General features: G+C 72.9%; 45 protein-coding genes and 2 pseudogenes (1 of these 47 only partly in view). 19 read left to right on the top strand and 28 right to left on the bottom strand.

The features are described 5' to 3' along the window. Positions 1-46 precede the first annotated feature (46 nt). From ACIPK4_RS18830 to ACIPK4_RS18815, 4 genes are all read right to left on the bottom strand, one after another. Complete coding sequence (locus ACIPK4_RS18830) at positions 47-601, bottom strand: hypothetical protein (protein ID WP_402313921.1); 555 nt, start codon at positions 599-601, stop codon at positions 47-49. A gap of 64 nt (positions 602-665) precedes the next feature. Further along, positions 666-1,688: an SCO0930 family lipoprotein gene (locus tag ACIPK4_RS18825; protein ID WP_402313919.1), complete on the bottom strand. Its 1,023-nt coding sequence runs from the start codon at positions 1,686-1,688 to the stop codon at positions 666-668. 144 nt (positions 1,689-1,832) lie between these two features. Further along, positions 1,833-3,281, bottom strand: coding sequence for an NADH-ubiquinone oxidoreductase-F iron-sulfur binding region domain-containing protein (locus tag ACIPK4_RS18820; RefSeq protein WP_402313917.1), 1,449 nt, complete (start codon positions 3,279-3,281; stop codon positions 1,833-1,835). Continuing rightward, complete coding sequence (locus ACIPK4_RS18815) at positions 3,278-4,444, bottom strand: hypothetical protein (RefSeq protein WP_402313915.1); 1,167 nt, start codon at positions 4,442-4,444, stop codon at positions 3,278-3,280. The genes ACIPK4_RS18820 and ACIPK4_RS18815 overlap by 4 nt, the downstream gene beginning before the upstream one ends. A gap of 468 nt (positions 4,445-4,912) precedes the next feature. Between ACIPK4_RS18815 and ACIPK4_RS18810 the strand changes: the two genes are divergently transcribed. Next, a complete protein-coding gene (locus ACIPK4_RS18810; RefSeq protein ID WP_402313913.1) occupies positions 4,913-6,178 on the top strand; it encodes a PucR family transcriptional regulator in 1,266 nt (421 codons plus the stop codon). A gap of 120 nt (positions 6,179-6,298) precedes the next feature. On the opposite strand, the gene ACIPK4_RS18805 is transcribed toward ACIPK4_RS18810, so the two are convergent. From ACIPK4_RS18805 to ACIPK4_RS18790, 4 genes are all read right to left on the bottom strand, one after another. After that, positions 6,299-7,255 carry an RNA polymerase sigma factor gene (locus ACIPK4_RS18805; protein ID WP_402313911.1) on the bottom strand — a complete coding sequence of 319 codons (957 nt, stop codon included), beginning with the start codon at positions 7,253-7,255 and terminating at the stop codon, positions 6,299-6,301. Positions 7,256-7,405: 150 nt separating this feature from the next. Next, a complete protein-coding gene (locus ACIPK4_RS18800; RefSeq protein ID WP_402313909.1) occupies positions 7,406-8,803 on the bottom strand; it encodes a DUF1996 domain-containing protein in 1,398 nt (465 codons plus the stop codon). Positions 8,804-8,812: 9 nt separating this feature from the next. Next, entirely contained in the window at positions 8,813-9,541 is a 729-nt protein-coding gene (locus tag ACIPK4_RS18795) for a DUF4142 domain-containing protein (protein WP_402313907.1), read from the bottom strand. Positions 9,542-9,745: 204 nt separating this feature from the next. After that, complete coding sequence (locus tag ACIPK4_RS18790; RefSeq protein ID WP_402313905.1) at positions 9,746-11,854, bottom strand: SpoIIE family protein phosphatase; 2,109 nt, start codon at positions 11,852-11,854, stop codon at positions 9,746-9,748. Between the two features lie 215 nt (positions 11,855-12,069). Between ACIPK4_RS18790 and ACIPK4_RS18785 the strand changes: the two genes are divergently transcribed. Both ACIPK4_RS18785 and ACIPK4_RS18780 read left to right on the top strand, forming a co-directional pair. Then, complete coding sequence (locus tag ACIPK4_RS18785; protein ID WP_402313903.1) at positions 12,070-13,188, top strand: PP2C family protein-serine/threonine phosphatase; 1,119 nt, start codon at positions 12,070-12,072, stop codon at positions 13,186-13,188. Positions 13,189-13,391: 203 nt separating this feature from the next. Then, the gene (locus ACIPK4_RS18780) at positions 13,392-14,948 is read left to right on the top strand and encodes an alpha/beta hydrolase (protein ID WP_402314388.1); all 1,557 of its coding nucleotides are present in this window, start codon (positions 13,392-13,394) and stop codon (positions 14,946-14,948) included. Between the two features lie 24 nt (positions 14,949-14,972). Here the strand turns inward: ACIPK4_RS18780 and ACIPK4_RS18775 are convergent. The 8 genes and pseudogenes from ACIPK4_RS18775 to ACIPK4_RS18740 form a co-directional block, all read right to left on the bottom strand. Further along, positions 14,973-15,368: pseudogene (locus ACIPK4_RS18775) on the bottom strand (SRPBCC family protein); the annotation flags it as partial. A gap of 331 nt (positions 15,369-15,699) precedes the next feature. Continuing rightward, positions 15,700-17,070, bottom strand: a complete 1,371-nt coding sequence (locus ACIPK4_RS18770) for an MFS transporter (RefSeq protein WP_402313901.1) — start codon at positions 17,068-17,070, stop codon at positions 15,700-15,702. 5 nt (positions 17,071-17,075) lie between these two features. After that, positions 17,076-17,489 carry a PaaI family thioesterase gene (locus ACIPK4_RS18765; protein WP_054220923.1) on the bottom strand — a complete coding sequence of 138 codons (414 nt, stop codon included), beginning with the start codon at positions 17,487-17,489 and terminating at the stop codon, positions 17,076-17,078. A 131-nt stretch (positions 17,490-17,620) separates the two neighbouring features. Then, the gene (locus ACIPK4_RS18760; protein WP_402313899.1) at positions 17,621-19,654 is read right to left on the bottom strand and encodes an FAD-dependent oxidoreductase; all 2,034 of its coding nucleotides are present in this window, start codon (positions 19,652-19,654) and stop codon (positions 17,621-17,623) included. Positions 19,655-20,072: 418 nt separating this feature from the next. Then, positions 20,073-23,096 (bottom strand): alpha-mannosidase, encoded by a 3,024-nt coding sequence (locus ACIPK4_RS18755; RefSeq protein ID WP_402313897.1) that lies wholly within the window; start codon positions 23,094-23,096, stop codon positions 20,073-20,075. 41 nt (positions 23,097-23,137) lie between these two features. Next, positions 23,138-23,977 carry a carbohydrate ABC transporter permease gene (locus tag ACIPK4_RS18750; RefSeq protein ID WP_402313895.1) on the bottom strand — a complete coding sequence of 280 codons (840 nt, stop codon included), beginning with the start codon at positions 23,975-23,977 and terminating at the stop codon, positions 23,138-23,140. After that, the gene (locus ACIPK4_RS18745; protein ID WP_402313893.1) at positions 23,974-24,945 is read right to left on the bottom strand and encodes a carbohydrate ABC transporter permease; all 972 of its coding nucleotides are present in this window, start codon (positions 24,943-24,945) and stop codon (positions 23,974-23,976) included. Before ACIPK4_RS18745 ends, ACIPK4_RS18750 begins: the two co-directional genes overlap by 4 nt. Then, the gene (locus ACIPK4_RS18740) at positions 24,942-26,276 is read right to left on the bottom strand and encodes an ABC transporter substrate-binding protein (protein ID WP_402313891.1); all 1,335 of its coding nucleotides are present in this window, start codon (positions 26,274-26,276) and stop codon (positions 24,942-24,944) included. Before ACIPK4_RS18740 ends, ACIPK4_RS18745 begins: the two co-directional genes overlap by 4 nt. Before the next feature lie 534 nt (positions 26,277-26,810). Between ACIPK4_RS18740 and ACIPK4_RS18735 the strand changes: the two genes are divergently transcribed. Further along, positions 26,811-27,176: a hypothetical protein gene (locus ACIPK4_RS18735; RefSeq protein ID WP_376200971.1), complete on the top strand. Its 366-nt coding sequence runs from the start codon at positions 26,811-26,813 to the stop codon at positions 27,174-27,176. Between the two features lie 56 nt (positions 27,177-27,232). On the opposite strand, the gene ACIPK4_RS18730 is transcribed toward ACIPK4_RS18735, so the two are convergent. Continuing rightward, positions 27,233-28,168: a serine/threonine dehydratase gene (locus ACIPK4_RS18730; protein WP_402313889.1), complete on the bottom strand. Its 936-nt coding sequence runs from the start codon at positions 28,166-28,168 to the stop codon at positions 27,233-27,235. A 23-nt stretch (positions 28,169-28,191) separates the two neighbouring features. Next, entirely contained in the window at positions 28,192-28,836 is a 645-nt protein-coding gene (locus ACIPK4_RS18725) for a TetR/AcrR family transcriptional regulator (RefSeq protein WP_402313887.1), read from the bottom strand. 201 nt (positions 28,837-29,037) lie between these two features. Between ACIPK4_RS18725 and ACIPK4_RS18720 the strand changes: the two genes are divergently transcribed. From ACIPK4_RS18720 to ACIPK4_RS18700, 5 genes are all read left to right on the top strand, one after another. Continuing rightward, positions 29,038-30,720 carry a ricin-type beta-trefoil lectin domain protein gene (locus ACIPK4_RS18720; protein ID WP_402313885.1) on the top strand — a complete coding sequence of 561 codons (1,683 nt, stop codon included), beginning with the start codon at positions 29,038-29,040 and terminating at the stop codon, positions 30,718-30,720. A gap of 417 nt (positions 30,721-31,137) precedes the next feature. Next, entirely contained in the window at positions 31,138-33,537 is a 2,400-nt protein-coding gene (locus tag ACIPK4_RS18715; protein WP_402313883.1) for an alpha-N-acetylglucosaminidase, read from the top strand. Between the two features lie 228 nt (positions 33,538-33,765). Then, positions 33,766-34,068 (top strand): polyprenyl synthetase, encoded by a 303-nt coding sequence (locus ACIPK4_RS18710; RefSeq protein WP_402313882.1) that lies wholly within the window; start codon positions 33,766-33,768, stop codon positions 34,066-34,068. Positions 34,069-34,354: 286 nt separating this feature from the next. After that, complete coding sequence (locus ACIPK4_RS18705; protein WP_402313880.1) at positions 34,355-36,022, top strand: molybdopterin-dependent oxidoreductase; 1,668 nt, start codon at positions 34,355-34,357, stop codon at positions 36,020-36,022. Beyond that, complete coding sequence (locus tag ACIPK4_RS18700; RefSeq protein ID WP_402313878.1) at positions 36,013-37,089, top strand: alpha/beta hydrolase; 1,077 nt, start codon at positions 36,013-36,015, stop codon at positions 37,087-37,089. Before ACIPK4_RS18705 ends, ACIPK4_RS18700 begins: the two co-directional genes overlap by 10 nt. Before the next feature lie 78 nt (positions 37,090-37,167). On the opposite strand, the gene ACIPK4_RS18695 is transcribed toward ACIPK4_RS18700, so the two are convergent. Next, a complete protein-coding gene (locus ACIPK4_RS18695; protein ID WP_402313876.1) occupies positions 37,168-38,418 on the bottom strand; it encodes a cytochrome P450 in 1,251 nt (416 codons plus the stop codon). Between the two features lie 85 nt (positions 38,419-38,503). Beyond that, positions 38,504-39,283, bottom strand: a complete 780-nt coding sequence (locus ACIPK4_RS18690; protein WP_402313874.1) for a hypothetical protein — start codon at positions 39,281-39,283, stop codon at positions 38,504-38,506. 350 nt (positions 39,284-39,633) lie between these two features. Between ACIPK4_RS18690 and ACIPK4_RS18685 the strand changes: the two genes are divergently transcribed. Continuing rightward, positions 39,634-40,557: an SDR family oxidoreductase gene (locus tag ACIPK4_RS18685; RefSeq protein ID WP_054221832.1), complete on the top strand. Its 924-nt coding sequence runs from the start codon at positions 39,634-39,636 to the stop codon at positions 40,555-40,557. Positions 40,558-40,759: 202 nt separating this feature from the next. Here the strand turns inward: ACIPK4_RS18685 and ACIPK4_RS18680 are convergent, their stop codons facing one another. Then, positions 40,760-41,824 carry an enoyl-CoA hydratase/isomerase family protein gene (locus tag ACIPK4_RS18680; RefSeq protein ID WP_402314386.1) on the bottom strand — a complete coding sequence of 355 codons (1,065 nt, stop codon included), beginning with the start codon at positions 41,822-41,824 and terminating at the stop codon, positions 40,760-40,762. Between the two features lie 18 nt (positions 41,825-41,842). Here ACIPK4_RS18680 and ACIPK4_RS18675 point away from each other — a divergent pair, with 18 nt between their 5' ends. Both ACIPK4_RS18675 and ACIPK4_RS18670 read left to right on the top strand, forming a co-directional pair. Next, positions 41,843-42,412 (top strand): dihydrofolate reductase family protein, encoded by a 570-nt coding sequence (locus ACIPK4_RS18675; RefSeq protein WP_402313872.1) that lies wholly within the window; start codon positions 41,843-41,845, stop codon positions 42,410-42,412. Positions 42,413-42,665: 253 nt separating this feature from the next. Continuing rightward, positions 42,666-42,951 (top strand): annotated as a pseudogene (locus ACIPK4_RS18670) (MFS transporter); the annotation flags it as partial. Positions 42,952-42,964: 13 nt separating this feature from the next. Here the strand turns inward: ACIPK4_RS18670 and ACIPK4_RS18665 are convergent. Next, on the bottom strand, positions 42,965-43,519 hold the full coding sequence (locus ACIPK4_RS18665; RefSeq protein ID WP_376202309.1) for a DUF6434 domain-containing protein: 555 nt from the start codon (positions 43,517-43,519) through the stop codon (positions 42,965-42,967). Between the two features lie 139 nt (positions 43,520-43,658). On the opposite strand from ACIPK4_RS18665, the gene ACIPK4_RS18660 reads away from it, so the two are divergent. Further along, complete coding sequence (locus ACIPK4_RS18660; RefSeq protein WP_402313870.1) at positions 43,659-44,264, top strand: hydrolase; 606 nt, start codon at positions 43,659-43,661, stop codon at positions 44,262-44,264. A gap of 58 nt (positions 44,265-44,322) precedes the next feature. On the opposite strand, the gene ACIPK4_RS18655 is transcribed toward ACIPK4_RS18660, so the two are convergent. Genes ACIPK4_RS18655 through ACIPK4_RS18640 form a run of 4 tightly spaced genes read right to left on the bottom strand, consistent with a single transcriptional unit; the run spans position 44,323 to position 47,330 of the window. Next, a complete protein-coding gene (locus ACIPK4_RS18655) occupies positions 44,323-44,943 on the bottom strand; it encodes an ATP/GTP-binding protein (protein WP_054223662.1) in 621 nt (206 codons plus the stop codon). Continuing rightward, the gene (locus ACIPK4_RS18650) at positions 44,924-45,283 is read right to left on the bottom strand and encodes a DUF742 domain-containing protein (RefSeq protein WP_054223663.1); all 360 of its coding nucleotides are present in this window, start codon (positions 45,281-45,283) and stop codon (positions 44,924-44,926) included. The genes ACIPK4_RS18655 and ACIPK4_RS18650 overlap by 20 nt, the downstream gene beginning before the upstream one ends. Next, positions 45,280-45,687: a roadblock/LC7 domain-containing protein gene (locus ACIPK4_RS18645; RefSeq protein WP_054223664.1), complete on the bottom strand. Its 408-nt coding sequence runs from the start codon at positions 45,685-45,687 to the stop codon at positions 45,280-45,282. Before ACIPK4_RS18645 ends, ACIPK4_RS18650 begins: the two co-directional genes overlap by 4 nt. After that, the gene (locus ACIPK4_RS18640; RefSeq protein ID WP_402313867.1) at positions 45,684-47,330 is read right to left on the bottom strand and encodes a sensor histidine kinase; all 1,647 of its coding nucleotides are present in this window, start codon (positions 47,328-47,330) and stop codon (positions 45,684-45,686) included. Before ACIPK4_RS18640 ends, ACIPK4_RS18645 begins: the two co-directional genes overlap by 4 nt. A 337-nt stretch (positions 47,331-47,667) precedes the next feature. Between ACIPK4_RS18640 and ACIPK4_RS18635 the strand changes: the two genes are divergently transcribed. The 4 genes from ACIPK4_RS18635 (at position 47,668) to ACIPK4_RS18620 (ending at position 51,709) form a co-directional block, all read left to right on the top strand. Further along, positions 47,668-48,300: a hypothetical protein gene (locus tag ACIPK4_RS18635; RefSeq protein ID WP_402313865.1), complete on the top strand. Its 633-nt coding sequence runs from the start codon at positions 47,668-47,670 to the stop codon at positions 48,298-48,300. Positions 48,301-49,032: 732 nt separating this feature from the next. After that, on the top strand, positions 49,033-50,109 hold the full coding sequence (locus ACIPK4_RS18630; protein ID WP_402313863.1) for a hypothetical protein: 1,077 nt from the start codon (positions 49,033-49,035) through the stop codon (positions 50,107-50,109). Between the two features lie 59 nt (positions 50,110-50,168). Further along, positions 50,169-51,260 (top strand): hypothetical protein, encoded by a 1,092-nt coding sequence (locus ACIPK4_RS18625; protein ID WP_402313862.1) that lies wholly within the window; start codon positions 50,169-50,171, stop codon positions 51,258-51,260. A gap of 74 nt (positions 51,261-51,334) precedes the next feature. Then, positions 51,335-51,709 (top strand): hypothetical protein, encoded by a 375-nt coding sequence (locus tag ACIPK4_RS18620; RefSeq protein ID WP_402313860.1) that lies wholly within the window; start codon positions 51,335-51,337, stop codon positions 51,707-51,709. 37 nt (positions 51,710-51,746) lie between these two features. On the opposite strand, the gene ACIPK4_RS18615 is transcribed toward ACIPK4_RS18620, so the two are convergent. After that, positions 51,747-53,246 (bottom strand): PucR family transcriptional regulator, encoded by a 1,500-nt coding sequence (locus ACIPK4_RS18615; RefSeq protein WP_402313858.1) that lies wholly within the window; start codon positions 53,244-53,246, stop codon positions 51,747-51,749. Positions 53,247-53,751: 505 nt separating this feature from the next. Here ACIPK4_RS18615 and ACIPK4_RS18610 point away from each other — a divergent pair. Then, on the top strand, positions 53,752-54,576 hold the full coding sequence (locus ACIPK4_RS18610) for an FAD binding domain-containing protein (RefSeq protein ID WP_402313856.1): 825 nt from the start codon (positions 53,752-53,754) through the stop codon (positions 54,574-54,576). After that, positions 54,573-57,347: a molybdopterin-dependent oxidoreductase gene (locus tag ACIPK4_RS18605; protein ID WP_402313854.1), complete on the top strand. Its 2,775-nt coding sequence runs from the start codon at positions 54,573-54,575 to the stop codon at positions 57,345-57,347. Before ACIPK4_RS18610 ends, ACIPK4_RS18605 begins: the two co-directional genes overlap by 4 nt. On the opposite strand, the gene ACIPK4_RS18600 is transcribed toward ACIPK4_RS18605, so the two are convergent. Next, positions 57,348-57,671: the 3' portion of a molybdopterin-binding protein gene (locus ACIPK4_RS18600; RefSeq protein ID WP_402313852.1), read on the bottom strand. 96 nt of this gene lie beyond the right edge of the window; only the last 324 of its 420 coding nucleotides appear in the window; its start codon lies beyond the right edge, outside the window; it ends in the stop codon at positions 57,348-57,350. It abuts the gene before it with no gap.

Below are 57,671 nucleotides of genomic sequence, written 5' to 3'. Positions count from 1 at the left end.
AGCGGCCCGGCACCGCAATTGTTCGCGGGCCGGGCCGGACGCCTCCTCAGGATGCGGCGGGACTCGGGGAGTCGTGCCCGCCGGCGTGGGAGGAGCCGTGGGAGGCGTCGTGCGTGGGGTCTTGCGCCGGGGTCTGCCCGGGGCCGGGCGGGGCGTCGTGGGAGGAGCCGTGGCCGGGGGCGCTCTGGATGGTCCCGCCGAGGCGGGTGTGGGCCGGGGCCAGCGCCTCGGCGGATGCCCCGGTGACCACCCAGGTGGGCCCCACCAGGTACGTGCCGCCGTAGTTCTGGGCCTCCGTCAGCCAGGCCTGGCGGCCCTGCTCGCTGGTGAAGGTGGCCATCCGGAAGGCCTGCGGCCCCGTCCCGCACGCCCCCTCCCGGAGTTCCTCCGCGTCGACCGTGATCTCGGGCGTGCAGCCGAGGGCGTCGCCGATCTGCTGGAGCGGGGCGGGGCGGGCGCCGGACGAGGGGGGTGCGGACGGACTCGGACTCGGGTCGGATCCCTGCGGACCGGCCGACGCCCGGGCGCTGCAGCCGCCGCACAGCAGCGTCGCGAGCAGCACGGCGGCAGCGGCGGCGGCGATACGGGGTGAAGGGGGCATGCTGGCTGCCTCACAGGGGGTCGGGGGCGGGATCGTCACCGGGCTCTCCGGGATGCGGTGCGCGTCACGCCGTCGGGGGGACCTTCTTGCCCTCGGCGGTGACCGCGAACCAGAGTCCCTGCTTGTTGTGTCCGTTCGCCTGGCCGGGCCCGGTGTCCCCGGTGAACGTGTAGACCGGCCAGCAGTCGATCGTCAACTGCTCGCTGCCGTCGGGCCGCTTGACCGATCCGACCAGCTTGCCAGAAATTCCCTCGGCCTTCGACTTGTCCACGGCGGGGGCGGGCTTCCAGGTGTCCAGGCAGGCGCCGAGGCAGCCGAACTTCATCGGCCACGCACTGTCCTTGTCGAATCGGTAGAGCGTGCGCCATTGGCCGTCCACCAGGATCTTTCCGAGCTTTTCGTTGTCGGCCACGGAAAGTTCCGCTCCCGACTTCATCTCCATGCCCGCCATCCCTCCGTTTCCGTCCGCCTTCTGTTTCTTGTCGACGGCCTTCTTGCCGTCCGGCGCCAGTGCGTGCCAGGTGCCGCCGACGCCCTCGCCCTTCGCCTCGCCCGCCTTGGTGTCCTTCGCGTAGCGGTACACCGGCCAGCCGCCGAGGGTCAGCTGCTTGCTGCCGTCCGCCCGGGCCACCGAGCCGAGGAGGGAGGCGTCTATGCCGGCGGCGGCCGACGCGTCGTCCGCCGGGACCGCCGGCCACGTCACGGCGCAGTCCCCTTCGCAGTTGGACTTGGGCGGCTGGGGCGTGTCCTTGTCGAAGCGGTAGAGGGCCATTCCGGCGCTGTCCGTGACCACGCTGCCGACGCTCGCGATGTCGCGTACGGCCAGCTGCCCCGCCGGGCCGCCCTTGTCGGAGCCCGAGCCGACGTCGGAGCCCGACCCGGAACCGGCGGCGGGGGCCGCGCCGCCCGCCCCGTAGCCGCCCGCTCCGTAGCCCGTGTCGTATGCGCCCCCGAGGGCCTTTCCAGCGCCCGCCGGCTGTACGGAATTCGCGTTGCGCGCGCCATTTTCGCTGCTTCCGCATCCGACTGCCAGCAACAGAACCGCAGTCACCGATCCAACAGTCGCAATACCACGCTTCTTGTTCACGATCACTCCTTCGGGTTGAACCCGGGGGGTTGGTCTACTGCCTTATTCATAAGGCCTGAGAGGTTCACCGAATTCGAATGAACGGGAATTTGTCAGATCACGCTAACGGTTGAACTCCGTTGCCGGCAGCCGCTTACCGCGGGCTCATTCCTGAATGCGCAGCGCGAGCGCGGGGCAGCGCCGTACGGCGCGGAGCGCCTTCGGTCGCAGCCTCCCGGGGACCGACATGACGGCCTCGGCCGGATAGCCGTCCCGGTCCAGCCGCACCACGTCCGGCAGCACGTCCACGCACAGCCCGTGGCCCTTGCACAGCGTCCAGTCCACGACGAGCTTTTCGGGGTTCTCGTCCGCGGGCAGGGGCAGCGCCCCGAGCACACGGCGGCCGCATCCGCTGCCGAGGGCGTGGTCGCGCATCTCCTCGGGGAAGACGGCGAGCGCGGAGGCCATGAAGGCCGAGGTGCCGTCGGGATGACTGCACGCACCGCGGCGCAGCACGCCCCGCATCCGCGCCTCCACCGCCTCCAGGGCGGCCCGGCCTCCCCCGGCCACCAGGGCGTCCACGGCGTCGGCGAGCGAGGGCAGGCCCCGCACGCAGGGGCCGCACTGGCCGGCGGTCTCGTCCGCCATCCAGCGCATCACGCGGGCCACTTCGCCCGCCGGGCAGGTGTCCTCGGGCAGCGGCAGGATCGCGCCCGCCCCGAGCGTCGCCTTGTACGCCGTCAGGGATTCGCGGGAGAGCAGTGCCGTCCGCGCCGCCGCCGGCGTCAGCCATTTGCCGTGGTACCCCCCGACCAGGACGCCCTGGCCGGGGGAGGAGCCGCACAGTTCCAGCACGTATGCCAGGGACGTCCCGAGCGGCGCCTCCACGACCGTCGAACCGCTGATCGTCAGCATGACGGTGCCCGGCTCGCTCTCCAGGCCGACCGAGCGGAATCCCGCCACGCCGAGCCGGGCCGCGACGGCGAGCTGTGCGTACGTCTCGGTGTTGGACAGCAGGGTCGGCAGCCCGCTCAGTCCTCGTTCACTGGTCCGGACCTTCTGCCCGTTCGGGACGGCGGCCCCCCCGTTGAGGCCGTTCACGAGGGAGGTCCCCTCTCCGCTGACGAAGCGCTCGGGAAGCCTGCCGACGCGCACGCGGCTGCCGGCCGCGCCGCGCTCGGCGACGGCGGCCCGCACGGACTGCTCCACGTCGTCCCTGGTCACGCCGATGGCGACCTCCTCGGCGCCGATCGCGTCGGCCGCCAGCAGGGCGCCGTCGAGCACCAGGTGCGGGGAGTGCAGCAGCACGGCGGCGTCCTTGAGGCAGCTCGGCTCGCCCTCGGTGCCGTTCACCACGACGGCGCTGCGCCCCTCCTTGGTCCGGGCGGAGCGGATCACCGCCTTGAGCTTGCGGGCGAACGGAAAACCCGCTCCCCCGCGGCCCTTCAGGTCGATGCCCTCGGCGAGCTCCACGAGTTCGTCCTGGTTGTACTGCGGCATCGGACCGTGCACCACCAGGTGGTTGGCACGGTCGAGCCTCGGCAGCACGTCGAGTCCGGCCAGCAGCCGGGGCTGGCCGACGCACCCGAGGGCGGGATCGACGATCGAGGTCACTGACGTCCCCGCATCCCGTCGAACGACCCACCGAACCGGTCCGTGCCGGGTCCGGCCCCGATGCCGCTGGGGATGACCACCGTCTCGTACGAGCCGGTGCCGTACGCCTCGGCGCCATACGTCTCGGCGCCGTACGACGGCGCGTAGGACGGCGCGTACGTCGGCCCGCCGTACGGCGGGAGGACCTCGGTCGTGGGCTCCAGGGCCTGCCGGGGCGACGGTACGAAGCCGGTCGCCGCGGGGGCGGCGACCGGGCCGGGCTGCTGTCCGGCGGAGCGGCGGCCCGTCTGGCGCGCCAGACGCGTCGTCAGCCGTTCGGCGGCCCACTCGGCGGGCTGCCGCAGGAACCGCTGCTGCGCGTTCCTGGGTCCGGGCTTCGTCTGGGGGGCGGACGCCTGAGCGGCGGCCACCGGGCGGGCGGGCGCCGCCAGGAGCCTGGCCCGGAGGCGGATGGCCAGCAGGCCGGCGACCCCGATCAGGCAGAGCGCGTACGACACCGTCACCCAGTCGTTGGCGGCCCGGCCGGACTTCAGTCCGTGCACCAGGGAGGCACCCCACGCGGGATAGGCGCCCACGTGCAGGGCGCGCCACCACAGGGAGCGCCCCTTGGTGGCGAAGGCGCTGCGGACCGCACCGGAGACCGCCACGGAGACGAAGAGGTATCCGGCGATCGTGCCCAGGCCTATGAGGACCGGCTTGTCCCGGTCGGTGAACGGCAGGAGCGCGGCGGAGGCACTGGTGTGCGCCTCCGTGACCTTGATCCATATGTGCAGGGCGAGGAAGCCCAGTCCCGCGACGGCCAGGCCGCGGTGCGCGCCCTGGGCGACGAGCCGGTACCCGGAGGTCAGCACCTTACGGTCCGTGGCCGCGAGGCCCCACAGGACGGCGGAGGTGAGGCAGACGAGCGAGAGGACGCCCGCCCCGAAGTCGAGGAACTCCGCAAAGTGGCTGAAGGCGCCCACCCAGGCCGCCACGGCCAGGAAGAGCAGGGCCGTGAGGGCGGCCACGACGAGCGTGGCGGGACGTACGCCTCCCGCGGGGGCCAGCAGGGGCGGCCTGCGGACCGCCCGCCGGCCTGCGGCCGCGGCAGCGGCGACGCCGGCATGGCGTCTGGTGCGGTTGGCCCGGTGTGAGCGGGGCGTACGGGCTTGGTACAGGGGCATTTAGTTCTCCCATACGCCCAGGCCCGAGGCACTCCACCGCGCACTCGGCGCCCGGGGTAGTCGACGGAACTGCTCCGCGGGGGGCGGGAGATGAGGTCTCTGATCTCACCCGACCGGGAGCGGGGGCCGGAGTGCAGAAGCATCGTGGAGGTTCGCAAGGCCTCCACAGTATTTATCTAATCGTGACAAGTTCTGGTGCGCGTGGCATCGTCACACCGGAGGTCCGCGGAAGATTCCCTTCCAACCGGTGCGGTGGCACCCCCGAGACGCTTTGTCCGCCACCACACCTCCCCGACGGCAAAGTTGAGGCAAAGTCGCGGGACTGCAAGTGGATGGCACTCTCCTGGAGGGTGTACGAGGTGCTCGACTCCCCCGTCCGCACAGGCGCAGAGGGGGGAGGAGCGCGGCCTCGACAGGCTTGTCACCCTCCCACGTGGCAGGCCGTACCCCGGCATGAACGAGGTAACAATGTGCGAACTTCTGAACCGCATCTGGGCCCGTCCCCGAGGCGAATGGACCCGGGTCCTGCGAAGGGAACTGCCCGCGCTGAGCGCGGGAATGGTGGAGGAGCTGAGGGAGGAGCTCCCCGGGTTCTCCGCCCTGGTCGACGACCTTGACGAGGAGGTGGTCAGACAGCGGCTCGAAGTGGCCCTGCTGACCGCCCTCGGGTACCGCGAGCCCGCGCCGCAGAAGCAGGCCAAGGCCGCGGACCCGCATCCCGGACCCGACCCCGCCCCCCTCAGGGACGAGCAGGACCACCCGGAAGAGGAAGGGGAGGAGGACGAGGACGACTACGCGGCCGAGGAGGAGGACCACGCCTACGCGGCCGAGACGGAAGAAGAGGAGGAAGAGCACCGGGGCCCGCCCCGGCTCCGGGACCCCCGCCGCAGGCAGTTGGCCGCCCTGACGGTGGTCCCCCGGGAGGGACTCGGGACACGCTCCGAGAGGGCCCGGCGCGAGCTGTTCTCCGCTCTTACGAGTGACATGCCCATGGCTGAAATCGCCCTCTCCGAACTCGCCGCGGCGGCCGGCTGGCCCCTCCCGGCCGAGATACGCGCCATCGCCCTGGCCACGCCGGGCGAGACCCAGCAGCTGGCGGCCGTCCTGGACGACGGACTCGCCGGCATGGTCGGAGGCCAGCCCTGCCTGCTGGTCCCGAACCCCGACCCGGAGACCCGCACCTCCCTCGAAGCCCTGCTCCGCGGACGGTTCGCCGCCGTGGGCCACCCCGTCGCCCCCCGCGACACCGCCTCCTCACTGCGATGGGCCCTGCGGCTGCTGTCCCTGACCCCCAACCGCCCCGGCCTGGAAGCCCGGGCCCTCTTCGTCGACGACCACCTGTCGACCCTCATGCTGCTCCAGGACGAGCCCCTGGCTCACGCACTGGCCGCACGCTGGCTGCGACCCCTGGCCAACCTGACACCGCGCCAGAGCGAAAGGCTCGAAGTGACCCTTCTGGCCTGGCTCGAAGGCGGGGGCGCACCCGAGGCCGCAAAGGCGCTGAGTGTGCACCCCCAGACCGTGCGCTACCGCATGCGGCAGCTGGAGAAGCTCTTCGGCCCCGGCCTGCGGGACCCCCGTACCCGCTTCGAACTCGAAATGGCCCTGCGCAGCCGCCGCCTGATGGCCCAGGTGCGCCGCCAGAACGCGCGGGTGACCCGCAAGGTGCGCGCCGCCGCCAATGACTTCCGGCCGCTCGGCGTGGGCCGCATGGCCCGCGTGAACGGCCTGTAACCCCCGGCCCCGCAGGCCCCCCGGCCCCCCTACCCCTCCCCCTCCCCCATACATACGGAAGCGGCCCCGGTCCCCTCCCCGCCCAGACGGAGCGGGGGGATGGACCGGGGCCGCCGCGTGCTACCGGCCGACGGGGACCGCGGACGCTCCGGCCCGCAACGCGGCGTTGAGGTCCAGCAGTTCGGCGTACGCACGGGAACAGGAGCGGCACCCCGCCAGATGCCGGGCGAGACCGCGGCCGCGGGGAGCCCCGCGACGCCGGACCGCCGCCCCGAGCACACTGCCGTAGTGGCGGCACCGGTCGTCGGCGGCCGTGTCCAGGTGGGCGCGCAGGTACGCCTCGCGCAGTCCCTCGCGGGCCCGGAAGGCCAGCGAGGTCACGGCGCTCGGGGTGATTCCGAGCAGCAGCGGGACGGAGTGGGGGCAGTCGTCCTCGACCAGGGTGTGCCAGAGGACGGCCTTCCAGCGTTCGGGCAGGCCCTGGAACGAGCTGGCGATCAGCCGGCGGTCCTCGCCCGCCAGCAGCCGGCGCTGCGGATCGTCCCCGTCGGGACCGGGCCGGCACCAGGCTTCGACATCGGGCGTCAGAACGGTCCGGCGGGCGCCGGCCCGCCACTCGACCGCCGTGTGGCGGACCACCGCCAGGAGGTACGGGCGCCACTCGTCCCGGGGCCCGGCGCCGGAGCGGACGGCCTGGAGGGTGCGGATGAACGCCTCCGAGACGAGGTCCTCGGCGTCGTGCGGGCCCCGGCAACAACGGCGCGCACATGCAAAAGCGGCGGCACGGTGCCGCCGGTAGAGGTACTCGCAGACGGCCGGATCGCCGCCGCCCGCCGCGTAGGCCGCCCTGAGCCGCCGGATCAGGTTCCCGTCCGAAGGATCGGGACCGGGGTCGGGCCCCGGGTCGGGACCGGGATCCGGTCCGGGATCCGGTCCGGGATCCGGTCCGGGATCCGGTCCGGGATCCGGTCCGGGATCCGGTCCGGGATCCGGTCCGGGTTCGGGATCCGCGTCGGGATCCGCGTCGGGATCCGGCCCGCCTCGCGGGCCGGGTGTGGTGTGACGAGAGCCGGACATGGCACTCCTCGTGTGGGTCTCAGGGCCCCGCGGGCCCCTTGGGACTGGTGGTACATGCAGAACGCGGTGCCGGTCCGAAGTCGGCTTCGGACCGGCACCGCTCTCGGGGCGACGCTGGGAGGTGGGAGGGGGAGCGTCGGCCCGAGGGTCTCAGCGGCAGGCGCGCCCGTCGTTGATGCAGCGCACCGCGCCGGCCATCAGGCCGTTCGACATGACGTTGATGAAGTCTCCGTGGTCGGTCACCGGCTTGTGCAGCTGCTCGGGGAAGCTGTCCACGGCGAACCGGGAACCCGGCGGCACGCTGTAGACGATCCGCTGCACGAGCTGCGGGATGGCCTTGAAGCCCTTCTTGCAGTTGCCGTTGGCGTCGGCGAAGGCGACGTGGGTGCGGTGGTTGGCGCTGTCGATGTTCTTGCCGTCCCAGCAGCTCTGGAAGTTGAACGTCCGTACGACGTCGCTGCCCTTGGGGCACACCGGGTACTTGTCCTTCAGCTGGCGGTTCTCGAAGCCGGTGCAGCTCCAGGACGCGTTCGCGTTCGCGTTGCCGTTGGTCAGGGCCTTGGCGTCGCCGGTGATGATCCGCATGAAGCGGGGCATCGCGGTGACCTTGCTGACGGGGCTGCCCTTGAACTCGATGGTCACCTGCTTCGGCTTCAGGATCGTGCCGACGTTCGCGTCCTGGCCGCCGCCGGGAGCCTTGGCGTCCTTCTCCGCCTTGCCGTCGCGCAGTCGCAGCACCGGCCAGTAGTACGCCGACTGGTCGCCGTTGGTGCAGGTGGTCCCGGACTGGGCGAGGCTGTTGTTGGTGGAGAAGGCGTCGGTGGTCTTGTTGCCGACGTAGTCGTGCATGTGGTGGGCGCCGTTGCTCACACCGGGCGCGACGATGACGTTGTCCGGATTGAAGTGGTTGTTCTCGTTGCGCCCGCACTGGACGGCGAAGGATCCGGTGGAGGCGCCGCCGCGGGCCGCGGGCTTGCGCACGTTGGGCTTCACGTTGCCGATGGCGACGAAGTCGCTGCGCGCCGGGCCGCCCTTGGCCGCCTGCTGCTGGTTCTGCTGCGCGGCGGCGCCCTGGGCACCCTGGGCGGCGTTCGCGGGGGCCGGCTCGTCCGCCGGGTTGGCGGCGGCCGCCTCCTTCATCACGCAGGTGCTGAGCTTGTCGAGCCCGGCGGGCTTCTGGCCCGCCTTGCCGAGGGTGTCGGTGATGCCGGTGATGGTCTGGTCGCGCTGCTGCTTCAGCCCGCCGAGCAGGGCCTTGTCCTTGGCCTTGCCCGAGGACAGCTGCTGGTAGGCGTCGGCGACCTGGGTGTCCAGCTGGGCGAGCTTCGCGTCCACCTGGACGCGGGCCTGGTCGGGGACGTTGCTGAGCTTGTCGCCCACGTCCGGACAGTCGATGGTGGCGGTCACGGGTGCCGAACGGCCGTCCTGCCCGGCGAACGCGCCCTGTTCGACGATCACGACGCCACCGCCGCCCAGAGCCAGGACGGACATCAGGGCGAGGACCTTGTGCTTCGGCCGCAGTCGGCGTTTGTGGCCCTTTTGGCTCATACGATCACTTCACTTCGTCGGTCGGGAAACGGGGGAAGAGGCGGCCGGGGCAGGCGCGGAGGGGGTACCCGACGGGGTGTCCGCGAGGCCGTCGAAGTCGACGAGCCCGCTGGCCTCGAGGACCGTGATGTGGTCCAGGACGGTGTTGTTGGCGTCCGTGGCGAGCTGGCGGACCATGGAGTTGCGCGTCTGGGCGCGGATCTGGGCCACCAGCGCGAACACCTTGCCGTGCGCCCTGCGCAGCAGCTGGACGAACAGCCTTTCGTACTGGGGGCCTTGGGCCCGGTCCATCTGGTCGAGCCACTCCTGCTGCTGAGCGCTGGGCTGGCTCGGGATCTCCATGCCGAGGGCCTGGGCCACCTCCGTGACCCTGCGGTCCAGTTCGGTGTGGCCGTCGACGAGGTGCTCCCCGGCCGTGCGGATCGCGGGTCGGGTGCTGCGCTGCTGGGCCTGCCGTCCTGCGGGCAGCTCCCACAGGCCGGCCAGGCGCACCTTGCGGACGAAGTCCCGGTCCTGGGGGGTGAGCGGCCCGAAGGCCGTGCTCTGGATTCCGGCGCCGTCGTCCTCGGGCGCCGCCGGAGCGGTGGCGGCCGCGGCGCTCCTCCCGCCGAACTTCTGCACGGGAATGAGCAACGCGATCAGGGTGAAGGCGAGAGCGCCGATGACGACGCCCGTCGCCATCACGTGTCGCGATGCCACCGACATGCTGCCGACGGCCGACCGACGGATTCCCAGCACTGTTCCTCCTTGCTGCGTGGACCGGGAGGGGCTGCGCCGGCACGGGCTCCGGTCGTTGCTCCGGCAGTTGCCCGTGTCCAGTGCACCCGCGCTCCCCGGGTGCCACGGGACGCTAGTGCCAGTTGTGGTGCCCGTTCGGAAGGACCATCACGAATGGACAAACATCCGGGCAACGCCTCGAAAGGCTGGTACCGTGCGCGGGCGCTACCGGCGCGGTGTCTCGGGCACGGGCCGGGTCCTGGCTATGAGCAGGGCCACGTCGTCACGGTCGTCGGGCTGGCGCAGTTCGCCCAGCAGCAGGTCGCAGGTCTCCTCGAGCGGCCGCTCCGGGTCGCCCAGCAGTGCGGTGAGCACCTGCAGGCGGACGTCGATGTCCTCGTCGCGGGTTTCGACGAGCCCGTCGGTGTACAGGACGAGCTGGTCGCCGACGTCCAGGTCCAGGGCGGTGGCCTCGAAGGGCACTCCGCCGACCCCCAGCGGCGCGCCGGTCGGCAGGTCCAGGAGCTCGGGCGGCCGGCCCGGGCGCGTCCGTACGGGGGGCAGGTGGCCGGCGGTCGCGATGCGGCACTGGTTGCGGTGCGGGTCGTAGACGGCGATCACGCAGGTGGCCATGGTGTGCCCGAGCCCGGTGGTGGTGTGGTCCAGCCGGGTCAGGACGGCCGCCGGGTCGAGGTCGAGTTCCGCCAGGGTCCGGGCGGCGGTGCGCAGTTGACCCATGGTGGCGGCGGCGTTGATGCCGCTGCCCATGACGTCCCCGACGACGAGGGCGGTCTTGTCGTTCGGCAGCGGGATGACGTCGAACCAGTCTCCCCCGACCTCGCCGGCCGCCGCGGCGGGCTGGTACCGGTAGGCGATCTCCAGGCCGGGGGTGGGGGTGGGCTGGTGGGGCAGCAGGTGGCGCTGGAGGGTGAGGGCGGCGTGGCGCTGCTTCTGGTACCAGCGGGCGTTGTCGATGCAGACGGCGGCGCGGGCCGCCAGTTCACTGGCGAGCAGGATGTCGTCCTGGTCGAACGGCAGCGGGTTGTCGGTGCGTTGGAGACCCATGGCACCGATGACCTCGCCTCGGGCGATCAGCGGCACCGCGAGGTAGGAGTGGAGTCCGGCCTCGGCGAGAAGGGTGGCGGCGGTGGCGTCGCGGGCGACGCTGCCCATCTCCTCCGCGGTCACGTGCGCCACGAGCACGGGACGGGCGGACTGCACGCACTGGGTGACGACCCGGGTCGCGTCGTAGCGGGCGATCGAGCCGACCGGGTCGGCCGCGAGGGTGGCGGGCGTGGGGCGCGCCGCCTTGACGGCGAGGGCGCGGAAGCGCACGGTCTCGTCCGTCGGGCCCCCGGGCGGGTGGTCACCCGTGAGGATGGCGTCGAGGACGTCGATGGTGGCCAGGTCGGCGAGCTGCGGGACGGCGATGTCGCCGAGTTCGCGCGCCGTGACCCAGAGGTCGAGGGTGGTGCCGATGCGTACGGAGGCGTCGGCGATCAGGGCGAGCCGCTGCCGGGCCAGGGCGACGGCCATCGAGGTCTTGTGCTGTTCGGTGACGTCGACGACGGAGGCGGCGATCCCCAGGGGCTGCCCGGCCGGGTCGTCGAGCCGGTAGAGGGAGACCGAATAGGCGTGGTCCCTTTCTGGGTCGGCGGGCGTACGGCCGGTGGTGAACCGGTTCAGCTGGGGGCGGCCGGTGGACATGACCTCGCGCATGGCGGTCTCGATGGACGCGGCGTCCAAACGGGGCAGCACCTCGTGGACGCGGCGGCCGACGTGCCGGGCGGCGGAGATCCCGTTGATCCGTTCCAGGGCAGGGTTGACCAGGACGTAGCGGAGCTCGGGGTCCAGGACGGCCAGGCCGATCGGGGACTGCGCGACCAGACGCATCGACAGCGCCAGGTCGCGTTCCACGCGCCGCAGGGTGGCCTGGTCGGAGGCGATGCCGAGTGCGTAGAGCCGTCCCTGGCTGTCCTCCAGCCGCATGTTGCGGAACTCCGCCGACCGGGTGCTGCCGTCCTTGTGCCGTACGGGGAACGTCCCGGCCCACGAGCCGCCGCCCGACATCACCCTCTCGAACAGGGCGAGCACCGTGTCCAGGTTCCGTTCGTCGACGAGCAGCTTCGCCGCGAACCGGCCGAGCGCCTCGCCTGCGGTGTACCCGAACAGTTCCTCGGCCTGCGGGCTCCAGAGCGCGATCCGCCCCTCCGCGTCGAGGACGACCGCCGCGACACCGAGCACGTCGAGCAGCCCGGGGCCGGTGGCGGGGTCGACGGAGGGGCCGGGGCGCGCCGGCTCGGCACCGGCCGGAGAGGCGTCCGCCGTATTCATGCCGGGCGCTCCTTCCCGTCCACTGCCGCAAGGGCGGTACATCGGCCCGCTCGGTCTCCACGCCCCGGTCCGCCCGGGGCGTCTCCCATCCTCCCTCCACTCCCCCGGACCGGCAGCGCAGCCGCCCGCCGATACGGCCGTACGACGGACCGGGGGGCGCTCGCGCCGCCGTTTCCGGGAGCGCAGGAACAAGGAGCGCGGTGTATTCAGGAGTCATGGACCACCGGCCGCCGCATCCGAGCCATCGCCACGTCGGCGAGCCGCGCCTGCCGCTGCCGGCGGTTCCCTTCGCGCTGATCGCGGTCGTCACGGTGGTCGACGTCCTGGCGCCGCCCGATGTCCACCTGGGTCCGTTCCTGGTCGCGGCCCCGGCGATCACCGCCTCCTTCGCCGGGCCCCGGATGACGGGGTTCGTGGGCGCGGTGGCCGTGCTGGCCCAGGTGGCGGTGGCCGTGACACGGACCACCGCCACCGATCTGAACCACACCTTCCAGATCATCGCCCTGGTGCTGATCTCGGCCTTCGTCACCTTCTTCGCACACCTGCGCGAGGTCCACGAGAAACAGCTGGTCCAGCTGCGCTCCGTCGCCGAGGCCGCGCAGGAGGTGGTCCTGCGGCCGCTGCGCGACCGGATGGGACCGCTGCGCCTGGCCTCCGTCTACCTGGCCGCGGAGGCCGAGGCCCAGATCGGCGGGGACCTGTACGCCGCCACCCGCACCCGGCACGGCACCCGGCTGATCATCGGCGACGTCCGCGGCAAGGGCCTGGAGGCGGTCGGGGACGCCGCCCTGGTGCTCGGCGCGTTCCGGGCCGCCGCCCACCAGGAGGCGGACCTGCCGACGCTGGTCGCCCACCTGGAGGCCGCCGTGGCGGCCGACCCGGACGGCACGGGCGAGGCGTCCGGCGAACCCGGCGAGGCGTTCACGACGGCCGCGGTGGTCGACATCCCCGACCAGGAGATGACCGTACGGCTCATCAGCTGCGGCCATCCGCCGCCCCTGCTGCTGCGCGGCGGCCGGGTGGTCCCCCTCGAGGTGGACCACCCGGCGCCACCCCTTGGCCTGACGCAGTTCGTGGACACCGGCTTCGCCCCGCAGTCCTTCTCCTTCGAGCCGGGCGACGTGATCCTGCTGTACACGGACGGGGTCATCGAGGCCCGGGACGCCGAGGGCGCCTTCTACCCCCTGCCGGAGCGCGCCGCCGACTGGCCGGATGACGGCCCGGACGCCCTGCTGCGGCACCTGCGCGCGGACCTGCTGGCCCATTCCCCGGGCGGCAGTCTCGGCGACGACGCGGCGATGGTCGCCATCGAACGCGTCACCGGTCGCCCCTGACCCGCGGGGCCCGCGGGACCCGCGCCCCGCGCCCTCGGCGCGCTTGCGCCGGCAATGCCGCCTGCGTGTCGGCCAGTTGTCCGGATCTGAGCTCGTTCGTGAGGAGCATACGGTCCGGCCCTCCGGGATGATTCGCCCGGGGCCCTCGTACAACAGGGTGGTGAGGCCATTGCATTCACGGAAGGAAATGGCTCTTCGTGAACATGAAACGCCTCGCACCGATGCTCGCCGTCGCCGGGCTGATCGCCGGCACCGTCCCCCTTCTCTCCGCGACCGGGGCCTCCGCCGCCCCGGCCGCCGAGTACACCCCGCAGAAGCCCGCGTGGCAGCGGTGCAGTGCGGACCGGCCCGCCGCCTACGAATGCGCCACGATCAAGGTCCCGCTCGACTACCGGCGCCCCCGGGGACGCACGATCGACCTCGCGATATCGCGGATGAAGAGCGGGAACCCGGCCCGGCGGCACGGCGCCATGCTGCTCAACCCGGGCGGTCCGGGCGGTTCGGGGCTCGATCTCCCGCTGATGATGGATGAGGTGATGCCCAAGGACGTACGCGACCAGTACGACCTCATCGGCTTCGACCCGCGCGGCGTGGGCGCCTCCACCCCGATCACCTGCGGTCTGACGGACACCGAGCAGAACATCAACCGGCCGTACAGGGAGGAGACGTTCCCGGCGGACGTGGCCTGGGCGCGCACCGTCGCGGACAAGTGCCGGGAGAAGGCGGGCCCGGTACTGCCGTTCGTCACCACCCGCAACACCGCACGCGACATGGACGCGATCCGTGCCGCGCTGGGCGAGAAGAAGATCTCGTACGTCGGCTACTCGTACGGCACCTATCTCGGCGCGGTGTACACCCAGATGTTCCCCGAGCGCAGCGACCGCATCGTGCTGGACAGCGGCGTGGACCCGCAGCGCATCTGGCGGGGCATGATCCAGGTGTGGGCCACGGAGGCGGAGCCCGCGTTCAGGCGGTGGACGCAGTGGACGGCCGAGCGCTCGGCCGAGTACGGGCTCGGCGCCACCCCCGACGCCGTCTCCAGGACCTTCTGGGACCTCGTGGCCCGGGCCGACCGGGAGCCGATCGAGTTCGAGGGCACGAAGCTCACCGGCGATGACATCCGCACCGCGCGGGCGGTGTTCTTCTCCCCCTCGCAGGCGGCGCCCCTCGTCAAGGCGCTCAAGGACGCGGCCGACGGGAAGCCCGTCAAGCTGACCCCGCCCCAGCTACAGCTGCTCAAACCGGCCGCCGCCGAACCGGCGTCGGACAACGGCACCGCCGTGTTCCTGGCCGTGGTGTGCGGGGACACCGAATGGCCGCGCTACCCCGAGCAGTACGCGCGGGAGGCCGCCAGGGACAAGATCGCGTACCCGCTGTACGGGGACTTCGCCTCGAACATCAAGCCGTGCGCCTACTGGCAGCGGCCGGTCGAGCCCCCGACGGCGATGAAGACGAGGACCGACGTCCTGACCGTGCAGAACGAGTGGGACTCCCAGACCCCGCTGGTCAGCGGCCAGGGCCTGCACAAGGCACTGCGGGGTTCGCGGATGGTCCTCGCGCAGGGCGGCGAGGGCCACGGCGTGTACCTGGCCGACCCGAACTCCTGCGCCAACGCGCCGGTCAGCTCCTACCTGACGACGGGCAGGCTGCCTGCCGCCGACGTGACGTGCACGACGGCGCCGGGCGCCGCCGAGCACCGGGCCGAGATCGCCCCGCAGTCGCCGCAGCGCTTCCCGGGCCTCACCGACGGGAGGTTCTGACCCCGCACCGGCTCCGGCCGCCGCTCAGGACGCCTCGACGGCGGCCTTGATGCGGCGGCCGAAGTCCGGCGCGTCCTTGCGGGCCGCGCTCACCGCGAAGCCCACGAGCAGTTTCCCGAGCCCGTGTCCTTCCAGCGTGTTGAAGATGCGGACCCGGGTGCGGTCGCCGGGGAGGGCCTCGAAGTCGTACCCGCCCTCCGCGGTGACGAGGTTCTTGCTCTGCTCCGTCCAGCGGATCAGCCGCGGCGGTTCGAAGGCGGTGATGCGGAACTCGCGGCCGGTCTTCATCCCGGCGTCCTTCACCGTGCTGCGGAAGACCGTGCCCACACCGGTCGGGCCGTCGGGCGTCCGGGTGATCTCCTGGACCCGGGGGCTGAACTGCGGGTCGTTGCGCCCGTCGGCCAGATAGGCGAAGACCTCCCCTAGGCCCTGTCGTCAAACTCCCGTCGTCGCCCGGAGGGCGGCCTCGCGGCGTCTGGTGCGTGCTCTCGGCGCGCCGGGCGGAAGACCGCGTACTGGACGTACTTGGCTTTCGCCCGGTGCGGCGAGAGCGCGTGCCAGGCGTCGCGGGGCAGACGGCAGTTTGACGACAGGGCCTAGGGGCCGGTCGATCTCCACGGTCGCCTCGAACTGTCCGGACATGGCTGCCACTCCTCCGTACGCCGTCCCCCGAGCCATGATCGCAGGCCGGCCCCGGGTGCGCGCGCGGACGGCGGGGCCGCACCGTGCGCACCGGCCGCGCGGGCCGGCGTCACGGGCTCCTGGGGTGCCGGGCGCCGGCCGGACCACGGGCCGGGGAGCCGGCCACGGCGGCGCGGGGCGGGGTGGCGGCGATCCGGCTTCCGCGCAGCGGGGTCAGCAGCCCCGCCCCGACGATGAGCAGGCAGAACACCCCGGCGGCCACACTGACCGCGGGGACCCCGTGACGGTCGGCCAGGACGGTGAGGGCGGCCGCGCCCACCGGTCCCGAGGCGTTGTGCACGGTCCAGAAGGCGGAGGTGACCCGGCCGAGCAGGCGATCGGGGGTCACCTCCTGGCGCAGGGTCATCGAGCAGACCCCGCCCAGGGTCATCCCGAACATGCACACGGCGGCCAGTACGCCGATCACCGGCAGGCTGCGGCTGACGCCGGTGCCCGCCACGGCCACGCCGATCAGGACGACCGAGCCCAGCCAGCAGGACCCGAACCCGAAGGACCGGCGCAGCGGCCCGGCGGCGAAGGCCGCGCCGACGACGCCCAGGCCGCTCGCGGCGATGACGTAGCCGACGGTGGCCGCGTCCTGGCCGAGTTCGTGCCGGATCCGGTACACCAGGAGGTCGGTTGCGCCCATGGTGACGAAGGTCAGGAGCGTGAGCAGGACGGTCAGCGGGCGCAGCAGGGGGTGGGTCCACAGGAACCGGAAGCCCACCACGAACACCTCCCGCAGCCCGGCGGCCCCGGAGCGCCCGGGCCCGGCGGCACGCGGCCCCCCGGCGGACGGCCCCCCGGCGGACGGCCCCGCGGCGGACGGCTCCGCGGCGGACGGCTCCGGGTCGCCGTGCCGCCCGAAGGTCACCCAGCGCAGGCTGAGGGCCGAGACCAGGAAGGTCGCGCCGTCCACACCGAGGGCCCAGTCCGCGCCCACCCCGGCGGCGATGAACCCGGCCGCCGCGGGCCCGCACAGGGTCCCGACGGCGAAGGTGCCCATCAGCCGCCCGTTGGCGGCGGTCAGGTCCTCGGCGGGCACCAGCCCGGGCACCGCCGTCACGTACGCCACGTCGAACAGCGTCTTCAGCGCGGTGGCCACCGCCGTCAGTACGTACAGCACCCAGATGCGCGGCCCGGCCAGCCAGATGAGGGGCACCGCGCCCAGCAGCAGCGCCCGTACGAGATCGCAGGCGATCATCAGCCGGCGCCGGTCCGTCCGGTCCACCACGTGTCCGGCGAACATCCCGGTCGCGATGCCGGTGACACCGGTGACGACCGTGATCAGCCCCATCTGGACGACGGACCCGGTGGCTTCGAAGACCAGCAGGGGCATCGCGAGCAAGGTGATCGATCCGCCGAGGACGGACAGCGTCTGGCCCAGCCAGAAGACGTTGAAGTCCCGGTTGCGCCAGAGCGAGGGGCGGGGGGCCGCCACCCCGCTCAGCCCAGCAGGGCGTAGACGGTCGAGGCCGTGGCGGCCGGCTCCGTCGCGCCCTCGGGGGTCATGGTGACGTCGGCGAAGGCCATCCGCTTGCCGAGCTTGGTCACCCGGACCCCGATCAGCACGTCCGCGCCGAGCACCGGCCGTTGGAAGCTGGTCGACTGCTGGACGGTGGTCATCGGGCCGTACGCCCCGCGCGCGGCGGAGACCGCGATGACGGTGGCGGTGTCCGCGGCGGCCATCAGGGCCTGCCCGCAGAGGCCGCCGCCGTCCCTGGCCAGCGCCTCGGACCAGGGCAGCCGCAGTACGGCGTGCCGCTCGCCGGTCTCCTGGACGGTCAGCCCGAGGGCGAGCACCCAGGGGGCGAAGTTGTCGGCGAGGATCTTGTCTGCGTCTGCGGGTGTCAGGGTCACCCGGAGATTGTGGCGGCCCGCCCCGGGCCGCACAACACCATTGATCCGTCAGGGCAGTACGCGCTCCGGGCGGGACGGCGGGCCGGCGACGACCCGCCGGACCGGCCGGTCCCGTCGGTGCGCGCTGCGGGTCAGAGCGTCGCCGCCAGCTCCGTGCCCTGGCGGATCGCCCGCTTGGCGTCCAGCTCGGCGGCCACGTCCGCGCCGCCGATCAGGTGCGGCCGGGCGCCGGCCGCGAGCAGGGCCTCGTACAGGTCGCGGCGCGGCTCCTGGCCGGTGCAGAGCACCACCGTGTCGGCGGGGACGAGCCGCTGCTCGCCGCCGACGGTGATGTGCAGGCCCTCGTCGTCGATCCGGTCGTACGTGGCACCCGCGACGGAGACGACACCGCGGTGCTTGAGCTCCGCGCGGTGGATCCAGCCGGTGGTGGTGCCGAGGCCGGCGCCGACCTTGGTGGTCTTGCGCTGGAGGAGGTGGACCCGGCGCGGCGGCGCGGGCCGCTCGGGGGCGGTGAGCCCGCCGGGGCCGGCGTACGCGGTGTCGACACCCCAGTGGCGGAAGTACGTCTCGGGGTCCTGGGAGGCCCCCTCGCCGCTGTCGGTGAGGAACTCGGCGACGTCGAAGCCGATGCCGCCGGCGCCGACGACGGCGACGCGCTCGCCGACGGGGGCGCCGTCGCGCAGGACGTCGAGGTAGCTGACGACGTTGGCGTGGTCGACGCCCTCGATGTCGGGGGTCCGGGGGGTGACGCCGGTGGCGACGACGACCTCGTCGTAGCCCTGGAGGGTCTCGACGTCGGCGCGGGTGTTCAGGCGGACGTCGACGGCGCGGGCCTCGAGCTGGGTGCCGAAGTAGCGGATGGTCTCCTCGAACTCCTCCTTGCCCGGGATGCGGCGGGCGATGTCGAGCTGTCCGCCGATGTGGCCCGAGGCCTCGAAGAGGGTGACGGTGTGGCCGCGTTCGGCGGCGGAGACGGCGCAGGCGAGTCCGGCCGGGCCGGCCCCGACGACGGCGACGCGCTTCTTCAGCTGCGTGGGCGAGAGCACGAGTTCGGTCTCGTGGCAGGCGCGCGGGTTGACCAGGCAGCTGGTGATCTTGCCGCTGAAGGTGTGGTCGAGGCAGGCCTGGTTGCAGCCGATGCAGGTGTTGATGGTCTCCGAGCGGCCGGCGGCGGCCTTGGCGACGAAGTCGGCGTCGGCGAGGAAGGGGCGGGCCAGCGAGACCAGGTCGGCGCGGCCGTCGGCGAGCAGCTCCTCGGCGATCTCCGGGGTGTTGATGCGGTTGCTGGTGACGAGGGGGACCGAGACCGCGCCCATCAGCCGCTTGGTGACCCAGGTGTAGGCGCCGCGCGGGACGGACGTGGCGATGGTGGGGATGCGGGCCTCGTGCCAGCCGATGCCGGTGTTGATGATGGTGGCGCCGGCCGCCTCGATCTCCTTGGCGAGGTGGACGACCTCGTCGAGGGTGGAGCCGCCGGGGATCAGGTCGAGCATCGAGAGGCGGTAGATGAGGATGAAGTCCTCGCCTACGGCGGCGCGGGTGCGGCGGACGATCTCCAGCGGGAAGCGCACGCGGTTCTCGTACGCGCCGCCCCAGCGGTCGGTGCGCTTGTTGGTGGCGGCGGCGATGAACTCGTTGACGAGGTAGCCCTCGGAGCCCATGATCTCGACGCCGTCGTACCCGGCGAGCTTGGCGAGGCGGGCGGCGCGGACGAAGTCCTCGACGGTGCGCTCGACCTCGATGTCCGTCAGCTCGTTCGGAACGAAGGGGCTGATGGGGGCCTGGATCGCGCTGGGCGCGACCAGGTCCTTGTGGTAGGCGTAACGGCCGAAGTGGAGGATCTGCATCGCGATCTTCCCGCCCTCGGCGTGCACGGCCTCGGTGATCACCCGGTGCTCGGCGGCCTCTTCCTCGGTGGTGAGGCGGGAGCCGCCCTCGAAGGGCCGGCCGGCGTCGTTGGGGGCGATGCCGCCGGTGACGATCAGGCCGGCGCCACCGCGGGCGCGCTCGGCGTAGAAGGCGGCGAGGCGCTCGAAACCGCCCGCGTGCTCCTCCAGGCCGGTGTGCATCGAGCCCATGATCACGCGGTTCGGCAGGGTGGTGAAGCCGAGGTCCAGGGGGCTCAGCAGGTGCGGGTACCGGCTCTGGGAACTCTGCGGACTCATCGGGGTGTGCCTCCTCGCGCGGGGGTGATGGACCTGTTCTAGCGAGCGGGGGGAGGTTTTGCAACTAGGTGCATAACCGGGCCGGGGGCACTCCGGCCGGGAATCCCGGGGCCCGGGCCTCCCGGCGGCCTCCCCCTGTGGCGCAGTTCACGGGCGGCCCGGGCCCCGAGGCCACCTGGTCGCGTCTGCCGGATGACCACTCGGCACATGGTGGCGGTGAAGTGCGGGGTCTCCGGCCCCCCGGACGGCGACCCGCTGGCCCTCCTGCCCGCGGTGGCCGAACGCGGGAGACCGGGCGCCCGGGGCGCCGGCCCCGCTGCGGACCGTCGTGGCCGCCGGGCACCGCAACCACCGCCGCCGCCCGGAGGCCGGGGCGGCGGCGGTGGCGGCGCAGCCACCGCCCGCGGCGGGCCGGGGGTCAGGCCCGGTGCAGGCGGACCGTTGCGATCTGGAACGGGCGCAGGGTCAGGGGGAGCGTGCCGGCCGGGGACGGGGCGCCGACCGCCGTCGGGGACAGGGGGCGTTCCAGGAGGTCGGTCTCGGACGCCGCCGAGAAGGGGAAGCCGGCGGTGAGGGTGGCCGTGGCGCGGCCGCCGCGGGACTCGTAGAGGCGGACGATCACGTCGCCGCTGCGGTCCTCGGCGAGCTTGACCGCTTCGACGACGACCGCGTCCTCGTCCACCGCGACCAGCGGGGCGACCGGGCCCGCGCCGGAGACCAGACGTTCCGGCAGGTTGAGCGCGTGGCCCTCGCGGACCGCGTCCGCGATCTGCGCACCCGGCGCCAGCGAGAACCGCAGGGTGTGGGAGCCCTGGTCGGTCTCCGGGTCCGGATAGCGCGGGGCCCGGAGGAGGGAGAGCCGGACCGTGGTGGTCTGCCCGCCGTCCGGCCGCATGTCGCGGGTCACGTCGTGGCCGTACGTGGAGTCGTTGAGGAGCGCGGTCCCCCACCCGGGCTCCTCGACGTGGATCCACCGGTGCGCACAGATCTCGAACTTGGCGGCCTCCCAAGAGGTGTTGGTGTGGGTCGCCCGGTACACGTGCCCGAACTGGGTCTCCGACGCGGACCGTTCGGCCTTCACGTCCAGCGGGAAGGCGGCCTTCAGGAACTTCTCCGTCTCGTGCCAGTCCACCTCCGTCACCATGTCCACCGTCGTGGCGCCCGCCCGCAGGGTGATCGACTGGACCGCCGACGAGCGGCCGAAGGAGCGCGAGACGCGGACCGTCACCACGTCCGGGCCGGCCTCGGCCACCTCCAGGGCGTCCGCCTGCACCAGGTCGGTGACCTTGTTGCGGTAGAAGGCGTCGACGTCCCAGGCGTCCCACATGTTCGGGAAGTCGGGGTGGATCTGGAGCAGGTTCGCGGCCTGCCCCGGCGCCACCGCCTCACGGCGGGCCTCCAGGTCGTAGGCCGACACGATCAGCCCGCGCCCGTCCACCTCCACCAGCAGCCGCCCGTTGGCCAGGACGTACCCGCCGCCGTGCCGCTCCTCCACGGTGACCTGCTGCCCCGCCCCCTGCGGCACGCCCGCGCCGCCCGCGGGGATGCCGCGCCGGGCGTGCGGGGCGCAGTTGAAGACGAGCTCGGTGGTGCCCTCCCCGGCCAGGGCCAGCTGCGCGGCCAGGGTGATCCCGCGCAGCTCCTCGCCCACCCGTGCGTACGTCGCGCGCGCCTCGCGGTGCACCCAGGCGATGGACGATCCGGGCAGGATGTCGTGGAACTGGTGGAGCAGCACCGTCTTCCAGATCCGCTCCAGGTCCTCGTACGGGTACCTGAACCCCGGCACCCGGACCGCGGCGGTGGCCGCCCACAGCTCGGCCTCCCGCAGCAGCGATTCGCTGTGCCGGTTGCCCTGCTTGGTCTTGGCCTGAGAGGTGTAGGTTCCGCGGTGCAGCTCCAGGTACAGCTCGCCGGCCCAGACGGGCGCGTCCGGGTACTCGGCGTGCGCCTTCTCGAAGAACGCGTCGGGGCGCTCGATCTCGACGCGCGGGGAGCCTTCGAGATCGCGCTGGCGCCGGGCGCGGGCCAGGTGCTCGCGGGTGGGACCGCCGCCGCCGTCGCCCCAGCCGAAGGGGACGAGTGAGCGCGAACCCCGGCCCTTCTCGCGGTAGTTGCGGGCTGCGTGCGCGAGCTGCGCACCGCCGAGATCGCTGTTGTAGGTGTCGACGGGCGGGAAGTGCGTGAAGACGCGCGTGCCGTCGATGCCCTCCCACCAGAAGGTGTGGTGCGGGAAGGCGTTCACCTGCGACCAGGAGATCTTCTGCGTCAGGAACCAGTGGGAGCCGGAGAGCCTCACGATCTGCGGCATCGCCGCGGTGTACCCGAAGGAGTCGGGGAGCCACACGTTGTGGGTGTCGATGCCGAACTCGTCGAGGAAGAACTTCTTCCCGTACAGGAACTGGCGGACCATCGCCTCGCCGCCGACCATGTTGGTGTCGGACTCCACCCACATGCCGCCGACCGGCACGAACTGCCCGTCCGCGACCTTCTTCTTGACCCGCTCGAACAGCTCGGGCCGGTGCGTCTTGATCCAGTCCAGCTGCTGCGCCTGCGACATGGCGAAGACGAACTCGGGGTGCGTGTCCATCAGGCCGACCACGTTGGAGGCGGTCCGCGCGACCTTGCGGACCGTCTCGCGCAGCGGCCACAGCCACGCGGAGTCGATGTGGGCGTGGCCGACCGCGCTGATCCGGTGCGCCGAGGCGTTGGCGGGGGCGGCGAGCACCGCGGCGAGCCGCGCGCGGGCTGCGGCCGCCGTGCCGGGGACGTCGTCCAGGTCCACCGCGTCGAGCGCCGCGTCCAGGGCGCGCAGGATCTCGTGGCGCCGGGCGTCGCCCTCGGCGAGCTGCATCATCAGGTCGTGGAGGACTTCCAGGTCCTGGACGAGTTCCCAGACCTCCGTCTCGAACACGGTGAGGTCCATCCGGGCCAGCCGGTAGAGGGGCTGGTCGCCGCTGGTCTGCCGGTCGCCCTCGTACGTCGCGCGGTGGTCGACCAGGACGGGGTTGGAGGCCGCCTCGACGTACCACTCGACCTGCTCGCCGCCGGCCGCGGAGTCGGCCACGCGCACCCAGTCGTTGTACGGGTTGAGCGCCTTGACCACGGCCCCGTCGGCCCGGTGGACGAGCCCCTCGCACTGGAATCCGGGCATCATCCGGTCGAAGCCCAGGTCGAGGACCGCCTCGACCGTACGGCCGGCCCACTCGGCCGGGACGGTGCCGGTGACCTTGAACCAGGTGGTGCCCCAGGCCGGGCCCCAGCTCTCACCTGCCGCGCAGGGCGCGTACGGGGCCGCGAGGCCCTCGGCGACCGGCACGGGTTCGCCCGGGGCCTCCCAGCGCCCGGTCTCCAGCGGGACCGGGCGGGAGTGGACGGCGGGCCTGATGCGTTCCGTGAGGACCCGGCGCAGGCGGTGTTCGGTGATGCTGCGGTCGTCGTGCATGACGGCTGCTCCAAGGGAGGGAGGTCGGATGACGGGGCGGCTCAGATCTTGACGGCTCCCTCGCCCACTCCCCTGAAGAAGAAACGCTGGAGGGCGAAGAAGAGCAGCATCATCGGCAGGAGCGCCGCCATCGCACCGGCGGCGATGATCCGCTGGTCGTTGGTGGTGGTGGCGCCGGCCAGGGTCTTGAGGCCCAGTTGGAGGGTGTAGTGGTCGCTGTCGGTGAGCACCAGCAGGGGCCACAGGAAGTCGTCCCAGGCGCCCATGAAACTGGTGATGCAGACGACGGCCAGGGCTCCCTTGGCCGCGGGGAGGAAGAGGCGGGTGAACCGGGTCCACTCATCGGCGCCGTCGAGGACGGCGGACTCCTCCACCTCCCGGGGCACGGCGAGGAAGGCCGACCGCATGATCATGATGTTGAGGACGGAGACCGCACCGGGGAGCCACACGCCGATGAGGGTGTCGACCAGGCCCATCTCGCGGACCGTCAGGAACATCGAGATCATCACGGACTCGAAGGGGAACATGAGGGTGGCCACCAGCACCGTGAAGACGGTCCTGCGGCCCTTCCACCCGGCCCGGGAGAGGGCGTACCCGCCCATCGCCGCGAACAGCGTGTTCGAGGCGATCGAGAGGACGGCCACCACCAGCGTGTTGCCGACGTACCGGAGCAGCGGGAACGACTCAGCGACCAGGAGGTAGTTGTCGAGGGTGGGCTCCGAGGGCAGCACGCCGTCGTAGACGTTCTCGGTGCGGCCGCGGATCGAGGTCAGGAACTGCCAGACGATCGGCCCGAGCATCACGACGAGCATCAGGACCAGCGTGGCGTACCGGGCGGCGAGCCCGATCCGCCGGCGCCCGCGCCCGGCGGTGGCGCTCACCGCTCGTCCCCCTTCGACAGGCGCCGGCCCAGCAGGCTGAAGACCAGCGTCAGCAGGAACAGCAGGATCGAGATCGCCGAGGCGTAGCCGGTCTCGCCGGAGAAGCCGAGGCCGACCTGGCGGATCAGGAAGGGCAGGGTGCGGGCGCCGCCGCCGGGGCCGCCGCTCTCGCCGCCGAGGATGTAGATCTCGGTGAAGACGCGCAGTGCGGAGATCGCGGAGAGCGTGCCGACCAGCAGCATCATCGGCTTTACCTGGGGGACGGTGATGCTGAAGAAGCGGCGGACCGGGCCGGCGCCGTCGAGGGCGGCGGCCTCGTGGAGGGAGGGCGGCACGTTCCCGAGGGCGGCGAGGTAGAACACCATGTAGTAGCCGAGGCCCTTCCACACGGTCACGATCATCGCGGAGACCAGCAGCATGGTGCTGTCCGTCAGGAACGGGACCGGCTCCGAGACGATGCTCAGCTTGCGGAACACGGTGTTGACGAGCCCGTCGCTGCGCAGCACCCACTGCCAGATCAGGCCGACGACCACGGCCGAGGCGATCACCGGCGTGTAGAAGGCGGAGCGGAAGAACCCGATCCCGGGGACCTTCGCCTGGACGAGTACGGCCAGGGCGAGCGGGAGGAGGACGAGGCACGGCACGACGACCACGAGGTAGAGGACGCTGTTGCCGGTCGCGACCCAGAAGTCGGGGTCGGCGAAGGCCCGCGCGTAGTTGGCGAAGCCGACGAACGTGCCGCCGCGCAGGATCTGGGCGTCGGTGAACGACAGGATGACCGTGTTGACGAACGGCCAGAGGCTGAAGAGCGCCACCATCACCAGGCCGGGGGCGAGGAAGAGGTACGGGGTCCACCACGTGCGGTGGACCAGCCCGGTCTCGGCCTCCATGGCCGCCAGGGCCCTGCGGCGGCGTCGCCGGGCCGTCCGGCCGCCGGGGGCGGCTGCGGCGGGCGCGACGCGCGTCATTTGCGCGCCGACTTGGCGAGCAGCTGGTTCGCCTCCTCCTGGGCCTTGCGTACGGCCGTCTTCGGGTCCTGGTCGCCCTGGATCGCCTTCTGCATCTCGCGGACCACCGCGTCGCCCACCTGGTTGGTCCACTGGACCGGTGTGTTGGCGTCGAGCGCGGCGCTCTTCAGCTGCTCGGCTCCGACCGCGCGGGCCACCGTCTCGGCGTCCTTTCCGTCGCCCCGGTCCGCGAAGCGCGGATCGGCCAGGCCCCGGGCGTTGGACGGATAGATGGTCGCGTTCTTGGAGAACTCGACCTGGTTGGGGCCGTTGGTGACCCATTTGGCGAACTCGGCGGCCGCGTCGAGGTGCTTGGTGTCCTTCTTGACGCCGAGTGACTGGGCGTAGATGCCGATGTGGCCGAGCGTGCCGGTGACGGCGCCGGCGACCCGGGTGCCCGCGTAGACCTGCGGCGCGTTCTGCTTGATGTCCTTGACGAAGCCCGGGGAACCGGGGCCGAAGACGAGTCTGCCGCCGCCGTAGAGCTGGTTGATGTCGTCGGACTTGAGGAGCGACTCCTTGGGCATGGCACCCTTGGCGTACAGGTCCTTCATCCGCTCGACCCACTCGACGGCCTTGGGGGTGTCGAAGACGAACCGGTCCTGCTGCTCGTTCAGGATTGGTACGCCCATCTTCTGCCAGTCCCCCGGCAGCCGGCCCTTGGGATCGGCCATGAAGGCGGAGTAGCGGCCCCCCGACGCGGCGGCGATCCTGTCGGCGTAGTCGAAGAACTGCTCGACGGTGGTCGGCGGCTTCGCCGGGTCTAGGCCGGACCTCTCGAACAGCTCCCTGTTGTAGGTGAGGATCTCCGGGGTCACGTACCAGGGGTAGGCGTACACGCCGTCGCCCTTGCCGGGGAGCTTGAACTGCTCCCAGGAGCCGGGGACGTACTCCCCGGCGACCTCCGGGTCGAGCCGCGCGACGTCGGCGAGCAGGCCGCGGTCGCCGAGGAGCTGGAAGGAGTCGGTGGAGAGGTTGACCACGTCGGGGAGGGCGCCGGCCTGCGCGTCGGCGACGAGCTTCTCGTTGTAGCCGTCGCCGGGCACGTCCTCCCATCTGACCTTGACCTCGGGGTACTTCTCCTCGAAGGCGTCGATGACGCCCTGGACGTAGGACGTGAACTTGGGCTTGAGCTGGAGGGTGCGGAAGGTGATCTCACCGGCCACCTTGCCGCTCTTCCTGGCCTCCGGCACGTCTGCGGCGCCGCCGCTCACTCCGCAGGCGCAGACCGGGAGCAGCATGCCGGCCACGAGTGTGGTGAGGGCAGTGCGGATCACGTTCGAACGGGTCATCGTCGCCGCCTTCAGAGGGAGTTCCGGCCTCGCTGCCGGAGCGCGCAGCCCACGCTGACCGCACATCGCGATCGCGTCAATGCGGCCGAAGTCGGGATGGGCGGGTACCCGTGGGTGGCACATCCCGGCAAGGGGCGGACGGGCAGACGGAAGTCGCCCAGTCAATACCGCACCGACCTGCACTGATGCGCTTTAGTCAATAACCGGCCAACGGCGATATCGATTCCATAACGAACGTCCTCCGGCGTCAGATGTTGACTTCTTATCACTGGTTGAAACAGCCGCGTACTAATGCGGTTTACCTCCACTGCGCCGGAAAAGCCCGTTGCGTGCTCGCGTGCTGGGCACACCCGCGACGCGCCCGGACGGCCCCACGGACCACGGACCGCGAACCGACGCACGGACCCACGAACCGACGCGCCGCCCGCAACGACGATCGTTGCGGGCGGCGAAGACTTTGGAGGACGGCGCGCGGTCCCCGCACCTTGCGAAGGTCTGGGTGTCAACAGATCTGCAAGGTACGGAGGAACGGACGTGGCACAGCGCAAGGGCTGTCTGATCGGCTGTGGAGTGGTGCTGGTGCTCGGCCTCGCGGGCGTCGCGGCACTCGTCTTCGGCGTCGGGAAGGTCGTCGACGCCGCCGGCAAGACCATGCTCGAACCCGAGGTCTACCGGTCGGTCAACGTCGGCGACCCGGAGGACGCGGTCCGCGCCAGGATGCCCTCCGGCGAGAGCTTCATCAAGGCGGCCCTGAAGGAGGGCGGCCCGGCCGAACCGGCGGGCAGCGTCTGCTCCTGGTACATCTCGGCCGCGGACGCCAAGGGCGGCGACGAGACCGTGTACCGCTTCTGCTTCAAGGACGGCAAGCTGGCGGACAAGGCCGAGTACCCGATGAAGTGACGGCCGGGCGACCGCGGCGGTTCGTCGGGGGACGGGCCGGCGCCGGCCGGTCCGCGTCAGTGCTCGGGGGCCGTCAGGTCCGCCGGGTCGGTGTTCGCGCCGCACAGGATGACGGCCACCCGCTCCCCCGGCGGCTCGGGGGTGCTGCGCAGCGCCGCCAGGGCCGTGGCCGCGCCCGCTTCCACCACGATCCGGTGCTCCTCCCACAGTGCGCGCCGGGCCGCGGTGATCGCCCCGTCCGGGACGAGGACGGACCGTACGTTCTTCTCCTGGGCTGCGGCCAGCGCGGCCGCGGAGACGCGGGTGGCGCCCAGCGAGTCGGCGGCGACCGAGTCCACGGTGACGTCGACGGGCCGGCCCGCCTCCAGGGCGGCGTTCAGGGCCCGGCAGTTCTCCGGCTCGGCGGCGATCACCCGTACGCCGTGCTCGCGGGCCGCCGCGGCGACACCGGCGAACAGCCCGCCACCGCCGACCGCGACGACCACGGCGTCCAGGCCGGGCAGCCCGGCCCGGATCTCGTCCAGCAGCGTCCCTGCGCCCGCGGCGATCAGCGGGTGGTCGTAGGCGTGGCTGCTCAGCGCTCCGCTCGTCGCCGCGAACTCCTCGCACGCGGCCAGCGCTTCGGCGTACCGCTCGCCGACGAGCCGTACGTCGGCCCCGTAGCCGCGCAGCCGTTCCACCTTCACGCGGGGCGCGTTGACGGGCAGGAACACGGTGGCGGGGACGGAGTGCGCGCGGGCCGCCCAGGCGCAGGCGAGGCCGGCGTTGCCACCGGAGGCGATGGTGACGCCCGCGGCGGGCAGGGCGGCGGCGTCGCGGTGGGCGGCCAGGAAGTTGTGGGCGCCGCGGGCCTTGAAGGAGCCGGTGTGCTGGAGGTGCTCCAGCGCGTACCAGACGCCTTCGGCGGCAGGTGCGACGGCGACCGGGCGGACCGCCCCGGACAGCCGGCCGGCGGCGGCGCGTACGGCGGCGTAGTCGAGCAGCTTTTCCATGGCGGGGTCCCCTTCGAGCGGCTTCATGCGGCGGCGGGCCGGTTGGCCTCGATCAGCTGGCGCAGGGCGCCGTAGTACACCTCGTGGTCGGTCAGGGCGGGCAGTACGTCGGCCAGCCCGCCGGAGAGCACGGGGAACCGCTCCGGTTCCAGCGCGGCCAGGGCCGCCCGCGACGCGGCGGTGGCGCCCGCCGGATCGCGGTGGTCCACGAAGGCGGCGCTGCCGAGGGTGAGCAGGTACATGCGGCGGTAGGCGGTCATGGCCTCGGCGGGGGTCATCCCGGCGGCCGTGCTGTCGGCGAGCGCGGGCTCGACCAGCCGGGCCAGCAGCCGGCGGCCGAGCCAGGGCCGCCCGCCGCGGAGCACCAGCAGGCCGGGGTGCGCGGTGAGCAGCCGGTAGAGGGCGGTGAACCGCTGTTCGGTGGCCTCGGCCCAGCCGGTGCCGGCCGGGATCTCGGGCAGTTGGCCGGCGAGGTGCTCGGTGCAGAGGTCGAGGAGTCCGGCGAGGTCGGTGCACCGGCGCTGGACGGTGGCGTGGGAGACCTCCAGCCGGTCGGCGAGGGCACGGAAGCTCAGCGCGTCGGGACCTTCCTCGTCGATCAGGCGCAGGGCGGCGACGGCGATCGCGTCGGGCGTGGCACGGTCCAGGGCGGCTGATCTCCTCGGCATGAGATACAACGTATCAGACGCTGGAACATACGACGTATCACACTTCGGCTGCCTGCTGCGCCCCCTCACCGCGTCCCCGATCGTGTGACGTCGACTACGGCCATATTGCTGGTCATTGAGCCATAACCATCGACTTATGTTGACAGTGAGTAGTCGCACCGCTGCACTGAGCGCACTGCAGCCCCACCTCAAGGAGTCTCCGTGCCGCCTCGCCTGCGTGCGTCGCTCCCCTGCCTGACCGCGGCCGCCCTGCTCGCCTTCTGCCTCTCCTCCGCCCCCGCAGCCGCCGAGCCCCACGCGACCTCGGACACCCCCCTCGCGCTCACGCCGCCGATGGGCTGGAACAACTGGGCGCACTACATGTGCGACATCGACGAGGCCAAAGTGGTCGCGAACGCCGACGCGCTGGTCTCCAGCGGCCTCGCGGCCAAGGGGTACGACACGGTGACCGTCGACGACTGCTGGATGACCAAGAGCCGGGACGCGGACGGCAGCCTGGTCGTCGACACGCAGAAGTTCCCGCACGGCATGGCCTGGCTCGGCACACACCTGCACTCCAAGGGCCTGAAGTTCGGCATCTACGAGGACGCCGGCTCCCTCACCTGCGAGCGCTACCCGGGCAGCGGCTCCCCCGAAGGCGGCGGCCCCGACCACTACGCCCAGGACGCCCGGCAGTTCGCGTCGTGGAAGGTCGACTACGTCAAGATGGACGGGTGCAACCTGTGGGTGCCGCCCGGCACGACGAAGGAGCAGGCGTACCGCGACGCGTACGGCGCCGTCGCCGCGGCCCTGCGCGGCAGCGGCCGTGACATGGTGCTGTCCGCCTCGGCCCCCGCCTACTTCCAGCAGGGCGAATGGGGCGGCTCCGACTGGCACAAGGTCCTCGGATGGGTCGGCGAGAGCGGCCAGCTGTGGCGCGAGGGCAAGGACATCAAGGTCTACAACGCGGCCGCTCCCGCCACCTCCCGGTGGAGCTCGGTGCTGGGCAACTACGGCTACAACCGCTGGCTCGGCCGCTACGCCGGCCCGGGCAACTGGAACGACCCCGATTTCCTGATCGCGGGCGCGCCGGGGCTGACCGAGGCCGAGAGCCGCAGCCAGGTGGGGCTGTGGGCGATGATGGCGGCGCCGTTCATCCTGTCCTCCCAGGTCTCCGAGCTGACCCCGGCCGGGCTGGCCGCCCTGGGCAACACCGACCTGATCGCGCTGGACCAGGACCCAATGGGCCGCCAGGGCGCGGTGCTCTCCGCGAACGCCACCTTCGAGGTGCTGGCCCGGCCGCTGGCGAACGGGGACCGCGCCGTCGCCGTGCTCAACCGCTCCGGCAGCACCCGTGACATCTCCGTGCCGCTCTCCGACATCGGTCTGACCGCGTGCACGGTCGACGCCAAGGACCTGTGGAGCGGCAGGAGCACCGAGGTCTCCACCTCCCTGACGGGCAGGCTGGCCGCGCACGACACGGCGGTCTGGCGGCTCGCGCCGCGCGAAGGGTGCGGCGCCGCCGTGCCCACCGGGCAGATCACCGGCAACGGCGCGCAGTGCGCCGACGGGGTCAACACCACCGGCGTGGGCGCGGTGGTCATGGCGCCGTGCACCGCGGGCGCCGACCAGCGCTGGGTCCTCGGGCCGGACTCCACCGTGCGGCTGACCGGTGAATGCCTGTCGGCGGGCCTGAACGGCTCCGTGGAGACGGCGGACTGCGCGCCCGGGGAACCCGGCCAGAGCTGGACTCACCGCCGGGACGGGGCCCTGGTCGAGGACGTGAGCGGGATGTGCCTGACGGCTCCCGCCGCGGCCGCGACCCCGGACGCCCCGGCCGAGCGGCTGAAGCTGGCCGAGTGCGGCGACCACCGGGTCGACCAGGCCTGGTCCCTGCCGGTCTGAGGCCGCACCGGGGCTGCCGTCCGGCCACGGCCGGGGACGGCAGCCCCGGTCAGGGCGGAACCGCCCGCCCGGCACCCGGCGTACGGCGGTACGCGGGGGGCTGCACCCGGCGCCCGGACGGCAGCCCCGCTGAGGGCCGCACCACCGGGCCCGGAAGCCACCCGCGGGCGGGGCCGCCGGCCCCGGAGCCCGCGCCAGGAGCCGCCGGCCCGGCTGGGACCCGTACGACCGTCCCCAGCGCGGGACCGGGACCGGACCCGCACGGCGGACCCCGCCGCACACCCTGCGGCGGCCACGGCCGCCGACGCGGACCCGGTCGCAGGACGTGCCCCGGGTCGTCGGCCGGCCGGGCCCGCGGCACACAGCCCCCGGGCCCGCACGGGGCCCGCATCGAAACACGGATCGGTGATGCGACGGATGACGATCTCCTCGACCCGGCGGCGCGCACGGCTGCGCCGCCGGGTCGCCCTCGCCACCCTGGTGGCCCTGCTCGGCGCCGGCTCCCCCGCGCTGGCCGGCGTGGCCGAAGTGGCCGACGTGGCCGGCGTACGAGGCCGCGCGCCCGCGCCCGTACCGGACGGCCCAGGAGGCCTGCCCGACGCGGCCGGCGCATCGGCGCCCGTACCCGGCGGCCCGCGCGGGACGGCCACGCGGCCGGGCTCCCCCGGCTCGGCCGACGCCCCGGCCCCCCGGGCTTTCGACACGGGTCCCGCACGGGCCGCGCTGGAGCGGCTGCTGCCGCGCCACGCCGCCCAGTTCACCTTCGTGCCCGAACCGGCCGACGCCGGGGCCGACCGGTTCACCGTGTCCGGGGCGGCGGGCGCGATCACCGTGCGCGGATCCAGCGGGGCCACCCTGCTGACCGGCGTCGGCTGGTACCTCCAGCACGTCGCCGGGGCCGACATCGGCTGGCCCGGCGACAGCATCGGGATGCTGCCGGCGCGGCTGCCCGCGGTCCCCGCGCCGGTCACCCGCAGTGCGCTCGTCCCGCACCGGTACGCCCTCAACGACACCGACGACGGCTACTCGGGCGCGTACCGCACCTTCGAGCAGCACCAGCGGCAGATCGACCTGCTCGCCCTGCACGGCATCAACGAGGTGTTCGTCCAGGCCGGCGCCGAGTACCCGTACTACCGGGCCCTCCAGGGCTTCGGCTACTCCGCCGCCGAGCTGCGCGAGTGGATCCCCGGCCCCGGGCACCAGAGCTGGTGGCTGCTGCAGAACCTGAGCGGATTCGGCGGCCCGGTCTCCGAACGGCTCCTGGAGGAACGCGCCGAACTGGGCGGGAGGATCGCCGAGCAGCTGCGCGGGCTCGGCATGACCCCGGTGCTGCCCGGCTACTTCGGCACGGTCCCGCCGGGGTTCGCCGCCCGCAACCCGGGCGCGAGGACGGTGGCGCAGGGCGACTGGGCGGGTTTCGACCGGCCCGACTGGCTGGACCCCACCACCCCGGTCTTCGGGAGGCTCGCCGCCGCCTACTACGCGGAGCAGCGCGCCGTGTTCGGGGACAGCGCGATGTACCGGATGAGCCCGCTGCACGAGGGTGGGACGGCGGGCACCGTCGACGTGAAGGCGGCGGCAGGCGCCGTCCAGTCGGCGCTGCACGCCGCGCACCCGGGCGCGACGTGGGCGGTGCTGGGCTGGCAGGACAGTCCCAAGGCGGAGCTGCTCGCCGGGGTGGACACCTCGAAGCTGCTGATCCTGGACGGGCTCTCCGACCGGTACAACCGCCTGGACCGAGAGACGCGCTGGGGCGGGGCCCCGTACGCGATGGGCACGATCTACAACTTCGGCGGGCACACCACCATCGGCGCGAACACCTCGGTGTGGATCGAGCGGTTCGGCCCCTGGCGTGCCAAGTCCAACAGCGCACTGAAGGGCATCGCGTACCTGCCGGAGGCCACCGGCACCAACCCGGCCGCCTTCGACCTGTTCACCGATCTCGCCTGGGAGCCCGGGACGATCGACCAGCGCACGTGGTTCGCCGACTTCGCGGGCCGCCGCTACGGGCGGCCCGACAAGGAGGCGGCGGCCGCCTGGGAGGAGCTGCGCAAGGGCCCCTACAGCACCTCCTCGGGCCTGTGGTCGGAGTCCCAGGACAGCCTGTTCACCGCCCGGCCGAGCCTGACCGCGGTGGGCGCGGCGTACTGGAGCCCCAAGTCGATGCGGTATCCGGCCGACGGGGTGCGCCGGGCTCTGGACCACCTGCTGAAGGTGGATCCGAAACTGCGCGGCTCCAGCGCGTACCGCTTCGACCTGGTCGACACCGCTCGGCAGGCCCTCGCCAACCACTCGCGGGTGCTGCTGCCGAGGATCAAGGCGGCCTACGAGGCCAAGGACCTGACGAAGTTCCGCGAGCTGACCGGGCAATGGCTGGACGCTGAGCGGCAGTTGGACGCCGTCACCGGCTCGGACCCGAACTTCCTGCTCGGCGACTGGATCTCCGCGGCCCGCTCCTGGGGTGCGGACGAGGCCGAGCGGGACCGTAACGAGTACGACGTCCGCTCGATCCTGAGCGTCTGGGGCCGGCGCAGCACCAGCGAGGGCGGTTTCCTGCACGACTACGCGAACCGCGAATGGAGCGGGCTGATCGGCGAGTTGTACGCCCCCCGGTGGGCGGCCTACTTCGGGGTGCTGGAGGAGTCGCTGGTGAAGCGGGTGGCGCCCCGGGAGATCGACTGGCACGCCTTCGAGGAGGACTGGGCCCGGCGCACCACCCGCCATCCGAGCGGGGCGAACGGCCCCCAGGGCGATCCGCACGCCCTTGCCACGGGCATCGCCTCGGCCCTGAAGTCGGCTGAGGGGTCCGCCCACTGACCCTTTACACCACCCGGAGCGGTGACGGTCGGACCATGCGAGGGCCGTCACCTGCCCGTGGGAATCCCGGTACCCGTGAGGGGGAGAAGACCGCCGGTGGTTCGACGCGTGGGAGGCGCACTCGGTTGACTGGCCCGGAAACGAGCCATGAGGGGCGGCCGTCGGAACATCCGGCGGCCGCCCCTTCCGACGCCGTGACGGCACGACGCCCGCAGGAGTGCACCGAGCATGTCCCAGGACACCCCGCCCGCCGAGGACCGCACCCCGCCCATGACCCTGGAGCTGCTGACGCTCCTCGCCGCCGGGATCGCGGACCTGGCGCTCGACCAGTTAGGACGGTCCGCCGACCGGGCCCAGGACGTACCGCGCCGCTCCGACCTGCGTGACCTGCTCACGGACGGGGTCGTGGAACTGCGCAAGCGCGGCGAGCTGGCCACCCGACGGGCGGCCGCGGGAGCCGAGAACCACCTGGAGACCGTGGCCCGGCGGGCCGCCGAACGGGTCGCCTCCGAGGGCCACCCCCGTGCATGACCGGGCCGGCGTCGGGGAGCGCACCACCCGGGTGCGGGTCGGGCAGGCCGGCGAACTCCAGCCGCCGTCGGCACAGTTGTGGCGCCCGACGGAGCGGCGTCACCATGCTCACGCGGTCCGTCACCACCCCCGGGGCCCCTGCCGGCCCCGTCGCACTGGCCCGAACGGGGGCCAACGGGCGCGGCCGGGGCGCAGTGCGGCACGGGGCGGCCCTCGCCGGAGTCACACTGGATGCGGCGGGCGGGGTCCCTCCCCGTCCGGTCCCCCCGGCGGACGGTGGCTGCGCATGACCGGTGTGAAGGCGGACCCGGGGCGGCGGCGCCACATCCTGGGCGGCGCCGTCTGCGGGCTGGTCGCTGCCTGTGCGGGGCTGGCCGTGGCGGAGCTGGCGTCGGCGGCCGTCCGGCCCGAGGCCTCCCCGGTCACCGCGGTCGGCGGGGTCGTCGTCGACCGTACGCCGGTGGGTGTCAAGGAATGGGCGATCAGGGAGTTCGGCACCGCCGACAAACTGCTGCTGGCCCTCGGGATCGTCGTCGTCCTGGGCGCGGTGGCCGCCCTGGCCGGGGTGCTCGCCGTACGGCACCTGCCCGCCGGGATCGCGCTCGCCGGCGGTTTCGGGCTGGTCGGGGCGGTGGCCGCGCTCAGCCGCCCGGAGGCGTCCTGGCGCGATGCACTGCCGTCGCTGATCGGCGGGCTGGTCGCGGCCGGGGTGCTGTACCTGCTGGTCGTCGCGCTGACCCGGCCGCGTCCGGTGGGTGCGCCGCCGGGCGGGGGGTGGTCGATGGACCGGCGCGGGTTCGGGCGGCTGGTCGCCGCGGTCCTCGTGGCCTCGGCCGGGATCGGGTACGCCGGGCGGCGGCTCGGCGCGTACGGCTCGGCGGGGGCCACGGCCTCGCGGGCGGACCTGGTCCTGCCGGAGCCCGCCGTCGCGGCGCCGCCCGTTCCGCCAGGTACGCAGCTGCACGTACCGGGGATTTCCCGTTTCGTCACCCCCGACCGGGACTTCTACCGGGTGGACACCGCGCTGGTCGTGCCCCGGGTGGACGCGGACACGTGGCGGCTGCGCATCCGCGGGGAGGGCGTCACGAGGCCGCTGGAGCTCGGGTTCCGGGAGCTGCTGGCCCGCCCGCTCGTCGAGCACGACATCACCCTGTGCTGCGTGTCGAACGAGGTCGGGGGCCCGTACGTGGGCAATGCCCGGTGGCTCGGCGTGCGCCTGGCCGACCTGCTGCGCGAGGCGGGCGTCAGGCCGCCCTCACGGGGCGGTCCGGCCGATCAGCTGGTGGCGCGTTCGGTGGACGGGATGACGCTCGGCACGCCCGTCGAGACGGTCATGGACGGCCGGGAGGCGCTGCTCGCCGTGGGCATGAACGGCGAGCCGCTGCCCTTCGCGCACGGCTTCCCCGTGCGGATGGTCGTACCGGGCCTGTACGGGTACGTCTCGGCGTGCAAGTGGCTGACGGAGCTGCGGCTGACGACGTTCGCGGAGTACGACGCGTACTGGGTGCGCCGGTCGTGGGCGGCGCAGGGCCCGGTCAAGACGCAGTCCCGGATCGACACCCCGCGCCCGTCCGCCGAGCCGCGGGAGGGGCCGGTCCCGGTGGCGGGGGTGGCATGGGCGCAGCACCGCGGGATCGCCCGGGTGGAGGTACGGGTGGACGGGGGCCCGTGGCAGGAGGCCCGGCTCGGGGCGGCTGACGGCAACGACACCTGGCGCCAGTGGGTGTGGACGTGGGAGGCGACCCCCGGCGCGCACACGCTGGAGGTCCGCGCCACGGACGGCACGGGCGCCGTACAGACGGGGGTGCGCACCGCAACCGTGCCGGACGGGGCGACCGGGTGGCACTCGGTTGCGGTGCGTGTCCGTCCGGCGTCCGGCGCCCAGGAGGAAGGCATGATGCCGACATCCCGGGAATCCGCCCCGCACGTCAGGAGCCGGTCTTCGTGGAGCTGACCAGTACGTCGTTCCTCGTGACGCTGATCGCGGTCACCGTGCTCGCCATGCTCGGCGCGCTGCTGCTGTGGAACCGGGTTCCGGGCCCCGGGTGGGTGCGCTGGCCCGTGCGGGTGCTGATGATCGCGTTGTGCCAGCTGACCGCCATCGCGGTGATCGCGACCTGGATCAACGGCAGCTACGGCCTGTACTCCTCGTGGGACGACCTGCTGGGCACGGAGACCGCACAGACCGCGTCGGCGATGACCGGGCCGCCGCCGGGCCGGGCGAAGTTCACCCAGGGCGGCGACGGTACGCAGATCACCTATTTCCGCGGCTCGCATTCGAAACTCGCCGGGCAGGTGATCGTGTGGACCCCGCCCGAGTACCGGGCCCCGGGAGCGGAGAAGACCCGGTTCCCGGTGCTGGTGCTGCTGCACGGGTACCCGGGTTCGCCCCGCACCTGGATCGACCTGGGCAGCATGCCGGGGACGCTGGCGCAGTTGGTCCGGGTGGGCGCCGCGCACCCGTTCATCGTCGTGATCCCGGAGATCTACCCGGGCGGGGTGAACACCGACTGCAGCGACACGCCGACGCGGAAGGTCGCCAGCTGGCTCGCGCAGGACGTGCCGGACCTGGTCTCGAAGAACTTCCGGACCCTGCGCGAGCCCGGCGGCTGGGGGCTGATGGGCGTGTCGACGGGGGCGTTCTGCGCGGTCAAGCTGCCGTTGCAGTACCCGAAGGTGTACCGGGCGGGCGCGGCGCTGGACCCGGATCCGCTGGCCGGGGACCCGGAGGTGCTGACCGATCCGGTCCTGCGGGAGCGCAACAGCCCGTTGTGGCTGGTCCGGCGGGCGAAACGGGCCGACGTCGGGCTGTTCCTGGCCACTTCCGCACAGGACAGGGACAGCCCGCCGCAGCAGCTGGAGACGTTCGCCCGGGCCGCCGCGGGCAGCGGGGTCAGGGTCAGGACCCTCGTCCGGCCTGCCGGCGGCCACAACTTCCAGACCTGGACCGGGATGTACCCGGACGCGCTGGGCTGGCTGAGCACCGAGCTCCCGCCGCCCGGTGACGGCGGGGGCCGGTGACGGCGGGGGCGGGACCCGCGGTCGGCTACGACACCGCCTACGACGAGGCGTACCGCCATGACTGCCTGAACAGGTGGCCTACGGCCTGCCGAGGCGGACCGGGAGCGATTCGACGCTGTTGCCGATGAAGCTGCGCTGGTGCGGGAGTTCTTGCTCCGGTACCGCCAGGTCGAGGTCCGGGAAGCGGGTGAAGAGCCGCTCCAGGGCGATGGTGGCCTCCAGGCGGGCGAGCGGGGCGCCGACGCAGTAGTGCGCGCCGTGCCCGAAGGAGAGGTTGCGGGCGGCGGTGGGACGGGTGATGTCGAATCGGTCGGCGTCGGGTCCGTGGAAGGACTCGTCGCGGCCGGCCGCGGTGTAGCCGGCCAGCACCGGGGTGCCCTGCGGGATCACGGTTCCGTCGACGGTGAGGTCGCGGGCGGGATAGCGGAAGGGGAACCAGCTGACCGGGCCGTCCCAGCGCAGGGTCTCGTCCACCACGTCGGACCAGGTGGCCTTGCCCTCCTGGACCAGGGCGAGCTGGTCGCGGTGGGTACACAGGGCGCGCACGGCGTTGCTGATCAGGTTGAGGGTGGTCTCGTGTCCCGCGACGAGCATCAGGCGCATGGTGCCGATGAGTTCGGCCTCGCTGAGCCGGTCGCCGTCGCCCTCGCGTGCGGCGATCAGCGCGCTGGTGAGGTCCTCGCCCGGCTCCTCCCGGCGGGCGGCGGCGATGGTGCCCATCAGCTCGACGAGTTCCCGTACGGCGGCCATCGCCTCGGCCGGCGTGGTGTCGGTCGCGATGATCACCGTGTTGGACAGCCGGTGCAGCCGCCCGCGGTGCTCGGGGTCCACGCCGAGCAGTTCGCAGATGACGCTCATCGGCAGCGGCAGCGCGAAGTGGGTGCGCAGGTCGGCGACCCCGTCGGGGGCTTCGGCGGCCGCCCGGCCGAGGTCGTCGAGCAGGTCGGCGGTCAGCTGCTCGATGCGCGGACGCAGCCGCTCCACCTGGCGGGCGGTGAAGGCGTTGCCGACGAGGGAGCGCAGCCGGCGGTGGTCGGCACCGTCGGCGGTGTGCATGCCCTGGGCGTTGGCGAACACCCGCAGCGGCCAGTCCGGCGCGATGGTGCCGTCGTGCAGGGCGGGGAAGTGCCGGGCGTCCTTGGCCGCGTCGGGGTGGGCGAGGAACTCCTTCAGCGCCTCGTGTCCGAGGACGACCGCTCCGGGCACGCCGCCGGGCAGAACGACGTCCGCCACGGATCCCCCGGCGCGCAGCCGGGCGTTGAGTGCGTGCGGGCAGCCGCCCGCGGGGTCGATGACGTGCGGGCGCGTGGGCGCGATGTCGGGTGACAAGCCGGGGCTCCTGACCGTTAGGACGAATCTCGGCCAACAGTGCGGCCTGGGGGTCGGGTTGGACAAGCCGGTTCCTGGGCTGCGTTCAACGGGCCAGGTGCAGCCGGGTGTGGAAGTACCCCGCCGACTCCTTTCCGGCCGGGTCCTCGCCGAGGGCGGTGACGCCGGCCACCGCGAGCCGCTGTTCCCGGGCGTCGGTGAAGCGCCGCTGGGGCCGGGTGGTGCCGGCCCGCTCGACGGTGAGTCCGTACGACTCCAGGCAGCCGGCGATCGGCCGGTAGTCATGGGTGCGCAGGACGAACGCGGCCACCGGTACGGGCCGGCCGGCCGCGGTGAGCAGCCGGGCGAAGGTGCGTTCGGTGAGGAAGCTGGTGCCGCCCGTGATGGTGATCAGCCCGGTCACGGCGGCGGAGCGCCTCAGCCGCTCTCCCGGCTCGGTTGTCTCCAGGTCGACGCAGTGGCCCTCGTCGAGCAGTCCGACGGCCACCGCGTACTCCAGGGCGGGGCGCGACACGTCGACCCCGACGGCCCGCACGGCGTCCCGGCGGCGCCGGGGGGCGTAGAACTCTCGGTCGGCCAACACCAGTTCGGCGGTGGTCAGACCGGCCGCCCGCGGTGAGGTGTAGTGCGCGTACAGGTCGTCGAGGGACAGGTCGTGGTTCAGGAGGGCGGCGTTGATCCCGTACGAGCAGCAGAGGTCGAGCACCGTGCGCCGCTCCGGGGGGAGTTCGCCGGCCAGGGCGCGGAACACCGGCTGGGCGTGGCCCGGGGTCTGGTATCCGTACGGGCCCAGGCGGCCGAAGTAGCCGCGCGGGTCGGGCAGTCCGTAGATCTCGTCGAAGCTCGTCATTCCGGGGCCGGTCATCGGGTGTACGCCTCCGGGGGTCACGGGCGGGGCTAGGACACCAGTCGTAGCCACCCTGGGGCGGACCCGAAAGGCCGCCGATCCGGCCACCGGTGCGCCGGGCAGCGCGCCGGCCCGACAGGTGACCGGCGCGCCTCGGAGCGGCTTCGGCGGTGGTCGGGGCCTGAGGGATGTCCTGTACACCCCGGTGGATGGCGCGCGGCGTCGGATGCGGTGCACCGCACGGCGGAGGGGCGTCCGCAGAGGGCCCATCCGGGCGTTCCGACAGCGCAGCGAGGTGCCGCAACCGGCGTCGCGCGCCCGCCGGGAATGACGGGACGGCCCTTGGGGCCGGGGCATAGGGTCGGGGCATGGCGGAATCGCGGCGGACTCTCGAAGGCAGGGTGGCCCTGGTGGCCGGGGCGACGCGCGGCGCGGGCCGGGGCATCGCGGTCCAGCTGGGCGCGCAGGGCGCGACGGTGTACGTGACGGGGCGCAGTACGCGCGGCAGCCGTTCCGAGTACGGCCGGCCGGAGACGGTCGAGGAGACGGCGGAGCTGGTCACGGCGGCGGGCGGGCGCGGGATCGCGGTGGTCACCGACCATCTGGTGCCGGGGCAGGTGGAGGCGCTGGTCGGTCGGATCGACGCCGAGCAGGGCCGGCTGGACGTGCTGGTGAACGACATCTGGGGCGGGGAACTGCTCTTCGAGTGGGACAGCCCGGTGTGGGAGCACGACCTGGACAAGGGGCTGCGGCTGCTGCGGCTCGCGGTGGACACCCATGCGGTCACGAGCCATTTCGCGCTGCCGCTGCTGCTGCGCGAGCCGGGCGGGCTGGTGGTGGAGATGACGGACGGTACGGCCGACTACAACGCGAGCCGCTACCGGGTGTCGTTCTTCTACGACATCGCCAAGTCGGCGGTCCTGCGGATGGCCTTCGCGCTCGGGCACGAGCTGGGGTCGCGCGGGGCGACGGCGGTGGCGCTGACGCCGGGCTGGCTGCGCTCGGAGATGATGCTGGACCACTTCGGGGTGACCGAGGCGAACTGGCGGGACGCGCTGGAGAAGGTCCCGCACTTCGCCATCTCCGAGACGCCGTCGTACGTCGGGCGGGCCGTCGCGGCGCTCGCCGCGGACCCGGAGGTGGCGCGCTGGAACGGGCAGTCGCTCTCCAGCGGGCAGCTGGCCGGGGTCTACGGGTTCACCGATCTCGACGGCAGCCGGCCGGACGCCTGGCGGTACATGGTCGAGGTTCAGGACCCGGGCCGCCCGGCGGACACGACCGGCTACCGCTGAGCGGCCCGCCCGGACCGGGGCCGCCGCGGCGGCCGGGCGGGGCGGCTGCGGCGGCCGGCCGAGGCGGCAGTGGCCACCGGGTCCGGCCGGGCGTGGCGGGCGGGCCGGCCGAGGCGGCAGTGGCCGCCGGGTCCGGCCGGGCGTGGCGGGCGGGCCGGCTGTGGCGGCCGGGGCCGGCCGGGCCGTGGGTCCGTGGCGGCCCTCAGGACAGCCGGAGTTCGCGGGCCTCGCCGAGCGGGGCGAAGAACCGCTCCACGGTCTCCTCCGAGACGTCGGCGAGTGCGGGCGGGGACCAGCGGGGGCGGCGGTCCTTGTCGATGACCTGGGCCCGGACGCCCTCCACCAGGTCGGGCGCGCGCAGCGCGTGGCAGGAGACCCGGAACTCCTGCTCCAGCACCCGCTCCAGGGAGCCGAGGCCACGGGCCCGGCGGACGGCGGCCAGGGTGACCTTGAGCGCGGTCGGGGACTTCGCGAGAATCGTTTCGGCGGCCTCCTTCGCGGCCGGGTCGCCCTCGGCCAGCAGCCGCTCCACGGTCTCCTCGACGGTGTCCGCGGCGTGGCAGCGGTCGATCCAGGCCCGCCTCCCAGCCAGTTCGCCCGGCGCGGGCCGCCCGGCGAGGCGCGCCAGCACCTCCGGGGCCGGGGCGCCGGCGAGTTCGGCGGTCAGCTCCGGAAGCCGGGCGGCGGGTACGAAGTGGTCGGCGAGTCCGCACAGCAGGGCGTCGGCCGCCCCCACGGCGGCGCCGGTCAGGGCCAGGTGGGTGCCGAGCTCGCCGGGGGCCCGGGCGAGCAGGTGCGTACCGCCCACGTCGGGGACGAAGCCGATGCCGGTCTCGGGCATGGCGACGCGGGAGCGTTCGGTGACGACGCGCACGCTGCCGTGGGCGGAGAGGCCAACGCCGCCGCCCATCACGATGCCGTCCATCAGGGCCACGTACGGCTTCGGGTAGCGGGCGATCAGCGCGTTCAGCCGGTACTCGTCGCGCCAGAAGTCCTCGGACGCGTCGCCTCCGGCCTTCGCGTCGTCGTGGATGGCCCGGATGTCCCCGCCGGCGCACAGTCCGCGCTCCCCGGCCCCGCGGATGAGGACCTGGGCGACGGCGGGGTCGTGCTCCCAGGCCGTCAGCGCCTCGGTGATCCGCAGCACCATGGGGTGGGTGAGGGCGTTGAGTGCCCTGGGGCGGTTGAGGGTGATCACCCCGGTGTGGCCCTCGGTGGTGAACAGGGCCGTGTCGTCTGCGCCGTCTTCGGTCTTCACACCGGCCAGTATGTAGCGTGCATCGGCATGCGGAAGATCATCCTGATGATGCAGGTGTCCCTGGACGGCTACTTCGAGGGCCCGGACCGGGACATCTCCTGGAACCGGGTCGACGATGAACTGCACCAGTACATGAACGACGAGGTCCGTGCGCTGGGTGGTCTCCTGACCGGCCGGGTCACGCACGAGCTGATGGCCGCGTACTGGCCGACCGCCGATGCGGACCCGGCCGCCCCCGCGGTGGTGGCCGAGTTCGCCGGCATCTGGCGGGACCTGCCGAAGTACGTGTACTCGCGCACGCTGCCGGACGGCGACCTCGGCTGGAACTCCACCCTCGTGCGGGACGTCGTACCGGCGGAGGTCGCCGCGCTCAAGGCGGCCCCGGGGGGCGACCTGGTCGTGGGCGGGGCGGATCTCGCCGCCACCTTCCTGCGCCACGATCTCGTGGACGCGTACCGGATCTTCGTGCACCCGGTGCGCATCGGACGCGGCAGACCGCTGTTCCCGCCCGCCGACGGCGGCCCGGTGCCACTGCGCCTGGAGGGAACCCGCACCTTCGGCAACGGCGTGGTCCAGCTCCGGTACGAACGCCCCTAGGCCCTGTCGTCAAACTGCCGTCTGCCCCGCGACGCCTGGCACGCGCTCTCGCCGCACCGGGCGAAAGCCAAGTACGTCCAGTACGCGGTCTTCCGCCCGGCGCGCCGAGAGCACGCACCAGACGCCGCGGGGCCGCCCTCCGGGCGACGACGGGAGTTTGACGACAGGGCCTAGGTTCAGGCGGGGCGCCCGGGTGGGTCCCCCGTGTGTGGCCGAAGGCGCGGCGGAAGACGTCGGTGAAGGCACTCGCGGAGGACCAGCCGCAGCCTGTTCGCGGGCGCCGGCGGGCGCCGCCCTGTACGTGCCGTTCTCGCTGCGGGTCACGCTGGGCCAGGACTACCTGCCGGCCCGCATGGGCACGGCGCGCGGCGTCACCCTCGGCCTGACGGTCAGCGTCGGCGGGGTGAGGAGCCCGTTCATCGGGGCCCTCGCGGACGCCACCTCGGGTACGGACGGCCCTGCTCCCGCCGGCGGTCCTCCCCCTGACGGCCTGGGCCCTGGCCCGGCGGCTGCCCGAGCCGGCGGCCCCGGCGGACTGAGCGGTGCGGCGGCTCAGTGCTTCGGCAGGGCGCGGTGCTCCCGCCAGGCGGCCAGGGCCTGCGGGCGCGTGCCCTCCGGGTGGCGGGCATGCCAGTCGCGCAGGAACCGGTTGAACTCGAACTGGGCGGCGACCTCCCGGGGTTCGGCGGCCCGGGCGCGGGTGGCGTGCCAGTGGGCGACGGCCTCGGCGAGGGTGTGTCCCGCGTGCTGTGCCACGTAGTCGCGCATGAAGGCGTCGAAGTGGAATCCGGGCCCGATCTCCCGGACGAAGAACTCCCGGAGCACCTGGCTGCACGGCTGCCCCTCCGGGATCACGGTGTCGCCGTCGACGGGTGCGGTGAGCCGGCGCCCCCCGCGGCGCGGGGCCCGCACCGGCTCCGGCGGCCGGTTCCCGTCCAGTGCGGCGGCCAGCCGGGCCGTCACCGCCACCTTGCCGCCCCCGGCGGACAGGCCCATCTCCCGGGCGAGCGCCGAGAGCTCCGCCAGGGTCCAGTACCAGCGGAGCAATTGCGCCCCGGTCAGCGCCGGCGTCAGGGCGGGCCGGCTTTCCGTAGGATTCGAACTCACGTTCACATCATAAAGAGTGCCACCGGGGAGCCGCCGGCCGGCTGCCGCCACGCCGGTCGACGGGGCGGTCTGCATACGGTGCACGGTCCCGGTTTCATGGGCAGGACCGTGAATCCCGGACCGACCCGCAGGAGTCCAGATGAACGCCGCAGCCGACCGCACCGCCCTGACACTCGACGACGGCACCGCCCTGGTCCTCGTCGACCTCCAGCAGGGTGTCCTGGCGCTGCCGACCACCAGGCCCGCCGAGGAGGTCCTCGCGAACGCCGTCGCGCTCGCCGGGGCGTTCCGCGCGCACAAGCTGCCCGTGGTGCTGGTCAGGGTCGCCTGGTCGCCCGACGGCGGCGACCTGCCCACCACCGACGTCGACCGCCCGGGCCCGGCCACCGCCCCGCCCGCCGCGTTCTCGGAGATCCCCGCCGAGCTCGCCGCCCTCGGCGACGTCGTCGTGACCAAGCGCCACTGGGGCGCCTTCACCGGGACCGAGCTCGACCTCCAGCTGCGCCGTCGCGGTGTCCGCCGGATCGTCCTGGCCGGCATCTCCACGAGCGTGGGCGTCGAGTCCACCGCCCGTACGGCATGGGAGCACAGCTACTCGCTGGTCTTCGCCGAGGACGCCACCGCCGACACGGATCCCGCGTCCCACGCCCACTCGTTCGCCAAGATCTTCCCGCGCATCGGCAAGGTCAGCACGACCGCGGAGGTCGTCGCCGCCCTTGACGCGCGGGACCTTCGTTCCCGGTGACCGTCCGGCCGTCACCCCGGCCCGGGACCGGAAAACGGCCTGCCGGGGTGGCGGGTGCTCAGAGCGCCTCCGGGGTCGCGGCGAGGGAGTGCAGGTAGCGCATCAGCGTCATCAGGACGTCGCGGCTGGAGTCGCGGCGGCGGGCGTCGCAGAAGACCAGCGGCACGGACGCAGGCAGGTCGAGGGCGGCGCGCAACTCCTCCAGGGGGTGCTCGGGCGCGTCGGGGAAGGAGTTGACCGCGACCACGAACGGCACCCCGCGCTCCTCCAGCCGGCCGATCACGTCGAAGCTGACCTCCAGCCTGCGGGTGTCGACGAGGACCACCGCGCCGAGGGCGCCCTCGAACAGGCCGCGCCACAGGAACCAGAACCGCTCCTGTCCGGGGGTGCCGAACAGGTACAGCACCAGTTCCTCGTTGATGCTGATGCGGCCGAAGTCCATGGCCACGGTGGTGGAGGTCTTGCGTTCCACGCCCGCCGTGTCGTCGACGCCGACCCCGGCCTGGGTCATCGTCTCCTCGGTGGTGAGCGGCCGGATCTCGCTGACCGCGCCGACGAGGGTCGTCTTGCCGACCCCGAAGCCGCCCACGATCACCACCTTGACTGCGGCGGCGGCCGTGGCCGGGAGCGCGTCCTCGCGCCGGGGCGCGGTGGCCCGCTCAGAGCTTTCGAAGTCCATCGATGACTGCCTCAATCAGTGCCAGGTCCGGGAGTTTGGCGGGGGCGACGGGTGGGCGGGAGAACACGTGCCGGGCGGTGAGCAGGTCACCGAGGAGTACGGTGACCACGCTCACCGGCAGGCCGAGGTACGCGGAGATCTCGGCCACCGAGAGCGGCGACTGACAGAGCCGCATGATCGCCTCGTGCTCCGGCTGCATCCCGGGCCTGGGCCCCGACTTGGCGACGATCAGCGTGACGAGGTCGAGGTGGGTGGGATGCGACCCCCCGCTCCGGCCGCCGGTGATCACGTAGAGCCGCTCGGGCGTACCGTCCTCCCAGTCCCGGTCCGGGTTGCTCACGCCGGCTGCCCGTCGCGGCGCGGCGGGCTGCTCAGGTGTTCTCCGATCCGTGCGACGAGGTCGCGCATCCGCTGGCCCATCAGTCCGGCGTCGACGCCCTCGTCGGCCAGTACGGCGAGGAAGGCGCCGGCGCCGGCTGCCATCAGGTAGAAGAAGCCGCCGTCCATCTCGATCACGACGAGCCTCATCCGCCCGCTGCTGCCCGGGAGTTCGGAGGCGACGGCGCCGGCCAGGCTCTGCAGTCCGGCGCAGGCGGCGGCGAGCCGGTCCGCGGTGTCGGTCTCCGCCCCGTACTGCGCCATGCGCAGGCCGTCGGCGGACAGGACGATGACGTGGCGGGTCTGCGGAACGCCCTCGGCCAGGTCCTTGAGCATCCAGTCCATGTTGGTCTGCTGCTGACTCATGGCTGTTCCCCCTTGCTCGCCGAGGCCGGCGAGGCATCCGTGTTCTGGCTTGCTGCGCCGCTCCGGCTCGCGGCGGTCTTGCTGCTGTCCGAGGACAGGCCGTCCTGGAAGGCGGCCAGCCACATACCGGGCTGTACCTCGGGCCGGGGTTCGGGCGCGGGTTCGGACTCGGCGGCGTAGCCGTGTCCGGCCCGGTCCGCGGCGGCCGCGGCCGCCGTCACGAACCGGTCGCCGGTGCCCGTGCCGATCCCGGTCCCGGTTACGGCCGGTTCGGGTGCGACGGCGCGGGTCTTGCGGCGGCGCTGCGGCAGCCCGTTCGGGGTCCGCTCGGTCACGGCGGGCACCTCGTCGTCGACTGCCGGCATACGGGGCCCGGTGACCGGGCGGGCGGCCGGGTTCCCGGCCTCGGGGGCGGTGGCGGTGGTCGTGCCGCCGGCGGGCGGCAGGGCGGCGCGGGGGCCCGAGGCGGTGCCGATGCCGTGGGCGACGCCGGTGGCGGAGGAGGCGGTGGTGATCAGCTGCTGCGGGATGACCAGCACGGCCCGTACGCCGCCGTACGCCGAGGCACGCAGCGAGACCTGGAAGTCGTACGCCTGCGAGAGGCGGCCGACCACGGCGAGGCCCAGCCGCGGGGTTTCGCCGAGGTCGGTGAGGTCGATGCCCTGCTGCGCCTGGCGGAGCATGCGCTCGGCCCGCTTGCGGGCCTCCTCGCTCATGCTCACGCCGCCGTCCTCGATCTCGACGGCGATGCCCGAGTTCACGTCGACGGCGGTCAGGTGGACCTTGGTCTGCGGCGGGGAGTAGCGGGTGGCGTTGTCCAGCAGCTCGGCGAGCGCGTGGATCAGCGGTTCGACGGCGGGCCCGACGACGGCGACCTGCGAGACGGAGTGGAGCTCCACGCGCTGGTAGTCGATGATCCGCGACATGGCACCGCGCAGCACGCTGTACAGCGGAACGGCCTTGCTCCACTGGCGGCCCGGCCGCGCCCCGCCGAGTACGGCGATGGAGTCGGCGAGGCGGCCGATGAGGGCCGTGCCGTGGTCGAGCCGCAGCAGGTCGCCGAAGACGTCCGGGTTGTGACCGTGCCGGTCCTCCATCTCCCGCAGTTCCTGGGACTGCTGGTGCACGATGGCCTGGACGCGACGGGCGATGTTGACGAAGGCCCGCTGAGCGGAGTCACGCAGGTCCTCCTCGGCGACGACGGCGTCGAGCACCGAGCGCAGTACGGCCTGGTGCGCCGCTCTGAACTCGGCCGTCAGACCGGGCCCGTGGGCGTCGAGCTCCTCGAAGGAGGCGAGGACCTCCTCGGGGAACTCCCCCTTGCGCAGCCGTTCCACGACATCGGGCAGCAGCTCCCGGGCGAGCCGTACGGTCTCGGCCTGCTGCCGGTGCAGGGCCGCCTCCTGTGCGGCGGCGGTCGACCGCAGCGCGGCGACGACCCTGCCGCGCCGGGCGGCCTCACCGCAGGACAGGGCCACGGCGACGAAGGCCACGGCGCCGATCCAGGCGACGGGGGTGCGGGCAGGTGCGGACACCTGCACCACGGCGATCACCGCGGCGGCGGCGGTCAGCAGGGCGGGCAGCGCCCAAACGACGGGTGAGGTGGGCCCTGGACTTCCGGGCGACGATCCCACGCGAACCATCAGAACCCTCAAACGATCGAAAGTGAATGATCATATGACAACGGCCCGGAATCTTAGCGTCTATATGCACGGCTCTTGACAGCAGGTCATGATCCGGACTGTGCAAGGCGGTTGGCAGTTCACCTGCTGGCCGAAACCCGTACGCACCCCTCCCGGCCCGGACCCGCTCGGGATCCCCCGCCACCACTGGCCCCCGAGACCCCCACCCAGGTCCGGAGTCCCTGTCCCCCACCTCAGGGAACGGCTGAATCCCGCCATCGGCCCTCCCGCCCGCCCGGGAGACAATCGCTCCCGGCCAGGCCCCTGCCCTCACCCCGCCAGAACGGGAGCAACCAGGTTGAACCAGACCGTACGCATACAGGCCGGGCGATTCCTGCACCCGGGCGAGCGGCTCATCGCCGCCTGCTCCTACGAACTCGGCCCCGGCGTACCGCATCCGCCCGAGGCCCTGCCGGCCCCTCCCGAGCCCTCGGCCCTCGCCCGGGAGCTCACGGCGCGGGCTCCCCGCCCCCTGCGGCAGCTGCTCAAGGCGGGCGGCTTCCTCGACCCCCGGCAGTCGGGGCCCGCCGCCGTCGCGGACGCGATCGACCGTGCACCGGACGCGGTGAACCGGCTCGGGGCCCGCCTGATGCACGGCAAGAGCATGGAGGGCGGCTGGCGGAGCACTGCCGGGCGGTTCCTCACCAGCCGTGCGAGCGCCCGCGGTTCGGTCACGGGCGTCCTCGCCGTCACCGACCGGCGCTGGTTCGGCCTGAGCGACGTCTCGCCCCTGTGGCGGACGACGCCGGCGCTGAAGCAGTACTGGGAGGCCCCGCGCCAGGCCGTCGCGGCGGTACGCGCCAACCGGACGGGAGTGCTCCAGAGGGGACGCATGGACATCGCCTTCGCGGACGGCTCCTGGCTCGCTGTCCTGGCCACCCACCCACCCCACGCAACGGCATTCGCGACCGCGTCCTGCGGCCCGCACTGAGCCGCATCACCGCTGCGCGCACCAACGCCCCCGTGGCCGCCACGCGTTGACCGGCCCGGGGCCACGTTCCAGCCGGCGGGCTTGCGTCTGCACGCGAACTGCGCACAGACCGGCTTGTCTTCGATTCCAGGCGCATGGACCCCGTGCAGCGTGGCCGTAGACGACGGAGGGTTGGAGGAGCGCGAACGCCTTGCGAAACAGGGCAACCACGCCCGACCGGGGACTCGCCGCGGGCACCCACGCCCGACGGTCCAAGCGCTCATCGCCGCCCTCGATGGGGCGGCGGTGCCTGGGGGCTTCGAACTCGTCCTCGCCTGCGGCCTCGACGACCACGCGGCGTTCGACGCCCCAGGCCCCCTCTCACCGCCCCGGCCTTCCACACGGACCCAGCCGTCAGGAACCGTCACCAGCGATCTCACCGCTCCTGCGAGGAACGGCCTGCCCGATACGCATCTGCTACTTGAAAGTACAAAATCGCTAGGTAGATGCAGGGATGGATGGCTGCTAGAGTCCGCATGCGCTGCCCGGGACAGGGTGGCGAGATGGCTGGCCCGAACCCCACATCTGCCCTGAGCGGCGTACATCCGCGAGGCAGCCAGCCGTTGTGATGCCGTGGCAGTTCCGCACCGACGACGCCCGTGCGCCCCTTCCGCTCCGTGCCGCCCATGCCGCCTTCGAGGCCCATCGCCCGCACCGCGCTTCGCTTGTCACCCGTCAGATGGGGAGATCCACATGAACGCAGGACTTCTGCGCCGTTTCGTCACCGGCAGGACGCTGGTACTCGGTGCCGTTCTGGCCTTGGCAGTGCCGGGAACCGCCCGCGCCAACACCGTGGGCGTGACCGTGAAGACCCCGGGGGCCACCAGCGGCCCCGCCTCCGCCAACTCCGAGATATCGACCCACGCGGACTGTTCCAGCGGCCTCGTCTCCGGCGGCGGGCTCAACCAGGCCATCGGCACCGGGTCGAGCGTGAACGGCAACCACGTCAACGGCACCTCGCCCAGCTCGAACGGGACCAGCGAGTACACGGGCTCCACCGGTGTCGTCGGCACCGACGTGACGCACTGGCTCGGCATCGGGGGGAGCGGGGGCCAGGTCAACGCCTCCTTCTCGACCACCCCCTACGCCATGTGCTTCACCAGCAACCTGATCAACCACACCCAGGTCGTCATGAACAAGGCCAACACCCCCACCGCCGGGGCCACCGCGGGGCTCGTCACCGCGACCTGCCCGGCCAACACCCGCCTCCTCGGGGGCGGCGCCCGCACCACCCCGGGCAACACGGGCAGCCTCAAGACGATCGCGAGCTTCCCCACCTTCAACGACTCCGCGCACGCCTTCGGCGCGAAGGCCGCGGCGGACGGTGAGACCAACCCCGACTCCTGGACGGCGGTCGGCTGGGACTCCGGCGCCAACAGCGCCAACTACACCTACGCCTACGCGATCTGCAGCGGAAGCGGCATCAGCGTCAGCGGCGCCACCGTGAAGGTCCGCTACACCGAGGTGAGCGGCCCGACCACCGGCAGCACCGGCCAGACGGCGACCGTGGGCTGCGGCCAGGGCGACGGGAACCTGGTCAGCGGCGGGGCCGCGATCAGCGGGGGCAGCGTGACCACCACCAGCTTCACCGGTCCGGGCTCGGGCGGCGACCACCTCAACGGCAGCTTCCCCAGCACCTCCGGCGGCGCCGCGGTCGCCGACGGGACCACCACGGCGGCGTACTGGACGGCCTCCGCCCACACCGGAGGCCAGTCCTCCCCCGGCACCCACACCGACGCCTGGGCGCTGTGCGCCAACGACGGCGTCTGAGGCAGCCGTCCACGACCGCCGGCCAGCCGGCCATGCGCACGAACACCAGGGAGAATCCGATGAGCACGACAATCCGGCGGGGCGCCGCCACGGGCAAGGCCCTGATCCTGGCCGCCCTGCTGACCGTGGCGGTGCCGGGAGCCGCGTACGCCAAGACCGCCGACGTCACGGTCGTCACCCCCGGGCCCACGATGGGCCCTCCGACCCCGTTCACCGGGGTCTCCTCGCACGCCGACTGCTCTGACGGCCTCGTCTCCGGCGGCGGGGCCGACCAGGGCATCGGCAGCGACGAGATGTCCAACGGCAACCACGTGATGGGCATGGTGCCGAGCGCCGACGGCGCCACCGAGTACACCGACACCCACGGGATCGCCGGCACCGACGCCACGCACTGGATGGCGTTCGGCGGAAGCGGCAGCCGCAGCAGCGACGCCTTCTCCACGACCCCGTACGCGATCTGCCTGCACAGCAACCTGATCAGGCACACCCAGGTGGTCATGAACAAGGCCTCCGGGCCCACCAGCGGGCTGTCGTCCAAGCTCGTGACGGCGACCTGCCCGGCGAACACCGTCCTGATCGGCGGCGGCGCCCGCACCACCCCGGCCAGCGTCGGCAGCCTCAAGCCGATCGCCGGCTTCCCCACCTTCAACGACGCCACACACCACTTCGGCTCGATCGCGGCGGGCGACGGCGAGCGCAACCCGGACTCCTGGACGGCGGTCGGCGGGATCGGCGGCGGCCGCGGCGCGGACAACATGACGTACGCCTACGCGATCTGCAGCACCGACGACATCGATCTCAAGCACGTGGCCACAACCGTCCACTTCACCGAAGTCAGCGGCCCCAACACGGCCTCCACGGGACAAACCGCGACGACGGGCTGCTCCCGCGAGGACGGCCAGCTGGTCAGCGGCGGAGCCGCGATCAGCGGCGGCAACGTGACCACGACCGACTTCAGCAAGGCGACCTCGGGCGGCCCCCACCTCAACGGCAGCTTCCCCAGCAACGCCCCCGGCACCCCGGTCAGCGACGGGGGCGCCAACCCGTCGTACTGGACGGCCGCCACCCACAGCGGCGGCTCACCCTCCCAGGGCAGCTACTCCGACGTCTGGGCGCTCTGCCTGGACGTACAGCACGGACACAAGCGGTAACGCAGCGGCTTCCCCGGAGCGGACCCTCCTGCACCAGGAGGGTCCGCTCGTCCGTCGTGCGATACGGTCCACAGATGGCCCGAACGTCGGCGCCGACGCCGACGGCGGCCCGGCAGGCCTGCTCGGCCTGGAGCCTCGTCGACGACGGCGTGCGCGAGCGCTTCGACCAAGGTCTGCGCCATGACCTCGAAACCGGCACCTGGGACGAGGAGTTCGGCCACCTGCACCACCAGGCGACCTACGTCGAGCTCGTTCGCGCCTGCTCGGAGTCAGTCCCGAGCCCGTCCGGCGCTGGGCTGACAAGGGGCAGCTGCCCGTCGAGCGGAAGAGTCGGGTCATCGCGTGATCGACGGGGTCGCGCGCTCGCCGCGTTCGTCCGCAGCCGGGCCGTCGAGTCCGAGGCGCCACATCGCGACTGGCACCGGGAATCACCGTTACGGCTCGTGTGAAGTCGACAGAAGTGCACGTCGACCTGGGGTGACCGCGTCAACGGCACAGCAGCGCCGCACGGAGGTCGAGGCGGTGGTCGAGCCGGGAGAGGTCCAGGCCGGTGAGGACCTCGATGCGCTGGACGCGGTAGTGCACCGTGTTGACGTGCAGGTGGAGGGATTCAGCCGTGCGCGCCCAGGAACCGTTGTGGGCGAGGAACGTCTCCAGCGTTTCCCGCAGCATGGCGGCTGACGCGCTCTCCTCTGTGGCGAGGCGCCCCAGTACCCGAGCACTGAAGGATCTGCGCACGTCACGCGGAACCCCGGTGACGAGTCTGGCGAGCGTGGTGAAGCTGCCGGTGTCGGTCACCTCCGAGCGGTCCGGGGACACGCTCCGGGCCGACTCCAGTCCGTAGCGGGCTTCGCGCACAGCCCCCTCGAGAGCGTCGGGCGCGGCGACCTGGGAACTGATGCCGGCGTGCAGCAGCGTGGTCGGATCGCAGGCATGCAGCAGCGGCCAGACCGACTCCAGGGTGCTGCGGGGAGACGGCCCGGAGACGACGGCTGCGGCGCCGTCGTTCAATCCTGCGACGACGTGCGCGGCCCCCTGGTGGGCGAGGGCCTCGGCGAGCACGGCGACGGCTCGTCGCCCATCGCCCGTACTCGTGCCGGCAGCGACCACGTGGAACGGCCCCTCGTCCGGGAGGCCGCAGGAGCGCAGCAGCTCCGCGACGGCCACCGGATCGGCCGGGGAGGCGCCGAGCAGCTGCATCAGTTCGGCGGACCGCTCGTCCGCGCAATACCCGTGCCCCCGCTCCCGGCACTCGGCCAGCACGCCTGCGAGTTCGTACAGGACGCGCAGAGGTACGTCGGTGGCGTCCATCACGTTGAGGTACCAGCGGTCGTAGGGGGATGCCTCTCCTTCGATCGGGATGGTCACGCCGGCCCCGCCCCTGATGTGCTCGGCCGCTTGGCGGGGCGCCAGGACCGGCGTCCCCGGTGTGCGGGCGACGATGCGGCCGGTGGCGGTGAGGACACTGCACGCCGCGGGTCCGAGTCGCGTGAAGGCCGCGTTCAGGAGCTCCTCCGGTCCGGCCCCGGCCGTGAGCAGTCGCTGCAGGTGGGTGCGCACGGCGGTGGGGAGGGCGTGGTGGGCGGTGGGACGCCGGCTGAGCTGGCCCCACTGCCTGAGGTAGAAGGCGTCCGTGATGGTGCGGAAGCTGACCTCCGCCGGGACGGCGATGAGCGGGATCTCGTGGTTGATGCAGGCGACGACGATGTCTTCGGGCACCGCCCCGTGCGTCTCCTCCCCCGCCAGGAGGGCGGCTGTCCCGGCCCCGCTGAGCGAGGAGACGAACTGCTCGGCCTTCCGGCGGCCGCCGTCGGCCGACCACCACACGAGCCCGCTGAGCACGATCTCGCCCGGCTGCAGGAATCGCATCGGGTCCTCGAGATCCGTGGCGGTCAGTCCACTGATCTCCCTGCGCAGCAGCGGGTCCTCGGCCCACACCAGCCGCAGTCCGAGGTCCTCGTCCTGGAGGAGTTGTTCGATGTGCATGTTCCAGCCCCCTTGCGTTGCAGCGGACAGGACCGTCCGCTGTTCCACATTCGCCAGGGCGATGCGGTGTTTCCCATCGTAAATGCCATGCCAGTGGCCAGAAATACCTCTTGGGCGATACTCCAGAGCGAGGGCATGCCGGTCGGATGTTCCGCCGTCAGCGCCCTCACTGCCTCCGGATCGGCGCCCTGCCGCTCCCCGCCGAGCAGCGCCTGGCCGGGCCCCCGCACACCCACTGAAAGGACTCCAAGAACGCCGAGGCGGCCGCCGCGTTCGTGGCCTGGCTCTCCGGTCCCGAGGCGCAGAGGAAACCTTCCAGGCCCTGCGGGGGGCTGTCCGGGACTCCGATCCTCCATTTCATGGCAAACCATGCATAAGCGATCTGGTCGATCACCCAGGAGGACGCTGACGGCCCCGGTGATTTCCGTGTGCGGCTCCAGTCGTTTCCGGCCACCCCAGCGACTTCACTGAAGAGGACGAGAAGGTCGCGAACGGGTGGTAAGTCATGGATCTCAACACAGTGCTGAACGTGCGTGACGCGCGTCGACGCGAGCCTTGGCGGCCGGGTGACGCGTGGCTCGGGGGCGGCACGTACCTGTTCTCCGAGCCGCAGCCGCACATCCGGCGGCTGGTGGACCTGAGCCGGATGGGCTGGGAGCCGCTGACCCGCCTGCCCGACGGCTCGGTGGAGATCGCCGCCACCTGCACGATCGCGCAGCTCTCCCGGTACGGACGGCGTCTAGCGGAGCCGGCGGGGCCGCTGTTCGAGCAGTGCTGCCGCGCCTTCCTCGCCTCCTTCAAGATCTGGAACATGGCGACCGTCGGCGGGAACCTCTGCAACGCCCTGCCGGCTGGGCCGATGATCTCGTTGACCGCGGCCCTGGACGGGACGTGCCTGCTCCGGTCGCAGGACGGCGCCACGCGTCGCGTGCAGGCGGCCGACTTCGTCCTCGGCGCGGGGCGCAAGGACCTGACTGCCGGGGAGCTGCTGCGTTCGGTGACCCTGCCCGCGTCGGCCCTCGCCTGCCGTACGGCGTTCCGCCAGGCCTCCCTCTACGGCCTGGGGCGGTCCGGCGCGCTGGTCATCGGAACGCTCGACCCGCGGGACGGCTCCCTGGCGATCACCCTCACCGCGGCCACGACCCGCCCGTTCCGCCTCTGGTTCCCGCTGCCGCCCGACCCTGCCGGCCTGGGGCACGCCATCCGCTCCGCCGTCGCCGACGACGAGTGGTTCGACGACATCCACGGACTGCCCGAGTGGCGGCGCCACATGACGCTGCGCTTCGCGCAGGAGATCCGCCGCGAACTGACCCAGGACGGTGACCGATGACCTTCCGTACCCACATCAACCAGCAGACCGCCGACGCCGAACCCCGCGCCGGCCAGTGCCTGCGCACCTATCTGCGCGAACAGGGCTGGTTCGGGGTGAAGAAGGGCTGCGACGCCGGTGACTGCGGTGCCTGTACGGTGCACGTGGACGGCGAGCCCGTGCACAGCTGCCTCTACCCGGCCTTCCGCGTCGAGGGCCGCCGAGTGACCACGGTCGAGGGCCTGACCCGCCCCGGCGGGGAACTCCACCCCGTGCAGCGGAAGTTCCTCGACGCCCAGGGCTTCCAGTGCGGCTTCTGCACCGCCGGCTTCCTGATGACCACCGCCGCCCTGGAGGCCGAGCGCGGCACCGAGCACGACGACGGCAAGCTCGACGACCTGCCCCGCGCCTTCAAGGGCAACATCTGCCGGTGCACCGGCTACCGCGCCATCGAGGACGCCGTCCAGGGCGTCCGGCACACCGAACGCCCCTGCGCCGGCGAGGCGGTGGGCCGCAGTCCCGGCGCCCCGGCCGGCCCGCAGGTCGTCACGGGCACCGCCCGCTACACCTTCGACATCGACGTCCCCGGCCTGCTGCACATGAAGCTCCTGCGCTCCCCGCACCCGCACGCCCGGATCGTGTCCATCGATACGGCCGACGCCCTGCGCGTGCCTGGCGTCCACGCCGTCCTCACCCACGAGGACGCACCGACCGCCCTCTACTCCACCGCCCGCCACGAGCACCCGACCGAGGATCCGGACGACACCCGCGTACTGGACGACGTCGTCCGCTACGTCGGCCAGCGCGTGGCCGCGGTCGTGGCCGACAGCGAACTGGCCGCCGAGGAGGGCTGCCGGCGCATCCGGGTCGTCTACGAGGAACTCCCGTACGTCACCGACCCGGAGGAGGCAATGCGGCCGGGCGCACCCGCCCTGCACGGCGACAAGGGCCCCGAGTCGCGGATCGCCCGGGCCGCATACAACGTCGCCGGAGAGGTGCACGGCGAGATCGGCTGTGTGGCGGAGGGCTTCGCCGAAGCGGCCGTGGTCTACGAGGAGACCTTCCGGACCCAGCGGGTGCAGCACGCGAGCCTGGAAACCCACGGCAGCGTGGCGTACTTCGAACCGAAGGAGGACGGCACCGGCGAGCGGCTCACCGTACGCTCCTCCACCCAGGTCCCCTTCCTCACCCGCCGCGCCCTGTGCGCGCTGTACGGGCTGCCCGAGGACGAGGTACGCGTGGTGGCGGGCCGGGTCGGCGGCGGTTTCGGCGGCAAGCAGGAGATGCTGACCGAGGACATCGTCGTCCTCGCCGCGCTGAAGCTGCGCCGGCCGGTCAAGCTGGAGTACACGCGGGCCGAGCAGTTCTACGGCGCCACCACCCGGCACCCCTTCACCATCCGCATCAAGCTCGGCGCCCGCCCCGATGGCACCCTGACCGCCGTGCAGATGCGCGTCGTGTCGAACACCGGCGCGTACGGCAACCACGGCCCGGCTGTGATGTTCCACAGCGTCGGCGAGTCCTTCGCCGTCTACCGCGCGCCGCACAAGAAGGTCGACGCGTACTCCGTCTACACCAACTGCGTGCCGGCCGGCGCGTTCCGCGGCTACGGCCTGGGCCAGGTCACCTTCGCGGTGGAGTCGGCCATGGACGAGCTGGCCCGCCGCCTGGGGATGGACCCGCTGGTCCTGCGCGAAAAGAACATCATCGGCCCGGGCGAGCACATGGTCAGCCCGATCGGTGAGGAGGAGGACCTGCACATCGCCTCCTACGGGCTCGACCAATGCCTCGGCGTGGTCCGCCGGGCCCTCGCCGGGGACACCAGCGCCGAGGAGGCCCCGGAGGGCTGGCTCACCGGCCAGGGAGCCGCCATGGCCATGATCGCGACCGGTCCGCCCGGCGGCCACCACGCCGACGCGCGGGTCTCGCTGCTGGAGGACGGCACGTACGACGTCGCGGTCGGCACCGCCGAGTTCGGCAACGGCACCACCACCGTCCACCAGCAGATCACCTCCGGCGCCCTGAACACCACGCAGGACCGGATCCGCATCCGGCAGTCCGACACGGACGTCGTCCGCCACGACACCGGCGCCTTCGGCTCTGCCGGCACCGTCGTCGCGGGCAAGGCCGTGCTCCTGGCCGCCACATCCCTGGCCGAGCGGCTGAGGACCCTCGCCGCCCGCCACACCGGAGTGGCCCGGCACCTGTGCACGCTCGGCGCCGAGTCCTTCGACTGCGCGGGCCGGCTGGTGACGCTGAAGGAGCTGTACGAGGCGGCGCACGCCAGGGGCGCCGAGGAGGAGCTGGCCGCCGACGGCCACTGGGGCGGCTCCCCGCGCTCCGTCGCCTTCAACGCCCAGTGGTTCCGCGTCGCCGTCGACCCCGGCACGGGCGAGATCCGCGTCCTGCGCAGCGTGCACGCCGCCGACGCGGGCAAGGTCATGAACCCCGTGCAGTGCCGGGGCCAGGTCGAGGGCGGCGTCGCCCAGGCGCTCGGGGCCACGCTCTTCGAGAACGTACGGATCGACGGGCGCGGCGAGGTCACCACCGCCGCGTTCCGCAGGTACCGGCTCCCGCAGTACGCCGACGTCCCGCGTACGGAGGTCCACTTCATGGAGACCTCCGACGCCATAGGGCCGCTGGGCGCCAAGTCGATGAGCGAGAGCCCCTTCAACCCCGTCGCCCCGGCCTTCGCCAACGCCCTGCGCGATGCAACCGGGATCCGCTTCACCGAACTGCCGGTGACCCGGGACCGTATGTGGCTCGCCCTCGACCGCGGCAGGGCCGTGTGATCAGGCGGCCGAGAGCGAGATCTCGGTGGCCTTGATCAGCGCGACGACGGAGGTCCCGTCGGCCAGGCCGAGCGCCTCGACGGCGTCCTTGGTGATGGCCGCGGTCAGTTCACCGCCCTCGACGGTGACCTTGACGGAGCCCATCGCCCCGCCGGTGGCGACCTCGGTGACGGTCCCCGCGATCTGGTTGCGGATCGAGATGTTCTCCACCGGGGCGGTAGCGAGGGCCACTTCGGTGGACTTCACGAGCGCCTTCACCGCAGAGCCCTTTGCGAGCCCGAGATCCTTGACGGCGTCGGCGGTGATCGCTGCGGTGATGCCCTG

It is taken from the genome of Streptomyces sp. NPDC086989 (assembly GCF_044745505.1).
GTDB lineage: Bacteria > Actinomycetota > Actinomycetes > Streptomycetales > Streptomycetaceae > Streptomyces.
This window is presented reverse-complemented; position numbering and strand designations above follow the sequence as displayed.

Coding starts and splice junctions, on each gene's coding strand:
- ACIPK4_RS18755 (WP_402313897.1), bottom strand. CDS start 23,096: ATGCACGACGACCGCAGCATCACCGAACACCGCCTGCGCCGGGTCCTC.
- ACIPK4_RS18710 (WP_402313882.1), top strand. CDS start 33,766: ATGTCCCAGGACACCCCGCCCGCCGAGGACCGCACCCCGCCCATGACC.
- ACIPK4_RS18630 (WP_402313863.1), top strand. CDS start 49,033: ATGAACGCAGGACTTCTGCGCCGTTTCGTCACCGGCAGGACGCTGGTA.
- ACIPK4_RS18715 (WP_402313883.1), top strand. CDS start 31,138: ATGACGATCTCCTCGACCCGGCGGCGCGCACGGCTGCGCCGCCGGGTC.
- ACIPK4_RS18810 (WP_402313913.1), top strand. CDS start 4,913: ATGTGCGAACTTCTGAACCGCATCTGGGCCCGTCCCCGAGGCGAATGG.
- ACIPK4_RS18785 (WP_402313903.1), top strand. CDS start 12,070: ATGGACCACCGGCCGCCGCATCCGAGCCATCGCCACGTCGGCGAGCCG.
- ACIPK4_RS18640 (WP_402313867.1), bottom strand. CDS start 47,330: ATGGTTCGCGTGGGATCGTCGCCCGGAAGTCCAGGGCCCACCTCACCC.
- ACIPK4_RS18805 (WP_402313911.1), bottom strand. CDS start 7,255: ATGTCCGGCTCTCGTCACACCACACCCGGCCCGCGAGGCGGGCCGGAT.
- ACIPK4_RS18610 (WP_402313856.1), top strand. CDS start 53,752: ATGGATCTCAACACAGTGCTGAACGTGCGTGACGCGCGTCGACGCGAG.
- ACIPK4_RS18655 (WP_054223662.1), bottom strand. CDS start 44,943: ATGGACTTCGAAAGCTCTGAGCGGGCCACCGCGCCCCGGCGCGAGGAC.
- ACIPK4_RS18800 (WP_402313909.1), bottom strand. CDS start 8,803: ATGAGCCAAAAGGGCCACAAACGCCGACTGCGGCCGAAGCACAAGGTC.
- ACIPK4_RS18615 (WP_402313858.1), bottom strand. CDS start 53,246: ATGCACATCGAACAACTCCTCCAGGACGAGGACCTCGGACTGCGGCTG.
- ACIPK4_RS18625 (WP_402313862.1), top strand. CDS start 50,169: ATGAGCACGACAATCCGGCGGGGCGCCGCCACGGGCAAGGCCCTGATC.
- ACIPK4_RS18745 (WP_402313893.1), bottom strand. CDS start 24,945: ATGACGCGCGTCGCGCCCGCCGCAGCCGCCCCCGGCGGCCGGACGGCC.
- ACIPK4_RS18675 (WP_402313872.1), top strand. CDS start 41,843: ATGCGGAAGATCATCCTGATGATGCAGGTGTCCCTGGACGGCTACTTC.
- ACIPK4_RS18725 (WP_402313887.1), bottom strand. CDS start 28,836: ATGCCGAGGAGATCAGCCGCCCTGGACCGTGCCACGCCCGACGCGATC.
- ACIPK4_RS18740 (WP_402313891.1), bottom strand. CDS start 26,276: ATGACCCGTTCGAACGTGATCCGCACTGCCCTCACCACACTCGTGGCC.
- ACIPK4_RS18685 (WP_054221832.1), top strand. CDS start 39,634: ATGGCGGAATCGCGGCGGACTCTCGAAGGCAGGGTGGCCCTGGTGGCC.
- ACIPK4_RS18620 (WP_402313860.1), top strand. CDS start 51,335: ATGGCCCGAACGTCGGCGCCGACGCCGACGGCGGCCCGGCAGGCCTGC.
- ACIPK4_RS18760 (WP_402313899.1), bottom strand. CDS start 19,654: ATGAGTCCGCAGAGTTCCCAGAGCCGGTACCCGCACCTGCTGAGCCCC.
- ACIPK4_RS18780 (WP_402314388.1), top strand. CDS start 13,392: ATGAAACGCCTCGCACCGATGCTCGCCGTCGCCGGGCTGATCGCCGGC.
- ACIPK4_RS18830 (WP_402313921.1), bottom strand. CDS start 601: ATGCCCCCTTCACCCCGTATCGCCGCCGCCGCTGCCGCCGTGCTGCTC.
- ACIPK4_RS18815 (WP_402313915.1), bottom strand. CDS start 4,444: ATGCCCCTGTACCAAGCCCGTACGCCCCGCTCACACCGGGCCAACCGC.
- ACIPK4_RS18660 (WP_402313870.1), top strand. CDS start 43,659: ATGAACGCCGCAGCCGACCGCACCGCCCTGACACTCGACGACGGCACC.
- ACIPK4_RS18605 (WP_402313854.1), top strand. CDS start 54,573: ATGACCTTCCGTACCCACATCAACCAGCAGACCGCCGACGCCGAACCC.
- ACIPK4_RS18690 (WP_402313874.1), bottom strand. CDS start 39,283: ATGACCGGCCCCGGAATGACGAGCTTCGACGAGATCTACGGACTGCCC.
- ACIPK4_RS18730 (WP_402313889.1), bottom strand. CDS start 28,168: ATGGAAAAGCTGCTCGACTACGCCGCCGTACGCGCCGCCGCCGGCCGG.
- ACIPK4_RS18645 (WP_054223664.1), bottom strand. CDS start 45,687: ATGAGTCAGCAGCAGACCAACATGGACTGGATGCTCAAGGACCTGGCC.
- ACIPK4_RS18790 (WP_402313905.1), bottom strand. CDS start 11,854: ATGAATACGGCGGACGCCTCTCCGGCCGGTGCCGAGCCGGCGCGCCCC.
- ACIPK4_RS18705 (WP_402313880.1), top strand. CDS start 34,355: ATGACCGGTGTGAAGGCGGACCCGGGGCGGCGGCGCCACATCCTGGGC.